Annotated in this window: 61 protein-coding genes (2 of these 61 cut by a window edge); 23 read left to right on the plus strand and 38 right to left on the minus strand. The window is 38.1% G+C overall.

All coding sequences use genetic code 11. The annotated features are described in order from the left end of the window. On the plus strand, positions 1-879 hold the 3' portion of the coding sequence (locus HX129_RS12050) for a tetratricopeptide repeat protein (RefSeq protein ID WP_286433228.1). The gene continues 261 nt to the left of window position 1, outside the view; the window shows 879 of its 1,140 coding nt (coding positions 262-1,140); the start codon falls outside the window, past its left edge; the stop codon is at positions 877-879. 533 nt (positions 880-1,412) lie between these two features. Here HX129_RS12050 and HX129_RS12055 read toward each other — a convergent pair. After that, the gene (locus HX129_RS12055) at positions 1,413-1,949 is read right to left on the minus strand and encodes a lecithin retinol acyltransferase family protein (protein WP_130073762.1); all 537 of its coding nucleotides are present in this window, start codon (positions 1,947-1,949) and stop codon (positions 1,413-1,415) included. A gap of 189 nt (positions 1,950-2,138) precedes the next feature. Here HX129_RS12055 and HX129_RS12060 point away from each other — a divergent pair, with 189 nt between their 5' ends. Further along, positions 2,139-2,906, plus strand: a complete 768-nt coding sequence (locus tag HX129_RS12060) for a phosphodiester glycosidase family protein (RefSeq protein WP_286433227.1) — start codon at positions 2,139-2,141, stop codon at positions 2,904-2,906. A gap of 64 nt (positions 2,907-2,970) precedes the next feature. Here the strand turns inward: HX129_RS12060 and HX129_RS12065 are convergent, their stop codons facing one another. The 7 genes from HX129_RS12065 to HX129_RS12095 all read right to left on the minus strand — a co-directional run bounded on the left by HX129_RS12065 (position 2,971) and on the right by HX129_RS12095 (position 8,621). Then, positions 2,971-4,032, minus strand: a complete 1,062-nt coding sequence (locus tag HX129_RS12065) for an NADH:ubiquinone reductase (Na(+)-transporting) subunit F (RefSeq protein ID WP_286433226.1) — start codon at positions 4,030-4,032, stop codon at positions 2,971-2,973. Positions 4,033-4,044: 12 nt separating this feature from the next. Further along, a complete protein-coding gene (locus tag HX129_RS12070; protein WP_286433225.1) occupies positions 4,045-4,407 on the minus strand; it encodes a phenol hydroxylase subunit P4 in 363 nt (120 codons plus the stop codon). Positions 4,408-4,497: 90 nt separating this feature from the next. Further along, positions 4,498-6,042 (minus strand): aromatic/alkene/methane monooxygenase hydroxylase/oxygenase subunit alpha, encoded by a 1,545-nt coding sequence (locus HX129_RS12075; RefSeq protein ID WP_174492823.1) that lies wholly within the window; start codon positions 6,040-6,042, stop codon positions 4,498-4,500. Between the two features lie 54 nt (positions 6,043-6,096). Continuing rightward, a complete protein-coding gene (locus HX129_RS12080) occupies positions 6,097-6,366 on the minus strand; it encodes an MmoB/DmpM family protein (protein WP_180045400.1) in 270 nt (89 codons plus the stop codon). An 11-nt stretch (positions 6,367-6,377) separates the two neighbouring features. Next, on the minus strand, positions 6,378-7,379 hold the full coding sequence (locus HX129_RS12085; protein ID WP_286433224.1) for an aromatic/alkene monooxygenase hydroxylase subunit beta: 1,002 nt from the start codon (positions 7,377-7,379) through the stop codon (positions 6,378-6,380). Positions 7,380-7,473: 94 nt separating this feature from the next. Next, positions 7,474-7,764, minus strand: coding sequence for a phenol hydroxylase subunit (locus HX129_RS12090; protein ID WP_130073860.1), 291 nt, complete (start codon positions 7,762-7,764; stop codon positions 7,474-7,476). A gap of 437 nt (positions 7,765-8,201) precedes the next feature. Beyond that, a complete protein-coding gene (locus tag HX129_RS12095; protein ID WP_286433223.1) occupies positions 8,202-8,621 on the minus strand; it encodes a hypothetical protein in 420 nt (139 codons plus the stop codon). A gap of 149 nt (positions 8,622-8,770) precedes the next feature. On the opposite strand from HX129_RS12095, the gene mobR reads away from it, so the two are divergent. Continuing rightward, positions 8,771-10,438, plus strand: coding sequence for a phenol degradation transcriptional regulator MobR (gene mobR / locus HX129_RS12100; protein WP_286433222.1), 1,668 nt, complete (start codon positions 8,771-8,773; stop codon positions 10,436-10,438). A 38-nt stretch (positions 10,439-10,476) separates the two neighbouring features. Here the strand turns inward: mobR and ppk1 are convergent, their stop codons facing one another. The 5 genes from ppk1 to HX129_RS12125 form a co-directional block, all read right to left on the minus strand. Next, positions 10,477-12,567 (minus strand): polyphosphate kinase 1, encoded by a 2,091-nt coding sequence (gene ppk1 / locus HX129_RS12105; RefSeq protein WP_286433221.1) that lies wholly within the window; start codon positions 12,565-12,567, stop codon positions 10,477-10,479. A 180-nt stretch (positions 12,568-12,747) separates the two neighbouring features. After that, positions 12,748-14,193, minus strand: a complete 1,446-nt coding sequence (locus HX129_RS12110) for an OmpP1/FadL family transporter (RefSeq protein ID WP_286433220.1) — start codon at positions 14,191-14,193, stop codon at positions 12,748-12,750. Between the two features lie 512 nt (positions 14,194-14,705). Continuing rightward, positions 14,706-15,563 (minus strand): hypothetical protein, encoded by an 858-nt coding sequence (locus HX129_RS12115; RefSeq protein ID WP_286433219.1) that lies wholly within the window; start codon positions 15,561-15,563, stop codon positions 14,706-14,708. A 21-nt stretch (positions 15,564-15,584) separates the two neighbouring features. Beyond that, positions 15,585-16,193 (minus strand): Maf family protein, encoded by a 609-nt coding sequence (locus tag HX129_RS12120; protein WP_130073750.1) that lies wholly within the window; start codon positions 16,191-16,193, stop codon positions 15,585-15,587. A gap of 5 nt (positions 16,194-16,198) precedes the next feature. Beyond that, positions 16,199-16,582, minus strand: coding sequence for a DUF2237 family protein (locus HX129_RS12125; protein WP_286436204.1), 384 nt, complete (start codon positions 16,580-16,582; stop codon positions 16,199-16,201). 138 nt (positions 16,583-16,720) lie between these two features. On the opposite strand from HX129_RS12125, the gene HX129_RS12130 reads away from it, so the two are divergent. The 5 genes from HX129_RS12130 (at position 16,721) to HX129_RS12150 (ending at position 21,163) form a co-directional block, all read left to right on the plus strand. Continuing rightward, positions 16,721-17,908, plus strand: a complete 1,188-nt coding sequence (locus tag HX129_RS12130; protein WP_180045406.1) for a phosphoglycerate kinase — start codon at positions 16,721-16,723, stop codon at positions 17,906-17,908. Between the two features lie 138 nt (positions 17,909-18,046). Then, positions 18,047-18,331 (plus strand): hypothetical protein, encoded by a 285-nt coding sequence (locus HX129_RS12135; RefSeq protein ID WP_130073747.1) that lies wholly within the window; start codon positions 18,047-18,049, stop codon positions 18,329-18,331. A gap of 130 nt (positions 18,332-18,461) precedes the next feature. Further along, positions 18,462-19,499 carry a class II fructose-bisphosphate aldolase gene (gene fba / locus HX129_RS12140; RefSeq protein WP_174492817.1) on the plus strand — a complete coding sequence of 346 codons (1,038 nt, stop codon included), beginning with the start codon at positions 18,462-18,464 and terminating at the stop codon, positions 19,497-19,499. 83 nt (positions 19,500-19,582) lie between these two features. Next, entirely contained in the window at positions 19,583-20,434 is an 852-nt protein-coding gene (locus HX129_RS12145; protein WP_286433218.1) for an EamA family transporter, read from the plus strand. A 126-nt stretch (positions 20,435-20,560) separates the two neighbouring features. Further along, entirely contained in the window at positions 20,561-21,163 is a 603-nt protein-coding gene (locus HX129_RS12150; RefSeq protein WP_286433217.1) for a GNAT family N-acetyltransferase, read from the plus strand. A gap of 25 nt (positions 21,164-21,188) precedes the next feature. Here the strand turns inward: HX129_RS12150 and HX129_RS12155 are convergent, their stop codons facing one another. The 4 genes from HX129_RS12155 to HX129_RS12170 all read right to left on the minus strand — a co-directional run bounded on the left by HX129_RS12155 (position 21,189) and on the right by HX129_RS12170 (position 24,446). Further along, positions 21,189-21,743, minus strand: a complete 555-nt coding sequence (locus HX129_RS12155; RefSeq protein WP_286433216.1) for a CbrC family protein — start codon at positions 21,741-21,743, stop codon at positions 21,189-21,191. A 43-nt stretch (positions 21,744-21,786) separates the two neighbouring features. Continuing rightward, complete coding sequence (locus tag HX129_RS12160; RefSeq protein WP_286436205.1) at positions 21,787-22,827, minus strand: AlbA family DNA-binding domain-containing protein; 1,041 nt, start codon at positions 22,825-22,827, stop codon at positions 21,787-21,789. Positions 22,828-23,038: 211 nt separating this feature from the next. Beyond that, the gene (locus HX129_RS12165; RefSeq protein ID WP_286435178.1) at positions 23,039-23,638 is read right to left on the minus strand and encodes a hypothetical protein; all 600 of its coding nucleotides are present in this window, start codon (positions 23,636-23,638) and stop codon (positions 23,039-23,041) included. A gap of 160 nt (positions 23,639-23,798) precedes the next feature. Then, a complete protein-coding gene (locus tag HX129_RS12170) occupies positions 23,799-24,446 on the minus strand; it encodes an A1S_1983 family putative colistin resistance protein (protein WP_286435177.1) in 648 nt (215 codons plus the stop codon). Positions 24,447-24,546: 100 nt separating this feature from the next. Here HX129_RS12170 and ispF point away from each other — a divergent pair, with 100 nt between their 5' ends. Both ispF and HX129_RS12180 read left to right on the plus strand, forming a co-directional pair. Next, on the plus strand, positions 24,547-25,038 hold the full coding sequence (gene ispF, locus HX129_RS12175) for a 2-C-methyl-D-erythritol 2,4-cyclodiphosphate synthase (RefSeq protein WP_286435176.1): 492 nt from the start codon (positions 24,547-24,549) through the stop codon (positions 25,036-25,038). Positions 25,039-25,306: 268 nt separating this feature from the next. Further along, positions 25,307-25,873 (plus strand): prolyl hydroxylase family protein, encoded by a 567-nt coding sequence (locus HX129_RS12180; protein WP_286435175.1) that lies wholly within the window; start codon positions 25,307-25,309, stop codon positions 25,871-25,873. Between the two features lie 63 nt (positions 25,874-25,936). Here HX129_RS12180 and HX129_RS12185 read toward each other — a convergent pair whose 3' ends face one another. The 3 genes from HX129_RS12185 to HX129_RS12195 all read right to left on the minus strand — a co-directional run bounded on the left by HX129_RS12185 (position 25,937) and on the right by HX129_RS12195 (position 28,647). Further along, positions 25,937-26,461, minus strand: coding sequence for a protein tyrosine phosphatase family protein (locus HX129_RS12185; RefSeq protein WP_286435182.1), 525 nt, complete (start codon positions 26,459-26,461; stop codon positions 25,937-25,939). Positions 26,462-26,536: 75 nt separating this feature from the next. Further along, positions 26,537-27,628, minus strand: a complete 1,092-nt coding sequence (locus HX129_RS12190; RefSeq protein ID WP_174493595.1) for a 3-deoxy-7-phosphoheptulonate synthase — start codon at positions 27,626-27,628, stop codon at positions 26,537-26,539. Between the two features lie 140 nt (positions 27,629-27,768). Further along, positions 27,769-28,647: a sulfite exporter TauE/SafE family protein gene (locus tag HX129_RS12195; RefSeq protein ID WP_286435174.1), complete on the minus strand. Its 879-nt coding sequence runs from the start codon at positions 28,645-28,647 to the stop codon at positions 27,769-27,771. A 192-nt stretch (positions 28,648-28,839) separates the two neighbouring features. Here HX129_RS12195 and lpxB point away from each other — a divergent pair, with 192 nt between their 5' ends. Then, positions 28,840-30,015 (plus strand): lipid-A-disaccharide synthase, encoded by a 1,176-nt coding sequence (gene lpxB, locus HX129_RS12200; RefSeq protein WP_286436207.1) that lies wholly within the window; start codon positions 28,840-28,842, stop codon positions 30,013-30,015. A gap of 70 nt (positions 30,016-30,085) precedes the next feature. Here lpxB and HX129_RS12205 read toward each other — a convergent pair whose 3' ends face one another. Further along, the gene (locus HX129_RS12205) at positions 30,086-30,958 is read right to left on the minus strand and encodes a DUF2797 domain-containing protein (protein WP_286435173.1); all 873 of its coding nucleotides are present in this window, start codon (positions 30,956-30,958) and stop codon (positions 30,086-30,088) included. 32 nt (positions 30,959-30,990) lie between these two features. Between HX129_RS12205 and HX129_RS12210 the strand changes: the two genes are divergently transcribed. The 4 genes from HX129_RS12210 to HX129_RS12225 all read left to right on the plus strand — a co-directional run bounded on the left by HX129_RS12210 (position 30,991) and on the right by HX129_RS12225 (position 34,904). Beyond that, a complete protein-coding gene (locus HX129_RS12210; protein WP_286435172.1) occupies positions 30,991-31,461 on the plus strand; it encodes a DUF6231 family protein in 471 nt (156 codons plus the stop codon). Positions 31,462-31,688: 227 nt separating this feature from the next. Further along, complete coding sequence (locus HX129_RS12215) at positions 31,689-32,300, plus strand: YidB family protein (protein ID WP_130073733.1); 612 nt, start codon at positions 31,689-31,691, stop codon at positions 32,298-32,300. Positions 32,301-32,801: 501 nt separating this feature from the next. Then, complete coding sequence (locus HX129_RS12220; protein WP_130073732.1) at positions 32,802-34,100, plus strand: MFS transporter; 1,299 nt, start codon at positions 32,802-32,804, stop codon at positions 34,098-34,100. A 105-nt stretch (positions 34,101-34,205) separates the two neighbouring features. Next, positions 34,206-34,904, plus strand: a complete 699-nt coding sequence (locus HX129_RS12225) for an SIR2 family NAD-dependent protein deacylase (protein WP_502872657.1) — start codon at positions 34,206-34,208, stop codon at positions 34,902-34,904. Positions 34,905-34,933: 29 nt separating this feature from the next. Here the strand turns inward: HX129_RS12225 and HX129_RS12230 are convergent, their stop codons facing one another. The 5 genes from HX129_RS12230 to HX129_RS12250 all read right to left on the minus strand — a co-directional run bounded on the left by HX129_RS12230 (position 34,934) and on the right by HX129_RS12250 (position 40,183). Next, positions 34,934-35,422 (minus strand): GNAT family N-acetyltransferase, encoded by a 489-nt coding sequence (locus HX129_RS12230; RefSeq protein ID WP_130073730.1) that lies wholly within the window; start codon positions 35,420-35,422, stop codon positions 34,934-34,936. Between the two features lie 162 nt (positions 35,423-35,584). Then, complete coding sequence (locus HX129_RS12235) at positions 35,585-36,784, minus strand: acyl-CoA dehydrogenase family protein (RefSeq protein WP_286435170.1); 1,200 nt, start codon at positions 36,782-36,784, stop codon at positions 35,585-35,587. 25 nt (positions 36,785-36,809) lie between these two features. Next, positions 36,810-38,096 carry an acyl-CoA dehydrogenase family protein gene (locus HX129_RS12240; protein ID WP_286435179.1) on the minus strand — a complete coding sequence of 429 codons (1,287 nt, stop codon included), beginning with the start codon at positions 38,094-38,096 and terminating at the stop codon, positions 36,810-36,812. Between the two features lie 244 nt (positions 38,097-38,340). Continuing rightward, positions 38,341-39,714, minus strand: coding sequence for an ABC1 kinase family protein (locus HX129_RS12245; RefSeq protein ID WP_286435169.1), 1,374 nt, complete (start codon positions 39,712-39,714; stop codon positions 38,341-38,343). Positions 39,715-39,874: 160 nt separating this feature from the next. After that, positions 39,875-40,183, minus strand: a complete 309-nt coding sequence (locus tag HX129_RS12250) for a hypothetical protein (RefSeq protein WP_180045423.1) — start codon at positions 40,181-40,183, stop codon at positions 39,875-39,877. A 137-nt stretch (positions 40,184-40,320) separates the two neighbouring features. Here HX129_RS12250 and HX129_RS12255 point away from each other — a divergent pair, with 137 nt between their 5' ends. The 4 genes from HX129_RS12255 (at position 40,321) to aroC (ending at position 43,290) form a co-directional block, all read left to right on the plus strand. Beyond that, complete coding sequence (locus HX129_RS12255) at positions 40,321-40,545, plus strand: hypothetical protein (RefSeq protein ID WP_130073725.1); 225 nt, start codon at positions 40,321-40,323, stop codon at positions 40,543-40,545. A gap of 148 nt (positions 40,546-40,693) precedes the next feature. Then, positions 40,694-41,080, plus strand: a complete 387-nt coding sequence (locus HX129_RS12260) for a hypothetical protein (RefSeq protein WP_286435168.1) — start codon at positions 40,694-40,696, stop codon at positions 41,078-41,080. Between the two features lie 92 nt (positions 41,081-41,172). After that, entirely contained in the window at positions 41,173-42,183 is a 1,011-nt protein-coding gene (prmB, locus tag HX129_RS12265) for a 50S ribosomal protein L3 N(5)-glutamine methyltransferase (protein WP_130073723.1), read from the plus strand. A gap of 12 nt (positions 42,184-42,195) precedes the next feature. Further along, complete coding sequence (gene aroC, locus HX129_RS12270) at positions 42,196-43,290, plus strand: chorismate synthase (RefSeq protein WP_174492805.1); 1,095 nt, start codon at positions 42,196-42,198, stop codon at positions 43,288-43,290. 68 nt (positions 43,291-43,358) lie between these two features. On the opposite strand, the gene HX129_RS12275 is transcribed toward aroC, so the two are convergent. Continuing rightward, positions 43,359-43,823, minus strand: a complete 465-nt coding sequence (locus tag HX129_RS12275) for a hypothetical protein (RefSeq protein ID WP_174492803.1) — start codon at positions 43,821-43,823, stop codon at positions 43,359-43,361. Between the two features lie 125 nt (positions 43,824-43,948). After that, positions 43,949-44,419, minus strand: a complete 471-nt coding sequence (locus HX129_RS12280) for a CinA family protein (RefSeq protein WP_130073720.1) — start codon at positions 44,417-44,419, stop codon at positions 43,949-43,951. 346 nt (positions 44,420-44,765) lie between these two features. Here HX129_RS12280 and HX129_RS12285 point away from each other — a divergent pair, with 346 nt between their 5' ends. Continuing rightward, positions 44,766-44,999, plus strand: coding sequence for a hypothetical protein (locus HX129_RS12285; protein ID WP_130073719.1), 234 nt, complete (start codon positions 44,766-44,768; stop codon positions 44,997-44,999). Between the two features lie 87 nt (positions 45,000-45,086). Here HX129_RS12285 and HX129_RS12290 read toward each other — a convergent pair whose 3' ends face one another. Together HX129_RS12290 and HX129_RS12295 are read right to left on the minus strand one after the other, a co-directional pair. After that, positions 45,087-45,551 carry a universal stress protein gene (locus HX129_RS12290; RefSeq protein WP_286435167.1) on the minus strand — a complete coding sequence of 155 codons (465 nt, stop codon included), beginning with the start codon at positions 45,549-45,551 and terminating at the stop codon, positions 45,087-45,089. A 169-nt stretch (positions 45,552-45,720) separates the two neighbouring features. Then, the gene (locus tag HX129_RS12295; protein ID WP_130073717.1) at positions 45,721-46,167 is read right to left on the minus strand and encodes a universal stress protein; all 447 of its coding nucleotides are present in this window, start codon (positions 46,165-46,167) and stop codon (positions 45,721-45,723) included. A gap of 327 nt (positions 46,168-46,494) precedes the next feature. Between HX129_RS12295 and HX129_RS12300 the strand changes: the two genes are divergently transcribed. Next, positions 46,495-46,884 (plus strand): hypothetical protein, encoded by a 390-nt coding sequence (locus HX129_RS12300; protein ID WP_228721844.1) that lies wholly within the window; start codon positions 46,495-46,497, stop codon positions 46,882-46,884. 147 nt (positions 46,885-47,031) lie between these two features. Here HX129_RS12300 and HX129_RS12305 read toward each other — a convergent pair whose 3' ends face one another. From HX129_RS12305 to HX129_RS12340, 8 genes are all read right to left on the minus strand, one after another. Then, entirely contained in the window at positions 47,032-48,453 is a 1,422-nt protein-coding gene (locus tag HX129_RS12305; RefSeq protein WP_130073716.1) for a short-chain fatty acid transporter, read from the minus strand. 200 nt (positions 48,454-48,653) lie between these two features. Further along, positions 48,654-49,280, minus strand: a complete 627-nt coding sequence (locus tag HX129_RS12310) for a CoA transferase subunit B (RefSeq protein WP_130073715.1) — start codon at positions 49,278-49,280, stop codon at positions 48,654-48,656. A 4-nt stretch (positions 49,281-49,284) separates the two neighbouring features. Then, positions 49,285-49,989, minus strand: coding sequence for a CoA transferase subunit A (locus tag HX129_RS12315; protein WP_130073714.1), 705 nt, complete (start codon positions 49,987-49,989; stop codon positions 49,285-49,287). Between the two features lie 62 nt (positions 49,990-50,051). Beyond that, positions 50,052-50,969 (minus strand): hydroxymethylglutaryl-CoA lyase, encoded by a 918-nt coding sequence (locus tag HX129_RS12320; protein ID WP_286435166.1) that lies wholly within the window; start codon positions 50,967-50,969, stop codon positions 50,052-50,054. Next, positions 50,966-52,960: an acetyl/propionyl/methylcrotonyl-CoA carboxylase subunit alpha gene (locus tag HX129_RS12325; RefSeq protein WP_286435165.1), complete on the minus strand. Its 1,995-nt coding sequence runs from the start codon at positions 52,958-52,960 to the stop codon at positions 50,966-50,968. The genes HX129_RS12320 and HX129_RS12325 overlap by 4 nt, the downstream gene beginning before the upstream one ends. Positions 52,961-52,970: 10 nt before the next feature. Beyond that, positions 52,971-53,768 carry an enoyl-CoA hydratase/isomerase family protein gene (locus HX129_RS12330; RefSeq protein WP_286435164.1) on the minus strand — a complete coding sequence of 266 codons (798 nt, stop codon included), beginning with the start codon at positions 53,766-53,768 and terminating at the stop codon, positions 52,971-52,973. 10 nt (positions 53,769-53,778) lie between these two features. Further along, positions 53,779-55,380 (minus strand): carboxyl transferase domain-containing protein, encoded by a 1,602-nt coding sequence (locus HX129_RS12335; protein ID WP_286436208.1) that lies wholly within the window; start codon positions 55,378-55,380, stop codon positions 53,779-53,781. Between the two features lie 109 nt (positions 55,381-55,489). Further along, positions 55,490-56,662 carry an isovaleryl-CoA dehydrogenase gene (locus tag HX129_RS12340; protein ID WP_130073709.1) on the minus strand — a complete coding sequence of 391 codons (1,173 nt, stop codon included), beginning with the start codon at positions 56,660-56,662 and terminating at the stop codon, positions 55,490-55,492. A 147-nt stretch (positions 56,663-56,809) separates the two neighbouring features. Here HX129_RS12340 and HX129_RS12345 point away from each other — a divergent pair, with 147 nt between their 5' ends. Next, complete coding sequence (locus HX129_RS12345; RefSeq protein ID WP_130073708.1) at positions 56,810-57,433, plus strand: TetR/AcrR family transcriptional regulator; 624 nt, start codon at positions 56,810-56,812, stop codon at positions 57,431-57,433. 114 nt (positions 57,434-57,547) lie between these two features. Beyond that, a protein-coding gene (locus HX129_RS12350) for an AMP-binding protein (protein WP_286435163.1) crosses the window boundary here: on the plus strand, positions 57,548-57,671 show its 5' end (the start). 1,565 nt of this gene lie beyond the right edge of the window; only the first 124 of its 1,689 coding nucleotides appear in the window; the start codon lies at positions 57,548-57,550; the stop codon falls past the right edge of the window.

The following is a 57,671-nucleotide window of genomic DNA, read 5'->3' on the forward strand; positions in this document are numbered from 1 at the left end:
GCTTATTTGAGTATAGGTATTTTGTATTACAATGATGAGTTTAAAATAAAAGACATCCATAAAGCTTTTGTGAATATTCAAAAAGCAGCGGAGTTAGGTGAAACATTAGCGCAAAGCCACTTATGTATGCTTTATGATGAAGGCAAAGGTGTAGAAAAAAATCCAAATTTAGCATTGTATTGGTGTTTAAAAGCTGCTGTACAGGGTGATGCAACTGCTCAGAAAGAAGCAAGCCGTTTGATTTTGGCTCAGCAGCAATCGGATGAGTATCCTAAAGCAATTGAGTGGTTAAAATATTATGCTCAGCTCGGAGATGCTTATGCCCAATTCAACTTAGGAGCTGCTTACGCCAAGGGGTTAGGTGTAAAAGTAGATTTGAACCGCGCCATAGAGCTTTGGCAGTTGGCAGCAAATAAAAATGTGCCAGAAGCTTATTTTAGTTTGGGGAGTTCATATTTTTATGGGCTTGGGGTACAGCAGGATATCCAGCAAGCTCAGTATTATTATTTAAAAGCTGCTGAATTGGATGTGAGCGAAGGAATGGTTGGATTTGCGCTGATTGTACAAGAACAAAGTGATCGTCAGCCAAAGGGACTATATTTGGCAGAAGAATGGTTAAAAAAGGCAGTAAAACTGAATAATATTAAGGCGATGTACAATCTTGCCAGTCTGTATGAAGCTCACCCTAAAGTTTTTTCTTCAAAAAATAATGAAATCATTCCACTTTTAGAAAAAGCCGCAGATTTAGGATCAATTGAAGCGATGAAGGGATTAGGTTTATTATATGAAAATAAAAAAGAAGATAGTCAACAAAGCGTTAAGGCGCAATATTGGTATCAAAAAGCAGCAGAAGCCACTGCCTCAGCATTTAAAGAATGAAGTGATTGCGATATTTGTTTTTAAGTACTTGATGAGTATTTTACTTTAGGTACAAATTTTAGATCAGGCATTATTGCATAGATTGCATTCGAGTCTACAGTAAAACCTGCTGGACATATATTTTCATCTGAATTAATGATGAAGTGTGCATGTATGTAAATGGATAATATTTTAGTTGGAAAACTGCCTATGAATGATGCTGTTGTGTTTTTAGTTTATGCCTTGACCCTGATGGGTTTACTTGGACTATCATGGGCATTTTACAGATTACTTCAACAGCTCAAAAATTGGCTGAGATTCCCCACAGAATGGATCAGTGCCTTGAGTTTAGTTTTGAGCTTGATCCTGGGTTATTTTACAATAACGACCATATATACGCTGGTTTTTAAGTGCTTCACAGCAATGCATTGCTCATCGAGTCAATCAGGAGAAATGATTGTATTATCTCAATTCGCCGTCATTTTGATGATTTATGAGCTGCTATTATTTATTTTGTCTTTATGCCGAAAAAGACTGTACTGAATATGTGCAAGCTACTTTTTCGGCTGCTGTTCTCGTAAAGACAAATAAGTGGCTAAATCCATTTTTGCGCGTTCACGTAGCTTCATTTTGATATATAAAACCAAAGCAAAACAAGTTGTTGCAATTGTAAGAAATAATCCATTCATATAAGTCATGATCGAGCTGACATAACCAATGGTGGTTAGGCGATGCATCATTTTTACCACTTGCGGACTGCTTTCTACTCCAGTGATTGCCCAACTACATAGATGTTCACAGTTATTCACAATCAAATGGTAGTTATTTTCATGCATACGGCTGCGCATACGGCGCACCACATGACGACCTCTAAATTTGGGTTGCTCGTATAAACGAATAATAATTTTTTTATTGCGTGCAAATCTCGCAAGTGTTGTAACTTCAATAGGACGCTTTTTAAAAAAATGGGCAAAACCCGAATAATGAATAACACGGCCTTTGCCAGCATAAATGCCATGATGGCTATAACCAAAATGTTTGACAATCAGGTGAGCACCAATAGGATATCGGACGAAACGTTTTATCTGCATAGTTCACTGTATTCCAATAAAAGTATACAACCGTATTTTATTGAAAGGTAAATCCCATTATAGCGAAGCCTGCCTAAAAAAGTAGAGTCTATCGCAAAATTTAAGTAAACATTTATATTTCAACAATTCAAACATAGGGATTTATACTGTCAATCAATATGATTAATCGAACTGAAAAATGGTCTAAACATGAAAATTTTAACTCAGGCTGAACGTAGTATTTTGGCAATTTTTGCGCTATTTTCACTGTCGACTACCCATGTTCAAGCCACAACTGAATATATTAAAATTGAAAAAAATCATCAAATTATTGCTGATGTTGTACGTATTTCGCAGTTGGAGCAGCTTCAATTATTTTTAAATAATGCAAAACAACAGCCTTATAATAAGATTAAAGCCGTGGCGAAAGATTTACCGCAATGTCAGTTGTTAAGTTTCGCGATGAATGCAGGGATGTACCATTCAGACTATTCTGCTGTAGGTTTATATATTGAAAAGTCAAAACAATTTTCTGCACTGAACACTCAAACCCAAGGATTTGGTAATTTTTTAATGCAACCGAATGGTGTTTTAGCTTGGAATAAAAAGCAGGCCAGCATTCAAACCACACAAAAATATGCACAATCTCACTTTCAAGCTGAATATGCAACGCAATCGGGGCCTATGTTGGTGATTGAAGGTCAAATTAACCGTCAATTTTTACCACAATCAGACTCTTTAAAAATTAGAAATGGTGTGGGGATTAAAGATAATCAGCTTTATTTTGTGATTAGCCGCGAGCGTATTAATTTTTATGATTTTGCACAGATTTTTAAACATGATTTAAATATTGATCAGGCATTGTATTTGGATGGTTCAGTATCAAGTGCGTATATTCCCCAAGTCGGACGTAGTGATCATCGTTTTAATTTAGGGCCTATCGTTGGGTTTGTAGAGCAGCAGGATTGTCAAAAATGAATAAAAAATAGCGAAGTCTCATGAATGAAACTTCGCCGTTCGTTTTTTAACTGATCATCATGAATTAAATATGCTTAAACAATGCTGAACGTGATTGCTCATTGGCACCATCCGCCGCACTTAAAAAACGCTCGGTATGAATGTCTTTTTCAAATAAACGGCTTTGCATCAGGGTGGAAATTGCCGCATCAATCATGGGCGGTGGACCACATAAATAGGCTTTATGTCCACTGCATTTATTTTCAAAATAATCAGCAACAGCTTCATGCACAAAACCTGTAAAACCTGTCCATTGGTCTTCATCTTTAGGCGCATTTAAAGCAGGGATATAACGGAAATTTGAATATTCTTTCATTAAGTTTTCAAAAATTTCACGGTTATATAGCTCAGCAACATCACGTGCACCTTGGAACAGGTAAATAATGCGTTCATCACCAGATTCGAGTAAATCCAAAATCATGGATTGCGGACTCGACAGACCTGAACCACCTGCAATGAAAATTACACCACGATCATCCGATTTACGCACAAAGAATTGACCATAAGGACCTGAAAGATCAATTTCATCACCTTCTTGCAGATTGTTATGCACATAAGTGGTTGCTGCACCGCCTGCAACTTTGCGGATATGCAGCTCGATGATGCCTTCTTCATTGGGTGAATTGGCAATCGAAAATGCACGTGTGCCTTCAATATCAGGCAATTGAATATTGACGTATTGACCTGCCTGAAATTGCATAGGACGGTCAATTTCCAAACGGATGCCTTTAATGGTTGGCGAAAGGTCTTTAATTTCGATGACTTTGGCTTGGTAGTCCTCCACCAAATAGCCTAAGAAATCGTCATCTTCATCGACATCTGCCTCAATCACCATGTCAGACTCAGGTTTGCAGCAACATGCCAAAACCTTATTTTCCTCACGCTCAATGTCCATCAGTGCAAAAGGAGAGGCTTCACCAATATCAAAGAAACCATCCGTCACTTGTACTTTACAGGTTCCGCAAGTACCGTGTCCGCAAGCAAAAGGCAGCCAGACACCTTGACGTAAAGCTGCATCTAAAATGGTTTGATCTTCCTCTACCTCAATGGTCATGCCAATCGGTTCAATGGTCACTTGATAAGTCATACACGTGCTCCTTTAAACATGACTGCCGTTATAGCCATTGAGATTTGGCGTCACGAAGCGTAGAAGTGATTTATGGTCAAAGCCCAATTCTTCTAAAGTTTTAGAAAAATCATTGGCAATGCGTTGACGGTTTAAGGTGAATTGCACATTTTCCCAATCAATTTGCTCAAACTCAGGATGTTGATGAAAACCGCCTGTAATTTGTTGATCAATCAGGTCTTGTAAAGTTTGTTTTGGCGACACAAGCAGGGCATGTGCGGCACAAAACAGGGTGTGATGATCCCAACCCACATAAATTAAAATATTATCGCCATAATTTTTTTGCTGATCGCGTGCTTCAAATTCGTAGTTGGCTTGAATGGCTTGTACTGGCATGAGAATACTCCTAAATTCCTTGGGGAAAGATCATTCCAACACTTGATTTGGCAATGTGAATGGAATGATCTTGTCTAAAAATGGGCTGTGTTAAACAGCGCCTTTCCATTTTTTCCAACGTTCTTGGTCAGGCGAGCCTTCGATGTCTAAGTTGTCTGCACCAACATTAAAGTTGTAGTAGTCACGTAATATGCTTTCTAAGTCAGGACCACCACAGTTGCCTTGTAGAATTTGGTTGACAGGTAACCATGCCTGAATATATTTCTCAGGTTCACGTTCAAAAATGTCATGACAGCCATCTGAACAGGTGTGATAACGCTCGCCTTTATAAATCGAATCACGATAGCTGAACATGGTTGGGTCGCCATCCATTTCAGTAAAGGTCATTGGAACCTGACAGATCTGACACAGTTGTGGTAAGCCATCGCTATAGAAGCGTTTGCCTTCGGCTTCCATTTTGCGTGCCAATTCCCATTTTGGACGATAGTATTTGTCGAATGTGTCAGGGTATTTTTCAGAAAGCCAATCCATTTCTTCATCCGTTGGAATCCATGTATGGAAGCCCGCTGCATGACCGAAGTTGTAAAAAATCCACCATGCTTGATGCGAAACGTGTTCTTTCTCTTTTTCAATGACTTCTGAGTATTTCGGCATACGGATACCGTAACGACTCAAGTCTTTGAACAATGCACCGCCTGCTTCTTCAAAATAAGTTTCCCAAGCTTCTTTCCATGACATCACTTTGTTTGGCAGCATGTAGTCCATCATCATGCCAACGATTGAAAGCAGACGCGTACCACGCCAGAACCATTTATCAATCCATTCCTGTACGATTGGTACGTTGTCTTCATGTTGTTCAAGTAAGAATTTGACAATTTCCAAACCAAGCGTCATGTGACGCGCTTCGTCTGACTGCGCAGAGAAACCGAAAGTCACGGTTGCCATATCACCGTTGTAAGCTGCTCCCGACATGAAAGGAACGAACAATAAGTTAGTCAGAACATATTCAAAGGCAAAACTGATTGCCAATAAAAACTCAAATGGTCCTGCTGAACGTGCATCTTCAAAGAATGATTTTGGTACAGATAAATACCAAACACGGTCATGCATATGTGCCCAATCTTGGAAGCCATCAAAGAACTTGTTGTAATGACTCATGGCATGGATTTGGGTTTGCACGTGGCGCAATTCATCAATCGATTGCATTTGTGAGGCAATACGTGCCCCAATGCCGCTAAATTGACGACCTACATGCGCATAGCCTTGATAAGCTTGATATTCGAGCGGTGTTACAGCAGTTAAAAATAGTTTAATCGCATTTAAATAACGTTCATTGGAAACGTTTAATTGCCCATTATTTTGTGCAAAGGCATCAAAAATGGCATACAGTTTTTTCTCTTTTTCCGCTTGGTATTTCCAGTAAGAATCCATGGTTAAACGGAAAGGGTCTTCCCACTTTGACCAATCGGTGATCTTAATGCCTTCAAATTCTTCATAAGGAAAAGCATCTTTACGGTCTGCATAGGAAAAATCCCAGTCCAGATCACGGGTTAGCATGCGATAGCGGTCTTTGGCATTCAGTTTTTTTGTTGCTGTTTTTGCAGCAGTTTTAGTATTTTTAACATCAGTATTCATGTTGATCATCCTGTTCAATATCGAAATTCAGTGGCATATAGGCTGCCTAAATTCTTAATTCCATTTCAGTGTAAAGGTGTCATCATCTTCATCGACGTTGCCACCCAATGTGATCATGTTGAGTTGTAATTCCTGAATGTCCCAGTCCTGTCCAAGTTTTTCAGAAACCGTTTCAGCACGAATCACCAATTCACTGACGCTTTCCACACGAATCATGGCAGGGAGGTACTGAATAGTTGCTTCAGGGTTGTCTTGTTCAATCGCTTCAATGATGTAGCGTGAAGTATCGTTGTCTTGTAGTGCTAAATAAACTTTTGATGTCATGGTGCAATTCCTTATGCAAGATTGAAAATGTCAGCTAAATCCGCTTTTTTACTGCGTTCAGCAATTACAGCCAGTCCTTGTTCGATTTCGGCATCATTCAAGGCTAAAGTTGCCCATGTGCTGAAAGCTTCTTGGACTTGTGGTAACAGTTCAGTAACCCAATTTTGGATCAGAGCTTTGTTTTCTTCTGATTCAGCAATTGCCAGTTTGAATACAGGGTCTGACCATTTACGTAAATCGCTTAAACAGTCCTGCATAAACTCAGTCAGCATTGCCACATCACGCGCGCCATTTTCAACCAAGAGTTGGTCGAATTGTCCGTAAACCAGACTTTGCATTAAGCTATCAATCAATAGGTTTTGCAGCACAAACAGTTTGAACCAGTCTTGTTCAGTCAGGCTGAGTTCACACAGTTTACGGAGGGGTTGCCAAGCAGCATCATTCATCCAAGCATTTTTTGCTTGTTGCAAAGACTCACCTGTATTGCCATCTAGCAATAGACCAATACGGGAAATGTACTGTGCCATACCAAGGCGATCCATGGCTGCAAACATGCAGGCTTGGGTAATCACTGTGCCATAACCATAGGCACTGCCTGACATCATGTGCAGATTTGCTGTTTGCTCAACGTAGCGGAAGGGCAATAGACAAGTGATGATTTTTTCTTTGATTTCATCACTGATATTTTCCACCAAATGGCGCTTTTCAAAGAATGCATAATTGCTTTCAGCCACATCCTGTAAACGCGCACGGTGTTGTACATAAGCCCCATAATAAAATTGGCGTGGGTCTTTAAATACATACCAGTCTTGCATGTGTAGCGCGGTATAGCTTGGGTCATTTAAGGTTTTTGACGGATTCCATAAAGGACGATAATGGAAGTTGGCTGCACCTTGAATATCAAAGCTGACTTCTTGATAACGTGTCGCAGGCTTATGACCAAAACGGCGTTCGATATACGCATAAGTTTGGCGAATTGGCGCGACATTGGACGTTTTAATTTCTAAAGTCATCGTGATCTCCTTATAGATAAAACTCAGATCTTCTTGATCTGCATCATTACGGCTTAAATTGTTTTGAAACTGAATTTTCGAAGTCGAAAATGGTTTATTGGTCTTGCTTCAGTGCGTGTTGCGCAATCGGATTTAACACATCGGATTCTTCGCCATAACGCCACTTGTCTTCTTGGGCGTCATTCCATGCTTTTTGTGCTTCGGTCATTTCAACCACTTGGTTAATTTCACAAAAATGTTGAAATGCCTGTTGCGGTAAAACCAATTCGACAAAAAGTGTCGGGTCTTGAATGGCAAAGTCAAATTCAACAAATTTGGCATTGCGGTCACCTGTAACACGAATATATTTGGTGAGTTGATCCTGAAGTTGAGGGGTTTGATTCATCATGATCATCCTTTTATCTTTTTCACTGAAATCATTTCAGTGGTGCAATTCTGCATTTGTGATATATATTCCAAGAATTGTGCCAACTTTTATATTTTTATATATTTCAATTATTTATATTTTTAATTTTAAAACTTGAGTGTTTTAATCAAGATAAATTCATCATTTCATGAAATGAGTTTTGTGGGGTTTTAATGATTTGATGAAATTCTGAAAATGATTTGAATAAAGCGTTTAATCACATCCTAAATGAAAAGTTGGAATAGACTTGCAGAAGATGCTAATGGCTTGAAGACTTGAAACAGATATAGCGAATGCAGATGTTAGGGCGGAAAATATTGTGCGGATGGCTTGAGCTCGATCCACTGTACGAGATCTGCTAAATAATCATGAATTAATTGATTTTAAATGATATTTTTTCACATACAGTTCAGCATTTATAAGGAAAGATAGGCTTGTTGTAAGGCTTGTGCATCGGCTAAAGCATTATGCGGTTGTGTAGATAAAATAGAGGTCGCGCGTTGATCTAACCACAATTGCATGCTGAGTGGAGGAGTTATCATACATTGTCCAGGCCCTAAAAGCAGGCTACGGCTAAACAATGCTAAGTCTTCTGGCCAATCTGCAATGATGTGAATTTGATCATATTGTAATAAAAAATGATGCAAATGATTTTGAAATTCTTGCAGTGAAATGGCCACTTTTTGGGTAATGGGTAAGACATGTTGTTGTACCCATGCGACAGGCTGAGCACAGTGCAAAACTTCATAAAAATATTGTTCTTGCTCATCAATTAAAGCCATTGAAATGAGTTCGCCACCAAAGCCATTAAATTCGCAATCTAAAAATAAATTCATTGTTTTTTTTCCGTTTTATTGTATGAGTGATTATTGCAAAATATGAATAAATACTCAAAAGGTATATTGATATGCTTCTAAAGTGATACATTTATATGCTTTAAAACCAGTATCATGATAGGTGGACATTGACCAAGGAATGGGATGCCATGCGACCGAAAGATGAGAAATTTTATCAGCAATATTTTGAACAAAGTAAAGAAATACAGGATTTACTCGACACCATACATTTTGATATAGAAAACGGTCAGATTTGGTTTGATGAAAACCGCATGTTACTGATGCACACCAACATGATGGGGTATCTGCGTAAAGATTTATATGAAATGTTGGGTTGGGAGCGTACCAAGCGATTTTTTATTCGTTGTGGTTATCAAGCAGGTATGCGTGATGCGGAGGTTACATCCAAATTACGTCCAAATTTAAATGAAATAGAAGCCTTTATGGCAGGGCCACAAATGCATGGAATTCGTGGCATGGTGCATGTTGAGGTCAATCAACTGAATTTAAGCCACGATTTAAAACAGTTCTATGCCGATTTTAATTGGTTAAATTCGTTTGAAGCGGAGGTGCATTTAAGCGAGTTTGGTTTAGCAGAAGAACCATCATGTTGGATGTTGTTGGGTTATGCTTGTGGTTATACCAGTTTGGTGATGGGGCAAACGATTATTTATCAGGAAACCCATTGTGTTGCGCAGGGTGATGAATGCTGTCGTATTATTGGTAAGCCCTTGCATGAATGGGAAAATGCTGATGAACTCATTCAATTTATGTCACCTGACCCTATTTCTGATGAAATTATTGCCCTACAAGCAGAACTGAATGCACTCAAACAAAAGATCTATACCGATGCTGAGTCAGACTACACTATGTTTAAAGCAGTTGGTGAATCAGCAGCCTATCGCAAAGTTTGTGATTTATTGAAGAAAGCCGCAGGCAGTAAAGTCGCAATTTTACTTCAGGGTGAAACTGGAGTGGGTAAAGAAGCCTTTGCACGGGGTGTGCACGAAGGCAGCCAAAGACGACATGAGCCTTTTGTCGCGGTAAACTGTGCTTGTATTCCACCAGACTTGATTGAAGCTGAACTATTTGGTGTAGAAAAAGGGGCTTTTACGGGAGCTTCACAAACCCGAATAGGAAAGTTCGAACGTGCTCATGGCGGCACGATTTTTTTGGATGAAGTGATTGAGCTGTCAGCAAGAGCACAAGCTGCATTACTTAGAATGTTGCAAGAAGGTGAGTTTGAACGGGTAGGTGATCAACAAACCCGTAAAGTTGATGTTCGCATTGTAGCAGCAACCAATGAAGATTTAGAACAAGCGGTGAAAGATGGGCGTTTTCGTGCCGATTTATATTATCGTTTAAATATTTTTCCTGTACGTATTCCTGCATTGCGTGAACGCCGTGAAGATATTCCGTTATTAATTGACTATTTTATTCAACGTTTTGAAAGTTTATACAGTAAAACTTTAAAAGGGCTCTCGGACAAAGCTTATAGCTTTGTGATGAAATATGATTGGCCGGGCAATATTCGGGAGTTAGAAAATTTATTGGAAAGGGCAACGCTACTGACCGATCATCAACAAGAAATTAAATTAAGCAGTTTATTTCCACAATTAGATGAATCTACACGAGAGCAAGCGCCTGTCAAAACTGCTTTGGATGATTTATTGGCAGAGGGTTTTTCTTTGGATCAATATGAACAAGATATTATTTTAACGGCGATGCATCGCTGTAAGCAAAATGTCTCAGAAGCGGCACGTGTTTTAGGCATTAGCCGAGCAACTTTAGATTATCGTTTAAAGAAAATGGTTTGATGCACTCAAACCATTTTCAGACTTTAAATCATCATGCCTTAAGCAATGGTTTTAATCACCCGTTGCTCCATTAGATATTGTTGAGCAATAAAAGCAGCTTCTCCATTATTAGGTTTTAAAGCAGTCCATTGTGCATTGCCATCAAGCTCCCATGCACGAACATTGTCTTTTAAATAGTTGAGTAAACCATCTTCAATAATTTGTTTGCGTAACTTTTTATCTTCAATCGGGAAGCAGGTTTCGACACGAGAAAATAAATTACGTCCCATCCAGTCCGCACTGCCGCAATATAATTTTGCATTGTCATTATTTTGGAAATAATAGACACGAGTATGCTCAAGGAAGCGTCCAACGATGGAACGTACCGTGATATTTTCCGATAGTCCTTGGACTTGTGGGCGTAAACAGCAGATTGAACGAATAATTAAATCGACTTTGACGCCTGCCTGTGAAGCTCGATACAAGGCTGTGATTAATTGTGGTTCAGTCAATGCATTGACTTTAATGATAATACGTGCGGCTAAGCCCATTTGGGCATGTTGTATTTCTTGTTCAATCAGATTTAAAAGTTGTGTATGTAAAGTGAAGGGCGCATGAAATAGTTTTTGTGATTTTGCCATGCGTCCCATGCCTGTGAGCTCTTGGAAAATTTTATGCACATCTTCACAAATATCTGCATCGGTGGTCATTAAACCATAGTCAGTGTACATTTTGGCATTGCCAGCATGGTAATTGCCTGTTCCTAAATGCACATAACGTTTGAGTTTATCTGCTTCACGGCGCACCACCAAAATCATTTTGGCATGGGTTTTATAACCCACAATGCCATATACCACCACCGCACCTGCTTCTTGTAAAATATTGGCTACAGTAATATTGGATTCTTCATCAAAACGTGCCCGTAACTCGATGATTGCTGTGACTTCTTTACCATTACGTGCTGCTTCTGCCAAAACTTGTACAATTTCTGAGTCAGGACCACTACGATACAATGTTTGCTTAATGGCCAATACATTGGGATCTTTGGCTGCTTCTCTTAATAAATTGATGACAGGTGCAAAAGAATCAAAGGGATGATGCAGTAAAATATCGCGTTTGCTCAAGACTTCAAAAATCTGTGGCGCATTGCGCAGGGCTTTGGGAATCACAGCTTGATAAGGCTTGAAACGTAATTCAGGAATATCAAAATTCGTCACTAAACGCGCCAAGTTCACAGGACCATCGACTTGATATAAATACATTGGATCAAGGTCAAACTGTTCAAGCAAATAATGACTAATGTGATCTGGACAATTTTTTGTGACTTCTAAACGGACTGCACGACCAAAACGACGAGAAGATAACTCATCTTTCAACGCCACAGCCAAATCATCAATATCTTCCGCTAAGGTTAAATCGGCATTACGTGTGACACGAAATTGATAACAACCTGTTGCCACCATGCCAGGGAATAGATCATTGATGTGTTGCTGAATAATTGCCGATAATAAAATGTGATGTTCCTCGCCGCCTGTCAACTCAGTGGGTAACTTGACCAAACGAGGCAATGAACGAGGTGCCGGTACAATGGCAAGCTCAATCTGACGACCAAATGCATCTTTACCTTCTAGCGTGACAATAAAGTTGAGGCTTTTATTGACCAATCGAGGAAATGGATGTGCTGGATCAAGGCTGATGGGAGTAACGACAGGTTGTACTTGCTTAAAAAAGTAATTTTTAATCCATGCTTTATGTTTTTCTAAAATATCAGCAAACTGAATGTAACGAATACCAAATCCTTGTAGTTGAGGCAATAAATCGTAATTTAAAATTTTATATTGTTCTTCTAAAGCTTGATGGGCAATGTCTGAAATTTGTTGAATAATGACTTCATTTGGAATGCCGTCAGGTGAGGTGGTAATATTGTTCATGTCGAGTTGTTTAATTAAACCCGCTACTCGAATTTCAAAAAATTCATCTAAATTACGTGAAAAAATAATCAGGAAATTTAAGCGCTCAAGTAGGGGATGATTTTCATCTTTGGCTTGTGCTAGAACACGTTTATGGAACGCTAATAGAGAAATTTCACGATTAATATAAGTGTCTGAACTATGTTGAAAATTTTCTAAAGTAGGCATGATCTGCGTCATCTTGTGTCAATGTCTAGGTGAGCTTGCTTGGCATACTAAGATTAATATATGACAGTTATGTTACATTATTCAATATAAAAAAATATTTTATTATTTGGTTTAAAATTGTACAGATAAGGCATAAAAACCTACCTGTACAATGGTGAAAAGTGCAATAAATTAGGCTTGCAGACTATTTCATTAGAAACGGTGATTTATTTGTAAACCAACAGTATGTGCTTTATTTTGATATTCTGCTGAATAGCTAGCAGTCGCTTTTTCTTGATGCACACGTGCTGTATTTTCAAAGATGTACATATAGCCTGCATCAATTGATGTATTTGCTGTGGCATTGTAGGTTGCACCCACACTGATTAAATGACGATTACCCAAAGGTAAACGTACAGTACGATGTGCTGTATCTACAGGTGTTTGGTCGTAGGCATAACCTGCACGTAGTTTCCACTGAGGATTGAGCGTGTATTCAGTACCCACATTAAACATCCAATTGTCTTTGAACTTTAACGCTTCATCATGTTGACCACTTAATTGGGCATTGACCATTTGCTTAATACCTGCAATTTCTTGTGGGCTTAATTTGCCTGATACCGCCATTTGTCCCAATAATCCCGCCAATTGGCTATTTTGTGCTAATAATAAATCGGCATTAAAACCTGTTTCAGGGCTTAATGTCCCTAAACGGCTCCAACGTGTCCATGTTGCACTTGCTAATAGATTTAAATTAGGTGTTGCTTGATAAGAAACGGACAATTCAGCACTTTCAGGCGTTGTCACTTTGAGTGAGGCATCATATGAGGTCATATTTAAGTTATTCAGCGCAGGTAACTTAGACAGGTCAATGCCTTTTTGGCTCAACAATGCCGCAGCTTGAGGATTTGCCAATAAAGCTAAAGGATTTAAATCTTGAATATAAGCAGTATCTTTGAGTTTAAATTCGACTTTAGAATGATACGTTAAGCCTACATGTGTTTTGTCGGTCGGACGGAGCAAAACACCCACATTATAGCCACCCGCGAAATCTTCCCCTTTGAGACCTGTGCGATCACTTGCACCTGTCAAACTTTGGTTAATTTCACCATCCATACGGTTAATGGTTGCACCGACACCAACCGATACTTTGGGGTTAATTTCATAAGCAACAGTGGGTTGTAAGCTTACGACTTTAACTTTAGTTTTGTCCCCAAAGACAGAACCTTGAAAGCTAGATTCATAATTACTTGAGATCCCATAAGGGACATAAAGCCCAATCCCTGCAGATAAACCATCTACCAAATGATTTAAAGGAACAGATGCATAACTTGAACCTAAAACAACTTCAGGCACAAAGTCACCCTCATGAGTACCATTTTGTGCTAAACCTGAACCTTGTGAATTTTTAATATCTGAATAGGCTTTTACAAAAGTCACATTTTGGCTGATTTCTGCATGTTCTAATTGGGTGATGCCGGCAGGGTTACCGTAAAGAATCGAAGCATCTTGTACATGCGCTCCACGTCCTGCATAAGCTGAGCCCATTGCAGAAATACTTTGTTCATTTACACCATAACCTTGTGCAAATGTAGGGGAGACTGAACCTGCACTGATCAGCGCAAGCGCGACAGTGATGAATTTAGGTTGCATACGCATGTGGTTTTTCATCCAAGAATTATCATTAACAAATGAGTAAATCATCCAAAAACAGATTAATTACTCTAAAAACAGCAGGCGTTGTAACATAATGAAATATGTTGGACAATTCTCATAAAATAACCAAAATGCATCATTTCTCGTAAAAAGTATATAAACTAAAAATGAATCAATAGCTTGTGTTCAACGATTTGAATGCAGAATAAATTTTATTTGTTTAAAAATTGGTAGAGTAATTATTCTAAAAAACATTGACTTACTTCTATTCTTTTATTAATTTTTTAAAAAAGAAGCCTTTTATCGCACGATGAAAAAACTGAGCATACATGCGCGGGATGAAAATAGGCGATTGGAGTTGATCACTCCGTCATGTTCGATCGCTACATGTAAAGTTGATTTAAGTGATCTAATCTTAATATTTTGTATACATTAAAATGTAGCCTTAAGTTTTATCTGGTGATAGCGAGATTGCAAATAAATTCGTAAAGTCATCATGAACGTGTATATCACCATCAAAGACTGCGCACATAGTCTACGATTTTAGATGCAAACAGATGTTCCTGTTTTTCGATTTGTTGTGAAATTTCACCAACATCATTCATTTCATCTATATTTAGACTTGCATTCAAAACTGCGTTTAAGTTCATTTTTTCGGCAGATTGAGTGGCTTGAATTTCTAAATCGATGATGTGCTTTAATTCCTCTACATGGGTTTTAAAGCCGCGTAGCATCTCTAATTCTGTACGTGTAATTTTTTGAATAAATTGTTGTTGTAACTTAATTTTATTTTGTTGATTTGCTTGTTTAAATAGGCTGCTAAAGGATTGATTTAAAGTATTTCTTTTCTGTTCTATATCACGTTTAAGCTGTTTGTAATGAATCCAATCCGTGACATATTCAGGTGGGTTTTGTTGTTGAATAAAATGAAATACTTGTGCTTCAAGGTTTGAGTTTAATGCACTGATTTTTTCTAGTTTAGTGCTTATTTCACTATCGTCAGTATTGTGCTTGTCATCTACAGCCTTGATTTCACTGTGTAGTACATCTAACCATAATTTTTGAATTTCAATGAATTCTGGGGTATGTGGATGTAAAGCTTCAAGCATTTTCACTAAGATTTTATTTTGTTGCTGACCGTCTATTTTCATTTGCGCATAGCGTTCATCAAGATCATCAATGCTCGAGGTTTCAAATTTTTTTTGATATTCCTCATTCACTTTTGTAGCTTGAGATGCAAATTTTTGATATGCGAGCCAATCATCTACTATGTTGAGCTGTTGCTGCGTATGTGGCGTTGCAATGTTAGGTTCAGCCATAATCAACTGCGGATCGCTTAAAAGCAAGACTGCGCTCAGCATATATTTCTTCATATGAATGTCCTTATTGTTGAATTAGGGAAGATGGCGTCCTAAGCTTCTTAAAATGTGGCATAACTGAATCATGGGCATGCCCATTAACGTGGTTTGATCTTGACCAATCATCTGTTCAAATAACGAAATGCCCAAACTTTCACACTTAAAGCTACCTGCACAATGCAAGGGTTGGTCTATTTCGATATAACGTTGAATTTCTGCAAGGCTTAATTCACGAAACTTGACATGATAATGTTCCACCAAAGTTTGTTCAAAACCTGATGCTGCATGTTGCACACTGAGCGCTGTACTGAAATAGACATTTTTACCAGCATTTGCTTGCAGTTGTTGAATGGCTTTTTCTACAGTTAAAGGCTTACCGATAAAATCCTGTGGCGCATGCTCACGCCAAGCGACTTGGTCAGAACCAATGACAATGGCGTTCGGATGATCTTTGGCAATTACTTGCGCTTTTTCAAAAGCAAGCCGTTTTGCCAGATCATCGGCATGGATTTCACCACGCGGTGATTCATCAATCTCAGGGGAGATACAGTGATACTCAAGTCGCAAACGGTTCATTAAGTCTTGTCGTGTTTGACTTGAGGATGCCAAGATAATTTGGGCATGTTGTAGCTTAAAATCAGACATAAAAATTAAATCGCATATTCCATTAATACATCTAAAGGCACATGAGCTAAAACGGCTTGATGACATGCTTCGGCTTTAACACGTGGTGCTTGCCCATCTTGATAAGCCTGTACCCAACGTGTCACACATAAACACCAAAAATCACCCGGTTGTAAACCCGGAAAACCATGTTCAAGGAGTGGGGTAATGAGGTCATTGCCCATTTTTTGTGAATAGCTGAGAAATTCAGACGTCATTTCCGCACAAACCGTATGCTGCCCTAAATCAGTTGTTGCTGTATGGCAAAAACCATTGCGGAAATAACCTGTGATTGGGGAAAAGCAACAGCTCGCCAAAGGCTGACCAAAGACATTTAAACCATTAATTTTAGGATCAGGATGAAAAGACATAAGCAGTTAAATATTTGAAGTTTGCCTTATAATAATCAAATCTCAACATTTCTACAGCTTTTCTACAAAAGTCGCTAACCTTTTTTTGCGTAATCATTTAGAATCAGTGCGATTTTTAATATCTAAAAAGAGAGCTATATGAATTTTCAGCGTATGACTGACCTTGATTTAACGGGCAAACGTGTTCTGATTCGTGAAGATTTGAATGTACCTGTTAAAAATGGTGTGATTACTAGCGATGCACGTTTACGTGCAGCTTTACCGACAATCAAACTTGCACTTGAAAAAGGTGCTGCGGTAATGGTGTATTCACATTTAGGTCGTCCTGTTGAAGGTGAGCCAAAACCTGAACAATCTTTAGCACCTGTTGCAGCATATTTAACTGAGGCTTTGGGGCAAGAAGTTAAATTATTTACAGACTATTTAGAGGGTGTTGAGGTGGCAGCAGGTCAAGTGGTTTTACTTGAAAACTGTCGTTTCAACGCAGGTGAAAAGAAAAATAATCCTGAACTTGCTCAAAAATATGCAGCGCTTTGTGATGTATTTGTGATGGATGCATTTGGTACAGCACACCGTGCAGAAGCTTCAACTGAAGGTGTTGCCCGTTTAGCAAAAGTTGCAGCAGCAGGACCTTTATTGGCTGCTGAATTAGATGCTCTAGGTCGTGCATTGCAAACACCTGAAAAACCAATGGTGGCAATCGTTGCAGGTTCTAAAGTATCCACTAAACTTGATGTGTTAACGTCACTTTCTGATATTTGTGATCAATTGATTGTGGGTGGTGGTATTGCCAATACTTTCCTTGCTGCGGCAGGTTTCAATGTGGGTAAATCATTGTGTGAAAATGATTTGATTGATACGGCAAAAGCGATTGCAGCAAAAGTTTCTGTTCCACTTCCAACTGATGTTGTGGTTGCGGATGCGTCAGAAATTAACTTTGATGATTTCTTAGGTTCATTGGCTGCTGCAAAAGCAGTTGTGAAAAAAGTTGAAGATGTTGCAGATAATGACATGATTTTAGATGTTGGTCCTGAAACAGCAAAAGCATTTGCAGAAATCTTAAAAACATCAAAAACAATCCTTTGGAATGGTCCTGTTGGTGTATTTGAAGTGGATCAATTCGGTGAAGGCACAAAAGCACTTTCATTGGCAATCGCTGAATCTGAAGGCTTCTCAATTGCAGGTGGTGGTGATACTTTAGCTGCGATTGACAAATATGAAGTTGCAGACAAAATTGGTTATATCTCTACAGGTGGTGGTGCATTCCTTGAGTTTGTAGAAGGTAAAACTCTTCCAGCGGTGGCAGTATTACTAGAACGTGCATAATATTCATGTAATATTTTGACCATAAAAGGGTTGGCTTTGGCTCACCCTTTTATTTTGTATTCACTTTTTAGTCATGAAAATGAAATATATCTGAAATAAACTGAGCGCTATTAAATCACCCGATGTGGAAAATACGTGATGAAATTTAAATTAGCACTTGCAACACTTCTAATTGCTCCACTTGCATTGACTGCATGTTCTAAACAAGAAAAAGCACCTGCTGCTGAACAAGGTACAGCATCTGCTGCTGTCGCAACTGATACAGCATCAGAAACAGTCACAGCAGAACAACAAGCTGCTATTGATGCATTGGATCAACCTGTTTTAGATGAAAAAAATACAGACGTTCCTGCTGAAAAAGCCAATGCACCTGCAGATGCAGCAACACCTGAAGCTGCGGAAGCACCTGCAAAAGCTCAATAATTTAAATCGCTTTGTTGTTATTTGTTAAAAGCCCCTGCATTTGCAGGGCTTTTTTTTGAAATAGTCAATATTGTTGCTGAATTGAAACAAATCACAGGGTAGAATATGCCACATTACCTGGGAGGATATTATGGCTCTTATTTCATTGCGCCAGCTCTTGGATCATGCCGGTGAACACAATTACGGCGTTCCAGCGTTTAACGTAAACAACTTAGAACAAATGCGTGCAATCATGTTAGCCGCAGATGAAACAAATTCACCTGTAATCGTGCAAGCTTCAGCAGGTGCGCGTAAATATGCAGGTGCTCCATTCTTACGTCACCTTATTTTGGCAGCGATTGAAGAATGGCCACATATTCCAGTGGTAATGCATCAAGACCATGGTACAGACCCTGATGTCTGTCAGCGTTCAATCCAATTGGGCTTTTCATCCGTAATGATGGACGGTTCTTTGGGTGCAGATGGTAAAACACCAACAACTTATGAATATAACGTTGATGTGACTCGTCGTACAGTTCAAATGGCACATGCATGTGGTGTTTCTGTTGAGGGTGAAATTGGTTGTTTGGGTAGCCTTGAAACAGGTATGGCGGGTGAAGAAGATGGCGTAGGCGCAGAAGGCGTACTTGACCATTCACAACTTCTCACTTCTGTTGAAGAAGCTCGTAGCTTTGTTGCCGATACGAATGTTGATGCGCTTGCAATTGCTGTAGGTACTTCACACGGTGCGTACAAATTTACACGTCCACCTACAGGCGACATTTTGGCAATTGACCGTATTAAAGAAATTCATGCGGCACTTCCAAATACACACCTTGTGATGCATGGTTCAAGCTCTGTGCCACAAGAATGGTTGGCTGTGATTAACCAATATGGCGGCGACATCAAAGAAACTTATGGTGTTCCTGTTGAACAATTGGTTGAAGCGATCAAACACGGTGTACGTAAAATCAACATCGATACAGACTTACGTTTAGCATCTACAGGCGCAATGCGTCGCATGATGGCTGAACAACCAAGTGAATTTGACCCACGTAAATTCTTTGCAAAAACTGTAGATGCAATGAAACAAATCTGTGTAGACCGTTATACAGCATTTGGCACAGCAGGCAATGCAGACAAAATTCGTCCAATTTCTTTAGAGAAAATGGTTGAACGTTATAAATAATTCATATTGAATGATTTATAAAAAAAGCCCACTAAGTTTTAGTGGGCTTTTTATTGAATTAAACATGGGATGAAAGGATCGTAATGGAGCTTATTTTTTCAGCAGCCTTGTGTAGTGTACTGGTGTCGATCCTGCTTAAAATTGCAAAGAACAAAGGTTATGATGCCTTGCAAATGATCACATGGAATTATGCCATTGCCAGTGTGTTGGGTTATTTATGGTTTAAGCCTGATTTTGCCCATATTTCTATTGCACAAACGCCGTGGTGGTTGATTGTGGTATTGGGAATAGTGTTACCCAGTATTTTTCTATGTCTTGCTAAATCGTTACATACTGCCGGCATTCTTAAAACTGAAATCGCACAGCGTTTATCGGTAGTTTTATCTTTATTTGCCGCATATTTTTTCTTTCAAGAACAATTTAACCTGTTAAAAATCATCGGTGTTGTACTTGGGATTGGGGCAGTATTGTGCTTGATTGTTTCAAAAGCTACATCAGATGTATCGCCAACCACTAAGCAGGGCATATTTTATCTGCTTAGTGTATGGATGGGCTATGCCTTAGTCGATATCTTACTGAAATATACAAGTAGTTTAGGTTTACAGTTTGCAGTCACTTTAAACTTGATGTTTATCTTTGCATTTGTCTGTTCAGTACTTTATTTGCTGTTTAAAAAAGCACAATGGCAAACAAAAAATATTTTGGGTGGGGCAGTTTTAGGGATCTTGAACTTTGCCAATATTGCACTTTATGTCAAAGCACACATTATGTTGAAAGATTCTCCTGCGGTTGTATTTGCAGGGATGAATATTTTGGTGGTGTTATTTGGTGTGATTGCAGGGTTATTGATTTTTAAAGAAAAATTAAAAGGACTGACAGTATTGGGTTTGATTTTTGGTTTAGTCGGTGTGGTATGTTTGGCTTTAGCGATTTAAAGAATTACATTTAAATCATGTAAATGTTTTGCAATACAGTCATAGAAATATCATTTTATCATCATAAAAATTTAAACCACATAGCGGAAAATAGGCGAGAGCTTTCTTTACAATGGTGTGTGTGCCATGAACCAAGATCTATTTTCTACACTCTATGCGTCACTTTATCAAAATCAAGTACAGCTCATTCCTCTACGTGAGGAACATGAGCAGGCGTTGATCGAGGTGAGTCAAGATGGTCGGTTATGGGAACTACACTATACTTCGGCACCACATTATTTAGAAATGAAGGCATATATAGAAAAAGCTTTAATTCAAAAAGCTCAAGGCTTGCGTATTCCTTTTGTGGTGATGGATCAGCGTGCAGGTCGAATTGTAGGAACAACCAGTTTTCGAGATTTTGATTGGGCTGTGCGCCGAGTAGAAATCGGTTATACGTGGTATGCACAATCTGTGCAACGTAGCCATATCAATACCAATTGTAAATTTTTACTTTTACAACATGCTTTTGAAGTTCTACAAGCAAATTCGGTGATTTTAAGAACGGACATTCTTAACCTAAAAAGCCAAAAAGCGATTGAACGAATTGGAGCAAAACGTGATGGCGTTTTACGTCAGGATGCTTTAAGAAAAGATGGTTCAATTCGAGATACGGTAATGTTTAGTATCGTGCGTGATGAGTGGGTAGAAGTGAAAAAACATGTGAACCAACTACTTACTAGAAAATAATCACAAAATAAAAAGCTTTGGTTTATTAACAACTGTCTAAATGCAAACGGTGTTTGCCACAGTGAATACATTGAAACAAATAAGCACTGAAATCACTGTCTATAGTTAAATGATGTTGTATCCATTCTAATGGAATATTTGAATTTTCAATATCTTCAAGAACTTCATGCAAAATGGGTTGTAATAATTTACTAGTAGCATAATTGATGAATTGACATGGTTCATCACAGTGTATAAGCCAAACTTGTTGTTGCCAACTGGCATAACTTGGTGTGCGATGACAGATTTGACCTACAAACTCATCTGTAATGGGGTATAAAACATTCACGATTTCATCGTCATCAATAAACTCGGTATTTTCAATGCCCATATCATCATTAAATGACCCTTGATAAAGCTTCGCGGCTGCACCATTTTCAATACACCATGGGCAAATATAATCTGGTGTATCTATGCTATAAAAAGAGCAGTTGTATTTTAACTCTCGTTTTTCATGACAAATTGAGCAAATTCCATCTTCTTTTTCAAAGATATTTAGTATGTAAGCATTGGGATGGTACTTAAAGTGAGGATAATTCATGGTTTAATTCTTTGAATATAAATAGAATAATAGAAGTGTTGTATTAACAATAAAAAGCTTCTCGAAAACTGTCTATTAACTCAGGTGGCACACGGGTCGTTTGCCCATTAGTACGCATAAAAATTTCACCTTTATAATATAATGGTCGATCCGCTTTATGACATTTAAACACTAAAATGGTTTTTCCTTGTATTTGAATATCTTCAAGTGTCGAATAAATATTAGAAATTTTATGACTTTCATGCGCGAGTTTGTCAATCAAACTACGTTTCATCAAGTCTAAAGAATTATTAAAAAAATCCTGCATTTCTTGTTCTATTCCCACGATTTTTAAATCATCAGCAACCCCAATAAAGACATAACCATTTCGTGTATTCATAAATGCAAAACAAGCTTTAACCCAACGATCAGATTTACGATTGGTTAATAGGTCAGTAGTACGTTCTTTAAATTCAACGCATTGATTTTCTCCAAGATGAATTAAGTTGAGATAATAATCAATATGTGATTTTTGATGATAATGTTTAAGTATATTTTTAATTTTGTCTAAGGATGTATAAGCGACTACGGTTTCAAGATTGTGAATATTATGCCACAGGTCAATCATTTTGATTTTATGCTCAATACAAACATCTGAATCTGTTAAAAAATCAAAACTTTGATTTAAAACCTTTAAAATTTCATTATAGATCTCATGGCTATGGATCGGAATTGAGATTTTATTCAAGGTTTCTTTTAGTCGTTCAATTTTTTTATGAAACTCAAAAGGCTCTTGATAAAAACTTAAATATTTAAACTCATTTAAAATATGTTCATAGGGGCGGTGGAAAGAAGCAGGAAAAAGTTGTTTAGGTGGAGTGTCGATATATTTTTCTATTTTTTGAAAATAATATTTCAGTGTGGAATATTTTAAAGATTGATAAATATTAATTTCAAATTTTTCTGAAAGTTCTTTGGTGGTATAGGACTGAAAAAATAATAACGTTTGGATTTCTTTATAGCTATTGGGGTAGTCGTGCCAATGGGTTTCTAAAAACTCATTAAAGTTCTTAAATTTATTGGTGATATATGTGTTTAAATCCATCACACACCTTTTCCTTAACTGTATGGTGTTTTGTATTTTCAACAAATATGTCAACAGACTATTTATATCACCTTATGTATAAGTGATTTATATTTAGAAATAAAGATACGGTGTTATTTTGCATGCTAAAATTGTTAGAAAATATACCAAATATTTCAGTTTGGTGAATAAAGCGATTTATGATGTAGTTCATAAATAGCGGGGTAAAGTTTTAGCATTGCCATAAAAATTTGGCGGTTTTGCCTTTAGGGCAGTCAAATAAAAATGCAACTCCACCGCCACCGAAATTCATACTTGCAAGATATTCAGGACCTTCTTCTATTTGTGCGACAAAGCGCATAGGTTTTTGGCAACAATCACATTTAGGAGTATCATCTCCTTGAATCCAATCAGGTTGACCAAATAATTGACCTAAAATTTCTCTGCCACGACCTTGCCAATTTGCTCGTGCAGACTCATAAGAATCAGCATTGTCTTCTTTTAAAATCGCATTATATTCAGTTTTTCGTAGAGTATTTTCAGGGTTTTTAGGTGTAAATTGTTTTAAATCATCTAATTCAGAAATGATAATGACTTGATTTGCACCACCATCTGGATCTTCATCACCACACATGCCAGGATCATTTTCACACATAAAAATTAATTCTAGTCCAAGTTCGGTTTTGATTTTACCCAAGTAGCACATATGACCATGACATTGAGAACAAATTGGCCAGTCAAATTCTGTATTAGTGGGTTTTACAGGCAATCCACCAAAAGAGGTATCTGTCATTAAAGCTGTGGTAGGATTATAAATAAGTAATTGAATCATGATCTTAGCCTTAGTAATTATTAGAATTGGTTGTCTTATTTGTATCAATTCTATTGAATGTAGAAATAAATTCAGTAAAAAATGTTATTTAATAAGCAAATATTAAACACTAATATTTGTTGGGAATATAAATAAAATATTGATTTAATGTAAATTAATTTTAATCATACAAACGATAAACTCCAGTAAAACGTTCACACCCTTTTTGCTCTGTTTTGATTGTTAAAATCGCTTTTTGAAAACTCATTTGATATTTACAGTCATGTTCATTATCCACAATCTCATTTTTTTTATCGGGCGTCGTATAAGCAAGTAGGGGAATACTTTGTTTTTCTTTGTGATTATTTGGATTGCGATAAGCTAGTCCTTCAATTTTAATACGATCTTTGCTGAGCTGATGCACTTGAATATGAACAGGTTGTTTAGATATTTCCCCTTGTTCATATTTGATAAAGTGCTGCGTTAAACTTTGATTCATCGACGTATAAAAATTTAAATCTTCAAGGCGCAAATCGAATTGTTGTTTAAAACAGTCCGTATTTTTACATTGTTGAATCTGCTTAAACCACAATTGGTTGGTATCATCAATTAAACGGATGGGTGCATCTGTGACTAAATATGCGGTCAGATATTTTTCATTCAATTCATCACGCAATGTTTCAAATGTCGAACTACATATTTTTGTATTTTTGCTTGTCTGTGTTTGGTCGCATTGCACAGGAATGGCGTACACGGCAGCGCATATTCCATAAAGAAATAGACCTGAAATTAAGCTTTTAATAGGATTAAACTCTGTATTCAACAGCATGATCGCTTATACTTTCACAATGTTTGCATCCGTACTATACGAATTCGAAAGTACGAATACAAGATGATTTAACTTAAAAATCTGTATAAAGGAGCTGAAAATGATCATACCAATTCGCATTGGACAGGGAATGGATGTACATGCTTTTGAGGAAGGTGATTTTGTGACTTTGGCAGGGATTCAAATTCCGCATACACAAGGTTTGAAAGCACATTCTGATGGTGATGTGGTGTTACATGCTTTATGTGATGCATTATTGGGTGCTTTAGCACTAGGAGATATTGGTCAACATTTTCCTGATACAGATCCAGAGTTTAAAGGTGCTGATAGCCGTAAGCTGCTTAAACATGTATATCAACTCATTTTAGATCGTGGTTATCGTTTAAATAATGCCGATATTACCGTGGCATGTGAGCGTCCAAAATTAGCAAAACATAATTTAGCAATGCGTCAAAGTATTGCCGATGTACTAGATGTTGATGTGACGCAGATCAGTGTTAAAGCCACCACCACTGAACAATTAGGCTTTACAGGGCGTCAGGAAGGAATTTTATCGACTGCGACGGTGTTAGTGACGCATCATGGTAAGTGATTGTCTTGTCATTAAGTATGTTTAATTGACTTTAGATTGTTTTAAATTTATGTCTAATAAATAGACATATGCTATGAATTTTGATATTTATTGATAGGTTGTAAAGTAAAGCTGATTGATCAAGCATTATTATACCAATGTAAATTTTGATCGGCTTTATATTCATATTTTAAATAAGCGAGTAATAAATCATGGGATAACGTCTACTTTTTTAGAAAAAATTCAACAAAACAAAAACATTACCATCTATCAAACAGATCCATTGATTATGACTGTAGATCAGGTGTTTACAGAACAACAATGTCAAGATTTTATAAAATTTAGCCATCAATTTGATTATGAAGTAGCACCCATTACTGTCAACTCAAAAGATGGTGTTTCAGAGCTGCGGACTGAAATTCGTAATAATCAACGTGTGATTTATGATGATGTCAAATTTGCTGAGCGAATTTATCAGCAAGTTCAAGCGTATTTACCTGAAAAATTATTTGAATGGCAAGTTTCAGGTTTGAATGAGCGTTTCCGTTTTTATCTATATGAAGATGGTCAAACCTTTAAGCCGCATTATGATGGTAATTACGAAGTAAATGATTGGTATAGTAGTCAACTCACTTTGTTGATCTATTTAAGCGAGGATTTTAAGGGTGGAGAGACGAAGTTTTTTAATCAGACTCGTCATATGCCTACTTTTATTATCCAACCTAAAATTGGACAAATTTTAATTTTTGAACACCGTCAAATGCATTCAGGTGCACCTGTTCTTTCGGGGCAAAAATATGTATTACGTACAGATGTGATGTATAAACATCCTGTGTTTGGGCGTGAGACTGAATAGAATTACTTATTTGAAAAAATCCCCAATTTTTGGGGATTTTTATTTGTATGTTTAACGTTTATTTCAAGCAAAATGGTCAGCATGCATCAAGGAATGCTGCAAATCTAAAGTAGATTTACGACCTTGCAATTGTAAACTGACAGCATGAATGAGTCCTGTCCACGTTTCATTGGGCTGCCAAATTTCATGCATCAATTCTTGAGCTGTAGGCATGTCCATATCCAAAAAATACTGGCGATATAAATACATTAAGCTGCTGACACGCATATTTTTAGCACAGTGTACCCAAACGATTTTATCTTGTACCAAATGTGCGACCAAATCCAAAACAAATAAGCATTGATCATCAGCAGGAGTATCCCAAGAGATCGGAGTTTGAATATAATTTAACCCAAGTTCAGCACAAATTTTATCTTCATGTTCAAGATGTGGATTTGCATCTGTAAAAGAGAGATTAATGATGGTATCTACACCATATTCTTTAATCTGTTTCAATTGTTCAGCAGTAGGTTGTCCTGAAGTGAATAAGTGTTCATGGACAAACTGAAAGTTTGCGATTTGACTGAGTTCTTGTTCAAGTTCGTTCATAGCATTCTGACAGGTAAAATATAATGACATCATAAACAAAAAACGCCATCTATGTAGATGACGTTTTTGGCTAAATTAACGATTTGGCAATATTTCTTTTAAAGCCGCATCCATTTCAAGCAAGGTTTTTTCAGTGGTTTCCCAGTCGATACAACCATCTGTGACAGATTTACCATATTCTAGGTCACATAGGTTTTCTGGAATGTCTTGGCGACCACCTTTAAGGTGGCTTTCAACCATAATGCCGACAATCGACTTATTGCCATCAAGAATTTGCTCTGTGATGTTTTTGAGTACCAAGGGTTGTAAGTATGGGTCTTTATTTGAATTTGCATGACTGGCATCAATCATGATTTTGTTGCTGACTTTGGCTTTAGCTAAAGCATTCTCAGCTTCCGCAACCGAACCTGCATCATAGTTTGGTTTACCATTACCACCACGTAATACCACGTGTGCATATGGATTACCTTTGGTGCGAATGATAGAGACTTGCCCTTGATCATTCAAACCTAAGAAACTATGACCATGTTTTACTGATTGCATTGCATTGGTTGCAACCGTTAAACCACCATCTGTACCATTTTTAAAACCAACAGGTGAAGATAAACCTGAAGACATTTCACGGTGAGTTTGGCTTTCAGTGGTACGTGCACCAATGGCTGACCATGAAATTAAATCTTGGTAATACTGGGGTGAGTTTGGATCAAGTGCTTCAGTGGCACATGGCAAACCTTTTTCATTTAGTTCAACCAAGAGCTTACGACCAAGACGTAGACCTTTTTCGATATTAAAAGAGTCATTCATGTCTGGGTCATTGATCAGACCTTTCCAACCGACAGTCGTACGTGGTTTTTCAAAGTAAACACGCATGATGATATAGAGTGTATCTTTAACTTTTTCGCTCAAGACTTTGAGACGATCAGCATATTCATGTGCTGCTTTTGTATCATGAATTGAACATGGTCCAATCACAACAAAAAGACGTTTATCATTGCCATTTAAAATATTGCGGACAGTGTCACGACCGTGAAGTACAGTTTGATAAGCAGTTTCTGTTAATGGTAATTCTGCTTTTAATTCTGCTGGAGTTACAAGTGGTTGAATGCTTTGTACATTCACATCATCAATATCTGATTGAGTAATAGGATTAGACTGTTGTGTATTCATTGCCGTCACTGGATATTCGATCATACAAAAGTATTTTTAGTGGTTTGAATATAACATGAATTGATTCAGGTTTTGTTTAAATAAATCATTAAAACTTTAGTATCAATTCATAATTATTAGTTATGTATAAATGATTAATATTAAACTTGATGTTGTTGGTCAACCTGAATAATCATCGCCGAATGTGGTTTTTCCACAGGCTTAGATTTAACAGGATTAATAATAAAGTTTACGCCTAAAGCAAATAAAGTAATACCTAAAATTTTACGGATGAGTTTTTCAGGCATTTTCGAGCTGATTAATGTTCCAACGATAATGGCTGGAATTGAACCGACTAATAACCACCCAAGTAAATGAAAATCAACATTACCCGATGTCATGTGTGCAAAACCTGCTACAGCCGTCAGTAAGACAGCATGAACCACGTCTGAACCAATGATGCGGATCATCGGTAAATGAGGGAACATTAAAATTAAAGCCATGACTCCAAATGCACCTGCACCCACAGAAGATAAAGTCACAAATACGCCTAAGATTACGCCCATGAATACAACAAATGCACGTTTACCTTCGATTGAAAACGTCTGTGTAGTCTCATCGACTCGCTTATTTGCACGGAATTTGGCAAAGAATTTTTCAATCTGTGCACGGAACATGATCGATAAACCCGTCAGTGTAAGCATAAAACCTAACACCACAGTGAGTACTGTTTTATAATGGCTTGAACCACTTAAATAATTTTCAAGTACCCAATGGGTAATAAAAGATGCAGGAATACTGCCGAGCGCCAGCCAAAGGACAATAGGCCAAACAATATTGAGTTTTTTAGCATGTACCAATGAACCACAAAATTTGGAAATGGCGGCATAAAGTAAGTCTGTCCCAATTGCAATATGGGGTTCTATTCGAAATAAACTGATCAGAATAGGCGTCATTAATGACCCGCCACCCACACCTGTAATACCTACGCAGAAACCGACCAATACACCGGCTAAAATAAATTCGACTGGACCAACCATGACTTAAAATGCCAAATAGCAAAAAACTCGCATATCTTATGACTATTTCATATAAGTCGTTGTCTTGATTGTTGATTAACTTATTCTAAAAATTGCTAAAGCCTAAAAAAGTTTTATTGAAAAAAAGAGGGAAATGACCTGAATAAAGCCCAGACATGCTAAGATAATTCAGTCACTTTAGAGGATGTTATTTTGCAAAATCGAAAACTTAAAATTGGAATTGTGGTGGGTGAAGTATCGGGGGATACTTTGGGCGCAAAACTCATCCGTAGTTTTCGTGAGCAAGGCATTGATGCAGAGTTTGAGGGCATAGGTGGTCCTCAGATGATTGCAGAAGGCTTTAACAGTTTTTATCCTATGGATATTTTATCTGTGATGGGGATTGTTGAAGTACTCAAAGATATAAAAAAATTGTTTGCGGTACGTGATGGTTTGGTCGAAAAATGGACTGCCAACCCTGTTGATATTTTTATTGGGATCGATGCACCTGATTTTAATTTACGTCTATCTAAAAGTTTAAAGCAAAAAAATCTGCCGATCAAAACCGTACAATATGTCAGTCCTTCTGTATGGGCTTGGCGACAAGGGCGAGTACATGGCATCAAAGCCAGTATTGATTTAGTGTTATGTCTATTTCCATTCGAAAAAACATTTTATAAGAAATTTGATGTACCTGCGGCATTTGTTGGTCATCCTCTTGCAAGTACATTGTCATTACAAAACCCGATCTTAGATTCAAAACAAGAGCTTGGTTTAGACTTGAGCCAAAAGCATATTGCTTTATTGCCTGGTAGTCGCCGTGGAGAGATTGAGCGTTTAGGTCCTTTGGTCTTAGATGCTGCACACATCATTTATCAAAAGCATCCTGAATATCAGTTTATTATTCCTGCAATTAACGATGCGCGTAAGCAGCAGATTGAAAATTTATTAAAGCATTATCCAAAAGAATTAACAGATCAAATTCATTTACTAGAAAATACTGATCAAGAATCCAAAATTGGTCGTCAGGTGATGAATGCTGCCAATATTGTGGCGCTTGCATCAGGTACAGCAACCCTCGAAGCATTGTTATTACATCGTCCAATGGTGACATTTTATAAGTTGAATTGGCTGACTTATGTGATTGCTAAATTGTTGGTGAAAATTCCATATTATTCATTGCCCAATATTATTGCAGGAAAAAAAGTCATTCAGGAGTTGATTCAGTCTGATGCGACTCCTGAAAATTTAGCTGAAGAAATTGAAAAGTTGATGAATCAGGAAACAGCGCAGATTCAGGCAATGCAGTTGATTACGATGCATAAGCAATTATTATCTGATAATAGTGAAGATTTAGTTGAAGCCGTTTTGAATCTATTGGACTCATGATTCTAGTAATAGAGTAATGCCCCTTAATACCTAATGATAAAGGGGCTTGTTATATTATTTTATTAAGAAATCACTCAGCCCTAATTTTCAATTCATAACCTGTATATTTACGGATATTGATCACACCTGTATCCATAATGAGATATTGACCTTTAATGCCTTGAAGTTTGCCGCGAATAATTGGAGTTTTATCCAAATTATGTGATTTAATCTTTTCAGGATAACAATCAACAGGGTAGACAAATTCACGAGGCAGTTCATTTTCCAGTATTTCAACATTTTCATTGAAATCTAAACTCATGCTGAACTCATCACGAATTAATTCAATTTGTGGTTCAAACTCAGTCAATAATTCATCACGAATTGAAATCAAATCAATAGGTTCAGCTTCACCTTTAAGTAGTTTACGCCAATCGGTTTTATCGGCAACTTGTGTGCCAAACATGACTTCAAGTTGTCCTGAGAGACGACGTGAACCAACTTTCATAATGGGTAAGGCTTGTGTTGCACCTTGATCTAACCAACGTGTTGGCATTTGACCCAGACGAGTAATTCCTACTTTTAAAGCACTCGAATTTGCTAAATAGACAATATGTGGTTGAAAACAGACTTCTTGTGCAAAGCTTTCTTCACGACAGGTGCCTAAATGATAATGACAGGTTTCAGGTTTCATGATGCACATATCACAAGATGCTTTAGTCTTCATACATTTAAAACAATGTCCTTGCGAATAAGACTTTGGTGTTTTAGCGCCACACGACACACAATAAATATTCCCTGTGGCTTCGATTTCAATGTCTTGACCCAAACTAAATGGAAGATCAATTTCTGAACGATCTAAAATAAATTTATATTCAACATTTGCCTTATGAGTTTGTTGATCAGTTACACTAAGGTCTTTTAGACCTGCATGCATTTTATGACAAATGCCTTGTAGTTCCATGTTTAATTACTCACTCAAAAATAGGTGCAGTTATGGCTGAGCAAAATGTCATCACTTCAATGCTAGACGATTTATCAGAAGAACAGCCAATTCTAACCGCAATGTGTATTGGGCAAAATTTAGCGCAATACAATTCATATCATTCAATTCAATGGCAGCATTTTAACGTATCTGAGTTTTTAAATCTGCCTTTTACCCAGCGATATGATTTGGGTTTTGTATTATTCGATACGGAAGAAATGTCGAATGTGTCTGAATCAGAGAAATCACAAATTTTAGTCAAATTACGTGATTTGATGGCGAAACGCATTGTGGTGACATGTAAGTTACAGGATGAGCGCTTGCTCAGGGCATTGGGCTTTACTCAGCTGATTGATAAAACATTACATGAAAATGATTTTGCTTTGTGGCAATTTAATATTTTAACCTATAAACATGTGCCTGATTGGTTTAATTCTAAGTTTTGGGCAAATCCAGAAAATTGGAATAAATTTCGTTGGTAATTATCTCATATTAAATTTTAAATAATTGAATATTGAAGAATTTTTACTGTTATCTGTGGGCTAAAACTGCTAAAAATAACCCATGGCGTTTGAGATTTATATCATTGAGTATTGATATCTTGCAAAAACATAACAAATTGTGTTTTGGTGAATGATTGAAAGCGCAGTATTCTAAAATTGGATACAAATTAAAAACTGACATCAAAAGATTAACGTAGGAAAAAATCATGACAAATTTAAGCAATATTGTGGAAATTTTAGCCAAGCAAGCTTTAGGTGGGCAACAACAATCCCAACAAGGTGGTTTAGGGGGAGGACTAGGTGGAGTCTTAGGTTCGGTACTTGGTGGTTTAGGCGGTCAGCAACAATCACAACAAGGTGGACTCGGTGGCGTGTTGGGTTCAGTACTTGGAGGACTAACAGGTGGTCAGCAACAAGCGCCGCAAACACAACAAAGCGGTTTTAATGCACAATCCCTACTCATTGCTGTTGTGCCTTTGATTTTGGCTTGGATTCAAAAAAATGGTGGTTTGCAAGGCGCGCTTGATCAACTGAAAGGGCAAGGTCTTAGCAGTCAAGTTGATGATTGGGTTTCTACAGGTGAAGGTGCGAATGCCAGTGTGAATGAACAGCAAGTACAAAATTTATTTGATCAAAATGAAGTTGAACAAGTTGCGCAGCAAGCACAAGTACCAACACAAGATGTATATAGTGCAATTTCTTCTGTATTGCCTGAAATTATTGACTCACTCACACCACAAGCGGGTCAAACCAATCAAGATGAAGCGAATAACGATATTCAAAATGTCATGAAATTAGTTTCAGGATTTTTAAAGTAATTTAAAAGTTTCTATAGAATATATGCAATATCAATGACAGCCAAAATATGCTGTCATTTTTTATTTTCACTGCTCAAAAATGTGCAATGTAAGTATGCAGAGTTGTTCGATCCATGCAATTTTTTCAGTAAAAATCATCATTTAAAATAAAGTTGTTGCTTATAACAATTTTCGACTTAGCTCAATATCATTAACCAATTTTCACTTTTCTGTCATTGTCGATGTATTTAGAAAAGATAATACAGATAATAAAATGTTTTTAATTGTTATTTATTCATTGGTTTAAATTCAAACTATGATAATACAGAAGCTGTGAGATGCTTGGTTTTTATGCATTTTTCAGATCATTCAGATGATCATAAAGAAGTCAGTCTGAACTTCATGATACATCCAAAATTGACAAAATTTTAAAATTAAAAATAGAGAAGGTCAGACTTCTCATAGCGCACAATATGATCAGAAATATAGAGATTGATCTCTATCAAGAAATAAGGAAATCCTATGAGTGATACACATGTTTATCAACCTCACGAAAAGCGTAATCGGATTATGTCAATTGTGGGTGCAGCATCGGGTAATCTAGTTGAATGGTTTGATTTCTACATCTATGCAGCTTTTGCAATCTATTTTACCCACGCTTTAACTGCACCCGATATGGATGAATCGACTAAAGCAATTTATGTATGGGGTGTATTTGCAGCAAGTTTCTTTATGCGTCCCATTGGTAGTTGGTTGTTTGGACGAATTGGCGACAAATATGGTCGTAAGCGCTCAATGATCATTTCAATTACCTTGATGGCAATTAGTTCATTTTTATTTGCCTGTTTACCGACTTATGAACAAGTTGGCATGGCAGCCCCGTTTTGTTTGCTTGCTGTCCGTTTACTGCAAGGGTTGTCTGTAGGCGGTGAATACGGCACTGTAGCAACTTATATGAGTGAAGTTGCACTCAAAGGTCAACGTGGTTTTTATTCTTCGTTTCAATATGTCACGTTGGCAGGTGGTCAGCTATTAGCCAGTTTACTTGGCGTCATTATGTTGGCGTTGATGAGTAAAGAAGAACTGATGAATGGTGGGTGGCGTATTCCATTTATCATTGGGGGTGTGGTGGCGATTTTATCGTTTTTTGCACGTCGTCATTTAAAAGAAACTTTATCGGAAAATGACAGTCAAAAAGAGGGTTCAGGCAGTTTAACCGAGTTATTACGCAATAACTGGCATACCTTTTTATTGGTGGTCGGTTATACATCGGCAGGGTCTTTGTGTTTCTATGTCATCACGGTGTATTCAAAAACTTATATTACCAGTTTAGGTTTTGAAGACCGTACAGTGGGTTATATGATGACGATAGCACTTTTTGTCTTTATGTGTGCACAGCCTTTATTTGGAATGTTGGCAGATCGCATCGGTCGCCGAGCATCGATGATGTTATTTAGTATTAGCTGTGCCATTTTTATCTATCCTGTCATGGTCATTCTGATGCCAAGTTTTAGTGGTTCGCCTGTCATCGTGACTTTATTACTCATTTTACTGATGTTAATGCTGAGTTTTTACACTTCAATCAGTGGCTTAGTGAAAGCAGAAATGTTTCCTCCACATATCCGTGCTTTAGGGGTTGGTTTTGCCTACGCGGTTGGGAATGCAATTTTTGGTGGTTCTGCGCCTGCTGTTGCATTGAAATTTAAAGAATTAGGACATGAAAATACATTTTTTGTCTATGTGGTGATTATGCTCATCATCTGTTTATTTTGTAGTATGCAATTACCCAAACAGCCGAAATATTTACATCATGATGTATAAGTATTTTCTTGCTAATAAGCAAAGACTGAACTGAATGTTCGGTCTTTTTTATTTTTGGATCCGTTATTATATGATCATCCTCAAGATAACAATGAAGTGGAGAATATGAAAAAAATTGTCATTTTTTCGGGTGCAGGAATGAGTGCAGAAAGTGGTATCAGCACTTTTAGAAACAGCAATGGCTTATGGGAAAATTATGATGTCCGTCAAGTCGCTACGCCTGAAGCATGGCAAGCGAATCCGACTTTAGTACAAGATTTTTATAATCAAAGACGTCAAAATATTTTAAATGCCGAGCCAAATGCAGCCCATCATCTGATTGCTGATTTGGAAATGGACTTTGATGTGCAGGTCATTACCCAAAATATTGACGATTTACATGAACGTGCAGGTAGTAGTGAAGTATTGCATTTACATGGCAATATTCGTTTGGCAAAAAGCTCAAAACCGAATGCACAGTATGCAACGGAATTTTTTCCGATAGAGGGATGGGCGCTTGACTTAGAAAAAGACAAATGTCCTGAAGGTTATCCATTACGTCCGCATGTGGTTTGGTTTGGTGAAGCTGTACCTGCTTATGATCAAGCGATTCAGTTATTACAAGATGCTGATATTTTTATTGTAATTGGCTCAACGTTGAGTGTTTACCCTGTGGCAGGTTTAATTCACGAAATTCCGACCCATTGTCAAGCCTATTATATTGATCCAGAAGCGAGTTACGCACGTGTACCAAAGCAATATCAATGTTTAAAAATGAATGCAACAGAAGGTATGCAACAGTTAGTTGCACAATTACGTGCCTAATTTACATTAGGGGGTTTTATCAAAACGATTTATTCAAGTGTTTTGAGCATCCAAATTTCACAGGCATGGCTATGTCCTGTGTTGCCTTTCGGTGCTGTTAAGTGTTCAAAGCCTAATTTCTCATACAATCTAACTGCTTGTTGTAACTGTTGCGTGGTTTCTAAATAACAGGCTTTAAAACCTCGTTGTTGGGTAAAATCGAAAGCTAAGGCTAAAATTTGTCGAGCAAAACCTAAACCACGAACTTCGGGTCGAAAATACATTTTTTGAATTTCTAAAATTTTGCTATCACCTTGCAGTGGCGATACGCCGCCGCCGCCAAAAATTTCGCCATGTTCATTTTCAATGACCCAATATTGACTATTGGGTTGTGCATAAACCTTGTAAAGTTCATCTAAAATGGGATCTGCAACAGCAAAACCTGATTCGGCTGCTAAACCAAATTCTTTGGAAACGTCACGTATAATGTGAGCAAGTTGGGCATTGTCTTGGGGTTGAATTGGGCGCAGTGTATACATAACTTTATTAATGTAGAATCTAACAATAAGATTTTTATAACAAATAAATATCAGTTTGGGTGGTTTTTAAGATGTAAGTGATCAAATATTGAGTAAAACCAAGTCATAAAAAAACCTCCTTTTGACAAAGGAGGCATGGAAAAGGATCATGATCCTTGAACTTTATTTTAATTCACTTGAAGACTTACCGAGTTCACGACGTGCAATAATCAATTGTTGGATTTGCTGTGTACCCTCAAAAATATCTAGGATTTTAGAGTCACGTGCCCATTTTTCTAGCAACTCATCTTCGTTATAACCAACACTTGCTGCAAGTTCAACACATTTTAGCGTGATTTCGTTACCTACACGACCTGCTTTGGCTTTTGCAATAGAGGCTTCACGAGAGTTTGGCTTTTTATTGTCCGCCATCCATGCTGCTTTGAGCATCAATAAGCGTGCAGCTTCCCATTCTGCTTCCATCCGATAAATTTGCGCTGCAATATTAGAAGATTGTAAATAGGGTGTGGCATAATTGGCATCGAGCTGATCTTTAAAAATTTCTTTGATGCGTTCTAAGGAAGCTTTGGCACAGCCTATTGCCATTGCAGCAACGAGAGGACGCGTATTATCAAAAGTTTCCATCACGCCTGCAAAACCTTTGGCAACATCAATTTCAGCATTACCCAATAAGTTTGTAGCAGGAACACGACAATCAATAAAACTGATCGCAGCGGTGTCTGAGGCTTTGATACCCAATTTATGCTCAAGGCGCTCGACTTTCATGCCAGGTGTACCTTTAGGCACAACAAAAGATTTAATCGCAGCACGACCGAGCTTTTTGTCTAAAGTTGCCCAAACTACAACGGAATCAGCACGTTCACCCGAAGTGACAAAGATTTTCTCACCATTTAAGATATAATCATCCCCATCTTTGGTTGCTGTGGTGCGGATTGCAGCAGAGTCAGAACCACAGCCTGGTTCTGTAATCGCCATTGCTGCCCAAGTCCCCTTAAAGCGTTCAAGCTGCTCATCATTGGCAACTGCTGCAATGGCAGAATTACCTAAACCTTGACGTGGCATAGACAATAATAAACCTGTATCGCCATAGCACATTTCAATAATGCCTAGTGCAGTGGACATATTGGTCCCATTTTTATTACTGTTGTCTTGGTCACCACGTTTATTAATGGCTGCACCTGCATTTAACCCATCACCGCCATCGTTCATGCCATCAAGCAATGATGCAAGCATGTCGAGTTCTTTCGGATAGGCATGTTCAGCTTTGTCGTATTTACGTGAAATAGGGCGTAATACATTTAATGCAGTTTCATGTGCTTGATCAATCAACATTTTAAATTTTTTAGGATTTTGTAAATTCATGATAATTTTCCTGAGTTATTGTTGATTAAGCATGTAAGCCAGAATGTAAAATTGCGGTAGCACGTAAGTCGCGATACCAACGTTCAACAGGGTGCTCTTTGGTAAAACCATGCCCACCTAAGATTTGTACGCCATTGGTGCCAATTTGCATGGACTTTTCAGCACATAAAAGACGTGCTAAATACGCTTCACGGTGAAAGGGTTTGCCAGCTTCAGCAAGGCTCGCAGCATTCAGAACCAACATACGCATTGCATCAATTTCAATCGCCATATCTGCGATCATAAATGCCACACTTTGACGGTGTGAAATGGGTTCACCAAAGGCAGTGCGTTCATTGGCATATTGGATGCAATAATGTTTGACAGCTTCACAGGTGCCTACAGCCATTGCACACCACATGAGGTTCCCTAAATCTAAAAATGCAGCGTAGTTAAAGTCGTCATCGCCTAAGCGTAAAGCAGAGCTTTGATTAAATTTTAAAGTGACTGTTTCAGTGCCTTTTAAACCCATAGCAGGGCTCTTTTGATAACCGATGGTTGCATCACGTTTGACGACAAAGACATCAGGTTTACCATTAAAGTCTGCACTGACAATGAAAATTTCAGCAGATTCACCGAGTAAAACTAAAGTTTTTTCACCTGTAATGGTGAAATGTCCATTGCTCGACGTGGCTTTGGTTTTTAAACGGTAGGGATCAAAAGCAGGCGTCGCTTCTTGTACTGCAAATGTTGCGCGGAGTGCAGGATCTTCTGCAAAAGCAGGTAAATAAGTGGACTGAACTTGCGCAGAGCCCCAAAGGGTGATGGCATTGATTGTACTGAAAGTAGAAAGTAAGCCCGCAGCTAGTGAAAAATCACCTTTGGCTAAGTTTTCTGCAATTAACACATTACTTAAAATATTCTGTTCTGTCGCGACACCACCTAAAGCTTCAGGTAGAGCATAATAATTGATTCCTAGATCAAGACTATGTTGCCATAATTCCTCAGGAAATTTTTCATCGTGATCGGCTTGATGTGCAAGCGGGTAAAGGACTTCAGCAGCAAATTGTGACATGGCGTCAACAGTCATTTGCTGTTCTTCGGTCAGATTTAAGTCAAATAAATTTTTTGATTGAGCAGGTAAACGTTGTTTGCTTGCATCTTGATTGGACTTGAATTTTTTTTGTGAGGCAGAGAGCGTTTTAAAGCCAACTTTAGAGCCCTGATAAAGTGATTTTTCAATAAATTTGCGAAGTTTTAATTGGTCTAATAATTCGCTTCCCGCAATTTTTGTAATGAGATTCAAACCTAAACCTTGAGCTTTATTTACCATATTGGTCATTTGAATACCTAGTTTTTAGTGGTGGTATGCAAACTATCCTGACATGTGGTTTTATAAAAAACTATGTCAAAGTTGACGAAGTGGTATTAAGTGGATAAATGGAAAATAGAGCAGATGTATTTTGTTTAAGTTATTGTAAAATATTATTAATTTAAAATTTTAAAAATCCAACAAAAGTTGGCTATTGACTAAAATGACAGATTTAAAATTCTATCATTTTAGTCAAGCTCGTATTTTAGATAAAAGGTGTGATCATTTTGCGAACATTGGTTTTGGCATCAATGACAGTCATGAAGGTATAAGCACCAATAAATTTACGGCTAATAAACATAAATTCTTTAGGTGGAACACTAAAATAACGAGATGCCATAGATTTAGATGCTTGCTGCATCACACGACTATGTAGTTGGCTTTTCTTCCAGTCATAGCGATTATGTTCATCCATGACACCTTTCGGTAAATCATGATTATTGATGGGTGAGCTAAATGCTTCGGTTGCCAATAAAAATACTTTCGCCATATCGGGTTTAATACTTGCAGGCATAGCATCAAAAAATTCGTAACCTGTCATGGCATTGACCATGGCATTGCTGTCATGGTTATAACCTGCTTTAATGAGGTTACGCGCAACTTTTAGCAGTTGGGCATCAAACTGACGGATTGCACCGAAGTCCAATAAAATAATCTTGTCTTTGATGTCTTCGCCATTACCCAAGCGGACTAAATAGTTACCAAAATTTGGGTCAGTTTGCATTTCGCCCCATTCAAAAATTTCACGGACGGCGATTTCTAAAGAAGCTTCTCCAAGTGCGTTACGGCGTTCTTGCGGTAAAGACAGCATCACAGGGCTGTTAATCGGCACGCCACGCTCGAAGGTCATACATAGCACACGGTCTGTACAGTATTGATCAATAATTTGTGGCACAGCATAGCGCACATCATTTTTGAGGCGATCAGCAAAACGGCGTGTAGTCGCAGCTTCAACATGATAATCGACTTCACGATGCATCATTTCACGCACTTCATCAAACCATTGATCAAACTCACGAGTTTGCGGCACCATGCGTGTCAGTTTGAGCATATTTTTAAATAAACTCATATCTGAATCAATGGCTTCCGCTACGCCGGGATATTGAATTTTTAATACCAATTCTAAACCGTCAGATTTTCGAGTTGCACGATGTACTTGTGCTAAAGATGCTGTTCCAATCGGTTCATGGTCAATGGTTAAATCATCAAGTTTAGACCCCAACTGGCTGACCAGTTGTTCCTTGATAGCAGGCCAAGCAAGTGCAACAGTTTGATTATTTAGTGTATTTAGTGCTTGTGTAATTTCTTCTGGTAAAAAATGCTCGCCATATAACGCCATCATTTGACCGATTTTGACGATAGAACCTTTGAGCTTGCCAATTTCAGCGACAAGATAGTCGGCTTGTTCTTTCATGGCTTTTTTACGTTTTTTTTCTTTTTCTTCTTCACTTGAAAAGAGTGAACTTGCGCTTGAAGCAGCCCAACGAGATCCTGCTAACAAAGACGCTTTCGCAATCGATAAGCGTCTGTCCAAAGAGGATGTTTTTAACTGTTTAAGCTTATCATTCTGATCTGACATGAAGATTAAATCCTTTAAGTAGGCGATTGAGCATACAATAGTGTGTAGCATTTTACATGCTATCCACATATTAAAATAGTTTTACCTGACCAATATCGTATCTTTTCGATGCAAAAAATGACGTTGTATCTTGCTCAAAATAAACAGGATAAAAGCATCGCTAGGACATACGATATTGGATTTTCAATGTCTCATGCTGCATTAAACTGTTTTTATTTTCCTGAATATATTGTGAAATCATATTTTTAATGTCACCGTTGGTAAAGCCAAGCGCATAACCTTTGACAATAATAATACTCGGCAGACTAAAGAAAAAATATTTAACATCTTCAAGGGTTGGGGCTTGAAATACACCATGTTCGATCAGCATTTGCTGTAAAAATTGCTTTTCGATTTTTACTGTATCTGTTTCGGAATCCTCCCAATAACGGACACGCATTGCCATCAAATTGTTGTGCTTATAGCTCATTGAAATTTGTCCATAATCGATTACGTTTTATAAATGGAGTAAGGAGGACATAAAATCAAGGCAAATTTCATCTTTATTGTCATATAAATGCAAATAAAACCTGTTAAAACTAAAAGAAATGGAGAGATTTAAGTGCTATGAGTGAAATTAATTTGAAAATGATCAATGAAAAAATTGATGAATTTAAAAAAAACAATAAAACCCCAGAAAAATTAGAAATCGGCTATAAAACCTATGCGCGTTTGATTGGACAAGATAAATTTTTTGACCATGTCACTCAGTCACAAGATAGTTTGACTCGTTATTACAAAGGTATAAAAATTAAGTTGGTGGCAGAAAAGCATTTTTTTACCGTCAAATAACGACTTTAAAATAAAAACAACAGGGTGAATATCTCCAAAGTCTAAGGTCTATATTTTACATTGCAATTTTTTCTCAGTCTTTTATTATTTTAGACCGTATTCATCGTTGAAATAATAATGATTTATTTGCGTACTTTTGGGGAAAAATATGAAATTAGCATATTGGGGTTGCTGTTTGTTGGGTTTGGTGAGTACAAGTACTTTTGCGATGGGATATTCATCTGATTATATTTCATGTATGAACAGTGCACAGTCATCAACTGAGCAAGCAGCACTGTGTATGAAAGCTGAACTTAAACAACAAACCAAACGTTATGAATATTTTGCAGATATTCATGTGAAAGCTCTGGTCAAAGAAAAGCGTAAAGCTCAAGAAAAAATCAATGAAAAGTGGCTGACTTTACGTGATGAGCATTGTCTGATTAAAAATGTAAAATTATCAGTAGGACATGCCAGTAAATATTATTCTTGTGCTTTGAAAAAGACACAGGCACAAGCCGATTTATTGGAAAAACAGGCGTATAAATATCGTTGATTTTAGCTTGAAACTATTTAAAGCATTATAAATGTAAACAAAACAAGGTATCATTAGATCGTTTTTATATACTGACCTTGGAGAGACCTTAAGTGGATCGACCGACTATTAGCGCTGAACATTTACAAGAAGCTGCTGACCACCTCGTAACCATTCGTGATTTTATTCGTTTTGGGGTGACAGCATTACGTCAATACGATGCACATTTAGGTCAGGGTACAGAAGATTATTTTGCAGAAAGTTCAGCATTGGTTTTACAGACCATGTCTTTGGACTGGAATGCAGACAATGAAATTTTAGATGCAAAATTATTACCGAGTGAAAAAGCGGAGTTTTTAAGTTTATTAGAACGCCGTATCAATGAAAAAGTACCGACATCTTATTTATTAAATTTATCTTATTTCTGCGGTAAACCATATTATGTTGATGAGCGTGTTCTAATTCCTCGTTCACCGATTGCTGAGTTGATTGAAAATCGTTTTGCACCCTATTGTTTAGATGAAAATGGTCAAGCGCGTGAAGGTGTGAATAATCTTCCTGAAAATTCGAACCCTAAAACACCACAACGTATTTTAGATATGTGCACAGGTTCAGGTTGTATCGCTATTGCCTTAGCGTATGCGTATCCAGAAGCGGAAGTGGATGCAACGGATATTTCTAAAGAAGCGCTCGAAGTTGCTTCGATCAATGCAGAACATCATGATAAACAGTATCAAGTTGCTTTGCTTGAATCTGATTTATTTGAAAAAATTCCTGCTGAAAATCAATACGATTTGATTGTTTCGAATCCTCCATATGTCGATGCAGAAGACATGGCAGATTTACCTGAAGAATTCCACCATGAGCCTGAACTTGCACTTGCAGCAGGGCAAGATGGTTTAGATTTAGTACGTAAAATGTTGGCGCAAGCTGCAGATTATTTAACGGAAAATGGCTTAATTGTCATTGAAGTGGGTAATTCTGAATGGGCGATGAAACAAAACTTCAATACCATTGATTTTTATTGGTTACAGTTCCAAAGAGGCGGTACAGGTATTTTTGCATTGACTGCTGAACAATGTCGTACTTTCCGTGATTTATTTATTCAGTCTATTCAAGCATAAGGAGTCATGCGCGTGGCAGGTAATAGTATAGGACAACTTTTCCGTGTAACGACTTGTGGTGAATCTCACGGTGTGGGCTTGATGGCAATTGTAGACGGTGTGCCACCGGGCTTGGAACTTTGTGCAGAAGACTTACAAAAAGATTTAGATCGTCGTAAACCAGGAACATCTAAGTTTGCGACTCAACGTAAAGAACCTGACGAAGTTGAAATCATTTCAGGGGTATTTGAAGGTAAAACGACAGGTACACCGATTGGCTTATTGATCCGCAATACAGACCAAAAATCGAAAGACTACGGTAATATCGCTCAGACTTTCCGTCCGGGACATGCAGATTATACTTATACGCAAAAGTATGGTTTCCGTGATTATCGTGGTGGTGGACGTTCGAGCGCACGTGAAACGGCAATGCGTGTTGCTGCGGGTGCGATCGCTAAGAAGTTTCTTGCTGAAAAGTTTGGGATCGTTGTGCGTGGTCATGTCACTCAGATTGGTACAGAAGTTGCTGAAAAACTGGATTGGAACGAAGTACCTAATAATCCATTTTTCTGTGGTGATGTAGATGCTGTGCCACGCTTTGAAGCTTTAGTGACGTCTTTACGTGAACAAGGCACAAGCTGTGGAGCTAAACTTGAAATCTTGGCTGAAAATGTTCCTGTGGGTTGGGGTGAGCCTGTATTTGATCGTTTAGATGCAGATATTGCACATGCCATGATGGGAATCAACGCAGTTAAAGGCGTTGAAATTGGTGATGGTTTTGCGGTTGCAGGGCAGTTTGGTCATGAAACTCGTGATGAATTAACCACAGATGGTTTCCTTGCCAATCATGCAGGTGGGATTTTAGGTGGAATTTCTTCGGGTCAAACGATTCGTGTCGCAATTGCATTAAAACCAACCGCAAGTATTACGACGCCGGGTAAAACCATCAATATGGATCGTGAAGATACGGATGTATTGACCAAAGGTCGTCATGACCCTTGTGTGGGTGTACGTGCAACACCAATTGCTGAAGCAATGTTAGCGATTGTGTTAATGGATCATTTTATGCGTCATCGTGCACAAAATGCCGATGTCGTTGCGCCATTTGCACCGATTGAGCCGAAGTGATTTTGAGATATTGATTGACATAAAAAACCAGACAGAGCGTCTGGTTTTTTTATGGCTTCATTATTAAATTATTGAGCTGCTTCGCCTGTATAACCTTTTAAGAAAGTTAAATAAGCCGAAGATTTTTGACCATCCGCTTTTAAAATTGGACGATCAATTTCACCTTGATCTGTGACCAATTTTAGAGAAATTTCTTTACCATTACGGAAAGAGTTCAAGAAGCTAACAGGGACGATAATTGAATTTGATGAAACCTGTTCGGTATATTGTGTTGGATTAACCGTTGAATATTCATAAGGTTGACCATCAACTAAAAATACAAATTGCTTAATATCATATTTTGTCGGTTGATTGATCTCAGCTGTGATTTTAAAGCCATCACGTTTTTCATCAATCCAACGCATTGCGAGTTCAGGACAAACTTCTGCAGCTTCACAAATTAATGGTCCCTTTGTTACAACACGTTCAGGATACGAACCTGCACAACCTGTGAATAATGCAACTGTAGCAACCAAAGCCAATTGAAGTTTCATAAAATTACCCATCGTTATGTGATTGTTATTTCTCTGTAGAGAATATGTTAAATTTAACGTTTTAATTGCTAAAAGTGAACAATTGTTAGCAAGTTTACCGTTTTTAATTGTATTTCAACTAAAATTTATAAAAGTTGTAGCATCTCCTGACTGACTAATTCAGTGAGTTGCTGTAATTTTTCTTCAGCAGACCCTTGTATAAGGTATTGAAAACGATAAATTTGATTTAAATAGTAAATGGCAATATAAAATGTACCTACAGGTTTATAGGCAGACTCACTACCCCCATGTTTCAATAATCCGGTACAGCTCACCACAAGGTCGGCTTGATCAAAAAGTGTCTTTCCTTTGATTGCCATTTCGACAGTGACTTCGACAGATTCAGCGGTGTGTTGTTCAATTAATTGAGGATCAATACCTAAAATTTTGATTTTAATCGATGGGTCATAGCTGACCAAGCCCCCAAGTAAAATATCTGCACCACTATTTTTATAAATCGAAAACTGAGCACTCAAATGCCCTGAACTGGCACTTTCAATAAATGCTATTTTTAGATTTTTACGTTCGAGTAAATCACAACATGGTTTTAAATACATAAAGTTTGCCTAATGGTATAAAAGTCAGCGCATCACATTCATATTTGTTCCCATTTCATTATGATCTTAGCGAAAATGTAGACAAGATGTAAGAGAAAAAATGAAATGATTTATAAGCTTAATACAATATTTTTGCTTTTAAAATTTTTGAGTGAACATCGAATCCTATGCTACAGGCAATAGGAAGTAACCAATAATTTTACGATAAGATCGATTTAAAGCGCTTAAATTTGCTTAAACATATCGTTCGAGGAAATAGTAAACGATCTTAAACAGAAATTACTTTATTGTTAGTCAAAAGCTGCTATAACTAAAAATAAAGGGTATGAAAATTAGGGAGCAACTGATGAAGACCACTGTAAAATATGTTGTTTTGAAAAGCAAAGATTATCAGCTAGGTACGCCATTATTTGAAGAAAATTTAGAGGCAGGTAGCCAATATTTTGATCAGATTCCAAATGTAATTCAATATCAAAATCATGATTTTAAAGTTAAATCGAAAGAGTTAACCCGTAAGCAAATTTTTGATGATTTTGAAGAGTCACAAACAATCTTGGTCAAGGTTATTGCGATCAATTAAGCACTGCATCTATTGACTATTTAGATTTAAGATTGACATATAAAGAAAGCCTACATATATGTAGGCTTTCTTTCTAAAGCATAGCGTTTATTCTTTCACGATGAGCACAGGAAGCGTGGTTTGATTTAAAACATCTTGAGCAAAACTACCTAAGAAAAATTTCTTGAAGCCTTTACGCCCATGTGAACCCATGACGATCAAATCAATATTTTTCTTTTCAGCCGTATCAATAATGGTTTCAGCAGTTACATAACCATGAACAACTTCAGTAGTGAGTGCAACACCTTCAGCAGTGAGTGCAACACCTTCAGCAGCAGCGAATTGCTGGACTTGATCTAGTGCTTTCAACGCATTTTTATTGGCTTCTTCTAAATACTCTTTCATCATAGAGGCATTATAATAAAAGTCCGCACCTGAAAAAGGATCTTCTGCAACTAAGCAAATTGCTGTGAGTTGACTGTTAAATGCTTTTGCAAGAGAAATTGCTTGTTGTGCAGCAGCAAAAGAAATTTGAGAACCATCTACGGGAACTAAAATATGTTGATAAGTCATTTGATTTTCTCCGTGGTCATTATTTCTATATTCAAAATTAAAAATTGCAATATAGAGCATAAGTAACACATAAATTTATGAGCGCCAATCTTAGATTTACATTTTTAAAAAATAATCTACTTTTAATGTGAATCAGGTTTTAATTTTGCAAATAAAAGAGAATTGACTATTATTGCTTTACGATCAATACAGGTACGAAACTCTCACCTAGGACTTCTTGTGCCACGCTACCTAGAACAAACTTTTTTAAACCTTTACGACCATGTGAGCCCATCACAATAAGATCTGCGCCAATTTCATTTAAGACATTTAAAATGCCTGTGGCTGGTGAAACTTCGCGTACAATTTTAACGTTCACTTGGCTGACGCCGTGATGATTTAAATTGGTTTTAATTTCGTCCAATCGAGCTTGGGCATTTTTTTCAGCAGCTAAAACATATTCAGTAATAGACGGTGCAACTTGGTAGAAATCAACCCCAAACATTGGATCAACAGCCAATACACTCACTACTGTTATTTTAGCGTTGTTTTTTAAGGCAATTTCTTCAGCATGTTGTAATGCCGCATAAGAAATCGGGGATTCATCGACAGGGACAAGAATATGTTCATACGGCATAATGATTGACCTCTTAAAATATTCAAAAATATAATCATCATTAAATTTAATAAAAATTATTTACAGAACAAAGTTTATGTTCTTTATTTAGTTATAGCCTAAAAATGCAATAGATACACTATTATTTTGCGTCAAAACGATAATAAATTTAAAAATAGATTCTCTTGGGTAAATATTTGGTTTATATTGTTTTTATTTAAAACAACACTCTTGAATTTTGAGAAATAACCCGCATTTATGTAGAGAAAATGTGAGCGTTTTTCTCAGATAAAAATATTGATCATTTTGATTGTTAATTTGAATATAACAATATAGGGAAGTGTATTTATGTTTATTTGTTTGAAAAATAAAACTCGTTTTATCATTCTGATTTTGGCTACGGTTACGTCTACATATACGATCGCGCAAAGTACTTCGACCAATACACAAGAGCAAGATTTTAGTTATTCTAATCATGCCGATGAGCATTGTTATGTGCTAGGTAATAATGCACATAAAATTATGAGTCGTAGGCAGGATGGAGAGTCAGCAACAAACTTAGTCAATCAAATTCAAAAGCTGGATGTTAAATACAATAAAAATGAATTATTTGAGCTTGTAGACAAAGCTTATCAAATACCAATGAGCCAGCATATCATGCAGCAAATGGTTGTGGTGAGTAATTTTATGTCAGATATCGAGCAAAAATGCATGCAAGATGAGTATGCAGCGAGATAATTTTTTAGATGGGTGATTGGATCTTTTAAGCAGTATGAATTTTAAATCATGCTTTGTTCGAGTCTAGAAAAAGGCTTAATGCTGTGCATTAAGCCTTTTAAATCTATGCCATTAAAAGTATTGCATATTGCTTGTTAAAATCTACAGTTAAAAAGTCGGTGCAACATAAGTAAGAGTGCGACCTAATGCCCACAGTAAGAATAAAACCAATGGTATATGAAAAATCAGTTGAGTTACAGTAAAGCCAATCACATCTTTGGCTTTGAGTTTTAAAATCCCAAGCATAGGTAACATAAAGAATGGATTGATTAAATTGGGCAATGCTTCGGCTGCATTATAAATCTGTACTGACCAACCTAAATGGTACTTTAAATCATGTGCAGCTTGCATCACATAAGGTGCCTCGATGATCCACTTACCACCACCTGATGGAATGAAAAAGCCCAAAATAGCCGAGTAAACTCCCATGACAATGGCAAAAGTTTCTTGAGATGAAATCGAGACAAAAAATTCAGCAATATAATGTGAGAGTGATAAGTCTTGCGCATTCATGGCATGGGTCATGATAAAAGCAATACTGCCATAAAGTGGAAATTGGATCAGTACACCAGAAATTGCAGGGACTGCTTTAGACACAGCATTTAAAAAGTTACGTGGTGTGCCATGTAGTGCAATGCCTAACATTAAGAAGATAAAGTTATAGGTATTTAGACTGGAAATTGCGAGAATGGGATTGCTTTTAGAAAACTCATTCACCATCCAAATTGCGCCTAAGATCACGATCAGAATACTGAGAATAGGAGAGTTTTCTAACCAATCTCCCGGACGTTTATGGATTGCAGTAGTATCCTGTATTTCAGTATCTTCTTGATCAAGTTTGACATTAAACTGATCTATAGTTTTTACATGTTGCCCTTTAGGTGCAGAAAAATACGCGATTGCAATTGAAGCGATAATTAGCACTGCCGTCATAATGAGTGATTGTGGTAAAAAAATCGTTTCAGTAAAAGGAATGACGCCTGTGAGTTGATAGATGGATTCAGGTAAACTGGCTTTGTTGGCTTGTAGTTGAGCAGCAGATGAACTGATTCCCAATGCCCATGTTGCCCCCATACCGATAATTGCAGCGGCTGCGGCAGCACGGTAGTCCAAATTTAATTCTTTACGTTGCGCAAGCGCAATGACCAATAGCGCTGTGAGCACAGTACTCATTGCCCAGTTAATTAATGAAACCAATAAGCTAATGCTTGCCACAAGCACAATACCACCTGTGCCTGAACTTGGGATGAGTGCGAGCTTGTTAATGATAAATTTGATCGGTTTAGACACAGATACAACATAACCCACCACGATCAACATACACATTTGTAAGGTAAATGGAATCAAACTCCAAAAACCATCACCAAATGAAAGAGCAACTTGTGTTGCAGGTGCGCCGATAGCCATTGAGGCAATAGCCACGATAATCACCCCTAAAAGGGCAAAAATATAGGAGTCAGGAAACCATTTTTCAGACCAATCACTGACTTTAATTGCAAACCTTTGCAAAATATTTTGAGAATTACTCATGTGTATCATCCTTGAATTTTGTTTTACATATGCATGCCTGATGTACAATTAGTGGTATTGATTTAATAGATAAATATTTTTTATGTGAAAAACATTATAATAGGGAAAACATAAGGCATTTAAAGACTTATGTTTTCACAGGTATTGATGTGATTTTAGTTCGCCCCTGTCTCATGGGCATCTCAGCAATCCTACAGTAGTTATAAGATGCTCACACCAGTGACTTTTTGTACGTCATCCAATGTGACACCCTCGGCAAGTTCAACCAATTTAATCCCTTGTTCGGTGACATCAAAAACACCTAAATCAGAAATAATACGGTCAACCACGCCTTTTCCTGTTAATGGGAGCTCGCAGTTTTTTACGATTTTAGGTGAACCATCTTTAGCACAGTGCTCCATTAACACTACGACTTTTTGTACACCTGCAACCAAATCCATTGCACCGCCCATCCCTTTGACTTTTTTGCCGGGAATCATCCAATTGGCAAGGTCACCTGTTTCAGAAACTTCCATTGCCCCTAAAATGGCAATATTGACTTTGCCGCCACGAATCATGGCAAAAGATTGTGAACTTGCGAAAAATGAAGCACCTGAGCGTGCGGTGACTGTTTGTTTACCTGCATTAATCAGGTCTGCATCCACTGTTTCTTCTGTTGGAAACTCGCCAATGCCGAGTAAACCATTCTCAGATTGTAGCCAAACATCCATATTTTCAGGGATATAATTGGCCACAAGGGTCGGTAATCCGATGCCTAAATTGACATAAAAACCATTTTCAAGTTCTTGTGCAGCACGTTGTGCCATTTCATTACGTGTCCAAGCCATGACTTTATCCCTCTGATTTTAATGTCAATTGTTCAATGCGCTTTTCAGGCTGAGCATTGACAATAATACGATGCACATAAATTCCTGGCAGATGCACATGATCTGGATCTAGCTCACCGACTTCAACTAATTCTTCTACTTCAACCACGGTGATTTTTCCTGCGGTGGCGCAATCAGGATTAAAATTACGTGCGGTTTTACGGAAAATTAAATTCCCTGCTTTATCTGCTTTGTAGGCTTTCACTAAGGCAATATCTGCAGTGAGTGATTCTTCTAAAATGTGATCTTTGCCATTGAAATTACGGACTTCTTTGCCTTCGGCAACTAAAGTCCCGACACCTGCTTGGGTATAAAAAGCAGGAATACCTGCACCACCTGCACGTAGTTTTTCTGCCAGAGTGCCTTGTGGTGTCAGTTCAACTTCAAGTTCACCATTTAAAAACTGACGTTCAAACTCTTTGTTCTCACCGACATAAGAGGCGATCATTTTTTTGATCTGTTTGGTTTCTAACAATAAACCTAGACCAAAACCATCCACACCAGCGTTATTGGAAATACATGTCAGGTCTTTGACACCTGTTGCTTTTAATGCTGAGATTAAAGCTTCAGGCATACCGCAGAGACCAAAACCGCCAACGGCTAAAGTTTGCCCATCTTGGACAATATCTTGTAATGCATCCGTTGCATTTGCATAAACTTTATTGAGCATATTTCACCTTGTTATTACGATCTTATTCCATTAATTTTTCTTGCACTTATGTATGGTTTATATCACGAAGCGCATTGAGTTTGCCAATAGGCATTGGCGTAGTTTGAAGGATTTTGTCGGTTTAGAACTTGGCTGATATTTCGACTTGCTTGCATGAGTGCCTCTAAATTAATTCCTGTTTCGAAGCCCATTTTCGACAGTAAATAATATAGGTCTTCGGTTGACACATTGCCTGAAGCACCTTTGGCATAAGGGCAACCCCCCAGCCCAGCAATAGAGGAGTCAAAAACGCGGATGCCTTGCTCAAGCGATTGGTAAATATTGGCAATCGCCATGCCATAGGTATTATGGAAATGTCCTGCAAGTACTTTTGCATCTAACTCAGCAAGGCATGCCTCCCAGACTTTTTTAACACGATCAGGCGTTGCTGTGCCGATGGTTTCACCTAAAGAAACTTCATAACAACCCATGTCATACAATTGTTGGGTGACTTTTGCGACTTGCTTCGGGTCAATTGCACCTTCATAAGGACAATCGACGATACATGAGACATAACCACGAACTTTGACGTTGTTGGCTTTGGCTGCGGCGAGAACATCAGCAAATTTTTCAAAGCTTTCATCGATTGAGCAGTTGATATTTTTACGGGTAAAACTTTCAGAAGCCGCAGTAAAGACAGCAACTTCTTGGCAGCCAACCGCAAGCGCAGCTTCAAAACCTTTAAGATTAGGCGTGAGTAAGCTAAAACCAATATTAGGATCTTTCGGTAATTCGGCAAAGAGTTGGTCGCTATTTGCCATTTGCGGCACCCATTTTGCTGAGACACAAGAGCCGACTTCAATTGAAGTCAGTCCTGTTTGCATTAAGTCTAAAATTAAGGCTTTACGTTGTTCGAGTGTCAAAGGTGTTTTCTCGTTTTGTAGTCCGTCACGAGGACCGACTTCAACGATTTTCACGAAGTTGTCGTGCGCTAAAGTCATGCCACATTCTCCGTGAGTAATTCAAATTCAACCAATTCATCACCCGCTTTGACTTGATCACCCGCTTGGAAATAGGCCGCTGCAATCACGCCGTCTTGTGGCGCACGAATGGTATATTCGATTTTCATCGCTTCAAGTGTCAGTAAAATATCATCCTTTTTCACTTGATCTTTCGCTGAAACCAAGACTTTGGTAATAACACCTGGCATCGGTGCTTTTAAATTACTTTCATTACTTGAACTGTCTTCATTGCTGATTTTTGGCTGAATATGTTCAAAAATGTAATTTTGTGCATTTGAAAATACCGTTAAAGCTTGTTCATTACGGCTAAACGCAATTTTTTGCTTTAGACCATTGAGGTCGATGTGTACTGTATTTTCATTGAGTAATTGACCCGAGATTTGTAGTTGTAAATCTTGATATTCAGCAATGAATTGATCAGCAACGGGGCGGAAATGGACGATAATTTCATGCCCAGCCAAATTAAATTTGACAGGGTATCGGTTGGCTTGGTTCAAACGCCAAATGGATTGATTTTGCCAAACAGGATTATTTGCAGTTTTATTGGCTTTAAATCGGCTTAAAAGCTCGGTAAATGCTGCGGTGATGATGAGATTGGTATCCGCATTGCGAATGTTTTTAAATAAAAACTCATCTTCGCGCTGAATTAAGTTGGTATCTAAGTCAGCATTTTTAAATGAATCGCAACGGATAATTCGGTCTAAAAATGCAATGTTATTGCCCAAACCTTCTACATGGAAATGCCCAAGTGCATGATGCATTTGGACTAAGGCTTCATCACGATTTTTACCCCATACGATCAGTTTAGAAATCATTGGATCATAATAAGTCGTGATTTCATCACCTTGCACAATGCCGCTATCAACACGAACATGTTCATTTTGCGTAGGATAATGTAAGTAGCGAATTTTCCCAATCGCAGGGAGATAACCTTTTTCAGGTTCTTCGGCATAGATTCGTGCTTCGATGGCATGACCGTTGATGCTGAGTTCATGTTGTAATTTGGGTAATGGTTCACCGCTTGCAACACGCAGCTGCCATTCAACCAAGTCTTGCCCTGTGATCATTTCAGTCACAGGATGTTCAACTTGAAGACGGGTATTCATTTCCATGAAGTACGCTGTACCATCTTGTTCAACGATGAACTCAACTGTTCCAGCACCGACATAATTCACGGCACTGGCTGCATCAATCGCAGCTTTACGCATGGCTTCCAATTTTTCTTCAGCAATTTTTGGGGCAGGTGCTTCTTCGAGTACTTTCTGATGACGGCGTTGTACAGAGCAATCACGTTCAAATAAATGCACATAGTTACCGTGTGAGTCACCAAAGACTTGCACTTCGACATGGCGGGGATTGACCACATAACGTTCAACTAAAACTTCATCATTACCAAAGCTCGATTTTGCTTCATTTTTACACGAAGACAGGGCATCTAAAAAGTCAGCTTCACGCTCAACCAAACGCATGCCTTTACCGCCACCGCCTGCACTGGCTTTGATTAAAACAGGGTAGCCAATACCATCGGCTTGTTGTTTTAAAAATGCTGCATCTTGGTTGCTGCCATGATAGCCTGGTGTTAAAGGCACACCTGCTTTTTCCATCAAGGCTTTTGAAGTCGCTTTAAGCCCCATTGCCAAAATTGCAGCAACAGGAGGTCCAATAAACACAATATTATTTTTTTCACAAGCAAGGGCAAATTGATCATTTTCAGACAAGAAACCATAACCGGGATGAATTGCTTGCGCACCTGTATCTAAAGCCGCTTGAATGATCCGATCTGCTTGTAAATAACTTTGTGAAGCAGGGGATTCACCAATATAAACCGCTTCATCTGCTTGTTTGACATGCTGTGAGTTAGCATCTGCATCTGAATATACTGCTACCGTTGCAATGCCTAATTTCTTTGCAGTACGAATGACACGGCAAGCAATTTCGCCACGATTGGCAATTAAAATCTTTTCAAACATGGTGTTGTCCTTATTCTGTACTGTTTGTAATCCATTCAGGGCTTTGTTTATTTAAAAACGCCTGTAATCCATTTTTCGCTTCAGCACCTTGACGTACATGTGCGATATGCTGAGCGGTTTGAACGAGTAAATCTTCGGTTAAACTTTCTTGGCTAACCATTTGAATCAGTTTTTTTGAAGCGGCTTGTGCTTGTGGTCCACCCAACAATAACGTGCTCACAATTTCATTTACTTTTTCATCTAAAGTTTCAGGTGTGGTCACTTCATGCACTAAACCAATCGCTTTGCCTTGTTCTGCCGAAATACGCTCAGCAGTGAGGAAATAACGTGATGCTTGACGTGCGCCAATGGCACGGATCACATAAGGGCTAATGGTTGAAGGGGCTAGACCCAAGCGTACTTCCGAGGTTGCAAATTTTGCATCAGTGCTGGCGATACAAATATCACAGGCAGAAGCTAATCCCATCCCTCCACCAAACGCGACACCATGCACACGCGCAATGGTCGGTTGTTTTAACGTCGCTAAACTTTGCAGCATTTTTGCCAGTTTTAAAGCATCAGCTTCATTGTCTGCTTGTGAGGCTTCACCTGCTTGTTTCATCCAATTCAGGTCAGCACCCGCAGAAAAGCTTTTGCCACGACCTGCTAAAACCACCACGCGAATGTCATCACGTGTATTTAGATGCTGAAAACATTGGTTTAATTCTTCAATGACTTGGGTATTAAAGGCATTATGCAATTCGGCACGATTGATCCAAACCGTTGCGACTTGCTGCTGTTGTTCGAGTTGTAAATACTGAAAATCCATTTTGCACTCCTTACATACGGAACACGCCGAACTTGGTTGGTAAAATCGGTGCATTGAGTGCAGCCGCTAAACTTAAACCTAAAACATGACGAGATTGAGCAGGGTCAACCACACCGTCATCCCATAAGCGTGCAGACGCATAATATGGGTGACCTTGATGCTCGTATTGATCACGAATCGGTTGTTTAAATTGATCTTCTTGTTCAGCACTCCAGCTTTCATCTTTAGATTCAATTTGGTCACGTTTTAAAGTGGAGAGCACACTTGCAGCTTGTTCGCCACCCATCACCGAAATACGCGAGTTTGGCCAAGTCCAGAGGAAACGAGGCGAGTAGGCACGACCACACATGCCATAATTCCCTGCACCAAATGAACCCCCGATTACCATGGTGATTTTCGGTACATTTGCAGTTGCTACAGCCATAACTAGTTTTGCACCATGTTTGGCAATGCCTTCATTTTCATACTGGCGACCCACCATGAAGCCTGTAATATTTTGCAGGAATAACAAAGGAATATTGCGCTGTGTACACAGTTCAATAAAGTGAGCGCCTTTTTGTGCAGACTCTGAAAATAGAATCCCGTTGTTGGCAATGATGCCGACTTTCATGCCATAAATTGAAGCAAAACCTGTGACGAGTGTTGTGCCAAAACGTGCTTTAAACTCGTCTAAACGTGAACCATCCACAATACGAGCAATGACTTCACGAATATCAAAAGGTTTACGGGTATCCGTTGGAATGATGCCGTAGAGTTCTTCTGCTGCATAAAGCGGTTCTTCGATTTCAATATTATTTTGATTTGGCGTTTTATTTAAATTTTTAACGATATTGCGTGCAATTAAGATCGCGTGTTCATCATTTTCAGCCAAATGATCGGCAACACCTGAAAGACGTGTATGTACATCACCGCCACCGAGGTCTTCTGAAGTCACGACTTCTCCCGTCGCTGCTTTAACGAGAGGAGGTCCACCCAAGAAAATCGTCCCTTGATTACGCACAATAATGGTTTCATCTGACATGGCAGGCACATAAGCACCACCTGCGGTACAACTGCCCATCACAATCGCAATTTGAGCGATGCCCATACTCGACATACGCGCTTGGTTGTAGAAGATACGTCCAAAGTGGTCGCGGTCAGGAAAAACTTCATCTTGCATCGGTAAGAAAGCACCACCTGAGTCCACCATATAAATACACGGTAAATGGTTTTGTTCAGCGATTTCTTGCGCACGTAAATGCTTTTTCACTGTGAGTGGATAATAGGTTCCACCTTTCACCGTTGCATCATTTGCCACGATCATACAGCTTACGCCTTGGACTTGCCCGATACCTGCCACGACACCCGCAGCAGGGACATCATCAGCGTAGACATTAAAACCAGCAATTTGACCGATTTCTAAAAAAGCTGTACCTGCATCAATCAGTTGATCAATACGATCACGTGCCAAGAGTTTGCCTCGTGCAATATGTTTTTCGCGGGCTTTTTCACCACCACCCAAAGCAATGGTTGCGACTTTTTGCTTAAGATCATCGACCAGTTGCTGCATCGCCGCTTGATTGGCTTTAAAATCTTCGCTTCGAATATTAATTTTGCTTTGTATTTGATTCATCAGGAACGTCCTTGTCTTTTTTATATTCGACTATTGGTTCAGCAGAGCTGTTGTTGAAATGATCTTGAAATTGATTTCAATGCCAAGATCATTTGAAAATTAAGTTCAATTATTTGGTTTCATTGAATAATTCACGACCAATCAACATCCGGCGAATTTCTGATGTACCCGCGCCGATTTCATAGAGTTTTGCATCACGCCATAGACGACCTGTGTCATATTCATTGATATAACCATTGCCACCTAAAGTTTGAATTGCTTCACCTGCCATCCATGTCGCTTTTTCAGCAGAATATAAAATTGCACTTGCCGCATCTTTACGTAAACCACGATCATGATCCGCTTTGTCACATGCAGCACCGACGGCATAGACCAACGCTTTAGACGCTAACCATGTTGAATACATATCGGCAATTTTGCCTTGCATGAGTTGGAACTCACCTAAAGCTTGTCCAAATTGTTTACGGTCATGAATGTAAGGAATGACGACATCTAAACAGGCATCCATAATGCCAAGAGGCCCACCACTGAGAACAGCGCGTTCGTAGTCCAAGCCACTCATCAGGACTTTTGTGCCATTACCAACACCACCTAAGACATTTTCTTTTGGTACTTTGACATTATCAAAGAATAGCGGGTAGGTGTTTGAGCCACGCATACCGAGTTTGTCGAGGTGTGAACCATGACTAAAGCCTTCCATATTTTTTTCAACAAGGAATGCGGTCATGCCTTTTGCACCTGCGGCAAGATCGGTTTTAGCATACACCACTAAAACATCAGCATCGCCACCATTGGTGATCCACATTTTCGAGCCATTTAAGATAAAATGATCCCCAGCATCTTCGGCTTTGAGTTTCATACTGACCACGTCAGAACCTGCATTCGGTTCAGACATTGCAAGTGCGCCTACATATTCACCTGAAATCAATTTTGGCAAATAGCGTTGTTTTTGATCTGCATTGCCATTACGGTTAATTTGATTCACACATAGGTTAGAATGTGCACCATAAGACAAGCCGATAGCCGCTGAAGCACGAGAAATTTCTTGCATAACCAAAATATGTGCAAGATAACCTAAGTTTGTACCCCCATATTCTTCGCTTACGGTTAAACCCAGAAGTCCCATATCACCAAATTTTTTCCAAAGGTGATGGGGGAATAAGTTATCTTGATCGACTTGTTTAGCAAGCGGTGCAACTTCCTTTGCACAGAAAGCAGCCACTGAATCACGGAGTGCAATTAATGTTTCATCCAATCCAAAATCAATACTGTGTAGGTTCATCATCCTGTCATCCTAACGGTTTTAGTTGTTGTGCCAAAAAACACTTTTTCTTGTTGCTAAATTTACAATACATGTTTTTTTTGAAAAAGTGAATATAAATTCAAAAATTGATTTACAATTCATTTTAATTGGTTGAGAATACAAAATATGAGCTATAAACGATCATCTTTAATGCAAGAGCGAATGGAACAAAATCGCAAAACGATTTTGCAGTCTGCACGTGAATTAATTGCTGAAGGTGGATTTAAAGATGCACAGATACAAGCGATTGCTGACCGAGCAGGCGTATCAAGCGGCTTGGTCTATCGTTATTTTGCCAATAAAAGCCAAGTGCTGATAGAGGTGTTAGATGATGCAATCCATGTTGAAGTTGATATTTTGAATCATATTGCGGCAGGTGAGCTCACTGCGACGCAAAAGTTACATAAAGCAGTTACGACTTTTGTTAAGCGTGCAATGAATAGTCCACAACTGGCATATTCACTGATGTTTGAACCTGTCGACCCAGAGTTAGAGCATGGTCGTTTTCGTAGTAAACAATTGATCAAACAAAGCATGAAGGAAATTTTGGCTCAAGGAAAAACCACAGGTGAATTCGGTTTTGAAGATTTAAATACAGCTGCACTTTGTGTAGTGGGTGCAATGACATTTGTGGTGATTGAACCTTTAAATCCTTCAAGAAATGTGATGTTTGATGAGTCCTATAAAGATTATTTTGTGAAACAGATTGCCGATTTTTGTGTAAATGCGATGCAAAGCAAGGAGGATTAATATTTATTTAACGTTTTAAATACACATAAAATCTGTTTCGACAAGTGATCAAGGAAAACAATTAGATTAGAGATTAGAAAAGCAAAATCACAAAGAATCAAGGAGTATGATTCAATGTCGCAAGTACGGTTAAGTTACGCATATGGAACAAGTCAACAACCTTTAGTAGGGATGACGATTGGTGAAAAATTTGATGAAGCATGTCAGATGTATGCTGATCAGGATGCGGTGATCAGTC

The sequence above is a fragment of the Acinetobacter sp. 251-1 genome (assembly GCF_030329305.1).
Classification (GTDB): domain Bacteria; phylum Pseudomonadota; class Gammaproteobacteria; order Pseudomonadales; family Moraxellaceae; genus Acinetobacter; species Acinetobacter piscicola_A.

Excerpts from the sequence above, each read along its gene's own strand:
- HX129_RS12285 (WP_130073719.1), top strand. The coding sequence starts at position 44,766 with ATGAAGACCACTGTAAAATATGTTGTTTTGAAAAGCAAAGATTATCAG.
- HX129_RS12120 (WP_130073750.1), bottom strand. The coding sequence starts at position 16,193 with ATGTCTGATTTTAAGCTACAACATGCCCAAATTATCTTGGCATCCTCA.
- HX129_RS12225 (WP_502872657.1), top strand. The coding sequence starts at position 34,206 with ATGAAAAAAATTGTCATTTTTTCGGGTGCAGGAATGAGTGCAGAAAGT.
- HX129_RS12215 (WP_130073733.1), top strand. The coding sequence starts at position 31,689 with ATGACAAATTTAAGCAATATTGTGGAAATTTTAGCCAAGCAAGCTTTA.
- HX129_RS12190 (WP_174493595.1), bottom strand. The coding sequence starts at position 27,628 with ATGAATACACAACAGTCTAATCCTATTACTCAATCAGATATTGATGAT.
- HX129_RS12280 (WP_130073720.1), bottom strand. The coding sequence starts at position 44,419 with ATGTATTTAAAACCATGTTGTGATTTACTCGAACGTAAAAATCTAAAA.
- HX129_RS12250 (WP_180045423.1), bottom strand. The coding sequence starts at position 40,183 with ATGAGCTATAAGCACAACAATTTGATGGCAATGCGTGTCCGTTATTGG.
- HX129_RS12080 (WP_180045400.1), bottom strand. The coding sequence starts at position 6,366 with ATGACATCAAAAGTTTATTTAGCACTACAAGACAACGATACTTCACGC.
- HX129_RS12240 (WP_286435179.1), bottom strand. The coding sequence starts at position 38,096 with ATGGTAAATAAAGCTCAAGGTTTAGGTTTGAATCTCATTACAAAAATT.
- HX129_RS12320 (WP_286435166.1), bottom strand. The coding sequence starts at position 50,969 with ATGACTTTAGCGCACGACAACTTCGTGAAAATCGTTGAAGTCGGTCCT.
- HX129_RS12165 (WP_286435178.1), bottom strand. The coding sequence starts at position 23,638 with ATGATTCAATTACTTATTTATAATCCTACCACAGCTTTAATGACAGAT.
- HX129_RS12245 (WP_286435169.1), bottom strand. The coding sequence starts at position 39,714 with ATGTCAGATCAGAATGATAAGCTTAAACAGTTAAAAACATCCTCTTTG.
- HX129_RS12275 (WP_174492803.1), bottom strand. The coding sequence starts at position 43,823 with ATGAAACTTCAATTGGCTTTGGTTGCTACAGTTGCATTATTCACAGGT.
- HX129_RS12235 (WP_286435170.1), bottom strand. The coding sequence starts at position 36,784 with ATGAATTTACAAAATCCTAAAAAATTTAAAATGTTGATTGATCAAGCA.
- HX129_RS12315 (WP_130073714.1), bottom strand. The coding sequence starts at position 49,989 with ATGCTCAATAAAGTTTATGCAAATGCAACGGATGCATTACAAGATATT.
- ppk1 (WP_286433221.1), bottom strand. The coding sequence starts at position 12,567 with ATGACGCAGATCATGCCTACTTTAGAAAATTTTCAACATAGTTCAGAC.
- HX129_RS12055 (WP_130073762.1), bottom strand. The coding sequence starts at position 1,949 with ATGCAGATAAAACGTTTCGTCCGATATCCTATTGGTGCTCACCTGATT.
- HX129_RS12345 (WP_130073708.1), top strand. The coding sequence starts at position 56,810 with ATGAGCTATAAACGATCATCTTTAATGCAAGAGCGAATGGAACAAAAT.
- HX129_RS12290 (WP_286435167.1), bottom strand. The coding sequence starts at position 45,551 with ATGACTTATCAACATATTTTAGTTCCCGTAGATGGTTCTCAAATTTCT.
- HX129_RS12255 (WP_130073725.1), top strand. The coding sequence starts at position 40,321 with ATGAGTGAAATTAATTTGAAAATGATCAATGAAAAAATTGATGAATTT.
- HX129_RS12230 (WP_130073730.1), bottom strand. The coding sequence starts at position 35,422 with ATGTATACACTGCGCCCAATTCAACCCCAAGACAATGCCCAACTTGCT.
- HX129_RS12130 (WP_180045406.1), top strand. The coding sequence starts at position 16,721 with ATGAATTTTCAGCGTATGACTGACCTTGATTTAACGGGCAAACGTGTT.
- ispF (WP_286435176.1), top strand. The coding sequence starts at position 24,547 with ATGATCATACCAATTCGCATTGGACAGGGAATGGATGTACATGCTTTT.
- HX129_RS12090 (WP_130073860.1), bottom strand. The coding sequence starts at position 7,764 with ATGAATCAAACCCCTCAACTTCAGGATCAACTCACCAAATATATTCGT.
- HX129_RS12195 (WP_286435174.1), bottom strand. The coding sequence starts at position 28,647 with ATGGTTGGTCCAGTCGAATTTATTTTAGCCGGTGTATTGGTCGGTTTC.
- HX129_RS12070 (WP_286433225.1), bottom strand. The coding sequence starts at position 4,407 with ATGCCAGTACAAGCCATTCAAGCCAACTACGAATTTGAAGCACGCGAT.
- HX129_RS12220 (WP_130073732.1), top strand. The coding sequence starts at position 32,802 with ATGAGTGATACACATGTTTATCAACCTCACGAAAAGCGTAATCGGATT.
- HX129_RS12340 (WP_130073709.1), bottom strand. The coding sequence starts at position 56,662 with ATGAACCTACACAGTATTGATTTTGGATTGGATGAAACATTAATTGCA.
- HX129_RS12210 (WP_286435172.1), top strand. The coding sequence starts at position 30,991 with ATGGCTGAGCAAAATGTCATCACTTCAATGCTAGACGATTTATCAGAA.
- HX129_RS12110 (WP_286433220.1), bottom strand. The coding sequence starts at position 14,193 with ATGCGTATGCAACCTAAATTCATCACTGTCGCGCTTGCGCTGATCAGT.
- HX129_RS12305 (WP_130073716.1), bottom strand. The coding sequence starts at position 48,453 with ATGAGTAATTCTCAAAATATTTTGCAAAGGTTTGCAATTAAAGTCAGT.
- HX129_RS12150 (WP_286433217.1), top strand. The coding sequence starts at position 20,561 with ATGAACCAAGATCTATTTTCTACACTCTATGCGTCACTTTATCAAAAT.
- HX129_RS12295 (WP_130073717.1), bottom strand. The coding sequence starts at position 46,167 with ATGCCGTATGAACATATTCTTGTCCCTGTCGATGAATCCCCGATTTCT.
- HX129_RS12335 (WP_286436208.1), bottom strand. The coding sequence starts at position 55,380 with ATGAATCAAATACAAAGCAAAATTAATATTCGAAGCGAAGATTTTAAA.
- mobR (WP_286433222.1), top strand. The coding sequence starts at position 8,771 with ATGCGACCGAAAGATGAGAAATTTTATCAGCAATATTTTGAACAAAGT.
- HX129_RS12145 (WP_286433218.1), top strand. The coding sequence starts at position 19,583 with ATGGAGCTTATTTTTTCAGCAGCCTTGTGTAGTGTACTGGTGTCGATC.
- HX129_RS12155 (WP_286433216.1), bottom strand. The coding sequence starts at position 21,743 with ATGAATTATCCTCACTTTAAGTACCATCCCAATGCTTACATACTAAAT.
- HX129_RS12205 (WP_286435173.1), bottom strand. The coding sequence starts at position 30,958 with ATGGAACTACAAGGCATTTGTCATAAAATGCATGCAGGTCTAAAAGAC.
- HX129_RS12135 (WP_130073747.1), top strand. The coding sequence starts at position 18,047 with ATGAAATTTAAATTAGCACTTGCAACACTTCTAATTGCTCCACTTGCA.
- HX129_RS12180 (WP_286435175.1), top strand. The coding sequence starts at position 25,307 with ATGACTGTAGATCAGGTGTTTACAGAACAACAATGTCAAGATTTTATA.
- HX129_RS12325 (WP_286435165.1), bottom strand. The coding sequence starts at position 52,960 with ATGTTTGAAAAGATTTTAATTGCCAATCGTGGCGAAATTGCTTGCCGT.
- HX129_RS12300 (WP_228721844.1), top strand. The coding sequence starts at position 46,495 with ATGTTTATTTGTTTGAAAAATAAAACTCGTTTTATCATTCTGATTTTG.
- HX129_RS12115 (WP_286433219.1), bottom strand. The coding sequence starts at position 15,563 with ATGAAGAAATATATGCTGAGCGCAGTCTTGCTTTTAAGCGATCCGCAG.
- HX129_RS12310 (WP_130073715.1), bottom strand. The coding sequence starts at position 49,280 with ATGGCTTGGACACGTAATGAAATGGCACAACGTGCTGCACAAGAACTT.
- HX129_RS12160 (WP_286436205.1), bottom strand. The coding sequence starts at position 22,827 with ATGGATTTAAACACATATATCACCAATAAATTTAAGAACTTTAATGAG.
- HX129_RS12075 (WP_174492823.1), bottom strand. The coding sequence starts at position 6,042 with ATGAATACTGATGTTAAAAATACTAAAACTGCTGCAAAAACAGCAACA.
- HX129_RS12065 (WP_286433226.1), bottom strand. The coding sequence starts at position 4,032 with ATGACTTATCAAGTGACCATTGAACCGATTGGCATGACCATTGAGGTA.
- HX129_RS12185 (WP_286435182.1), bottom strand. The coding sequence starts at position 26,461 with ATGAACGAACTTGAACAAGAACTCAGTCAAATCGCAAACTTTCAGTTT.
- HX129_RS12330 (WP_286435164.1), bottom strand. The coding sequence starts at position 53,768 with ATGGATTTTCAGTATTTACAACTCGAACAACAGCAGCAAGTCGCAACG.
- HX129_RS12085 (WP_286433224.1), bottom strand. The coding sequence starts at position 7,379 with ATGACTTTAGAAATTAAAACGTCCAATGTCGCGCCAATTCGCCAAACT.
- HX129_RS12060 (WP_286433227.1), top strand. The coding sequence starts at position 2,139 with ATGAAAATTTTAACTCAGGCTGAACGTAGTATTTTGGCAATTTTTGCG.
- HX129_RS12095 (WP_286433223.1), bottom strand. The coding sequence starts at position 8,621 with ATGAATTTATTTTTAGATTGCGAATTTAATGGCTTTGGTGGCGAACTC.
- fba (WP_174492817.1), top strand. The coding sequence starts at position 18,462 with ATGGCTCTTATTTCATTGCGCCAGCTCTTGGATCATGCCGGTGAACAC.
- HX129_RS12260 (WP_286435168.1), top strand. The coding sequence starts at position 40,694 with ATGAAATTAGCATATTGGGGTTGCTGTTTGTTGGGTTTGGTGAGTACA.
- HX129_RS12170 (WP_286435177.1), bottom strand. The coding sequence starts at position 24,446 with ATGCTGTTGAATACAGAGTTTAATCCTATTAAAAGCTTAATTTCAGGT.
- HX129_RS12125 (WP_286436204.1), bottom strand. The coding sequence starts at position 16,582 with ATGTCTTTTCATCCTGATCCTAAAATTAATGGTTTAAATGTCTTTGGT.